We start from the raw sequence: 57,156 nt of genomic DNA on the forward strand, positions 1-57,156 counted from the left end.
TGGTAGCGACCATTACAACCCGAACGAAGCCAATCAGGCGGCCGCCAAGGTCGACTCGTCCTACACGGCTTCGGTCCACCAGTCTGCGCCGGCCACTCAGCAGCCTGCCACGTCGGGCGCCGACCGCAACCTGTTCGGCAACAACTAACAACCGACCTTGAACCGGCGGCGGACTCGCCCGCCGCATCGGTCGGATCACAAGATTCAGGAGCACTGAAATGAAGAAGATCGTTCTTGCCACGGCCGCTCTGTTGGCCGTTTCCGGCGCTGCTTTTGCCGCGGAGAGTGGCCATACCGGTGACGTAGGCGCCAGCCAGCCGGCTCCCGCCGTCGACACCACGCGCACGTCGTCGGTCAATGCCGACTCGACCGTCTACAAGCTGTTGAACTCGTCGAACGACGTTCACAAGTCCGCCCCTCAGGGCAGCGACCGTAACCTCTACGGCCGCTAACAACTTTAGACGATATACGAACAAAGAACGGCGGGCCAAGGCCCGCCGTTTTTCTTTTCCGCAACGGCTAATGCATGTCGCCCGGAAGTGCGCAGCGGTTCTGGGACAACGACATGCATCAAAACAAAAACTTAAAGCGCGTCGCCTGAATCCGTTTCAGCGCGACGCGCTTTATGCGTCAGCCGGAGTGGTTGAGCGTCAGGCAGCCTTCGCTTCCTCGCGATGCAGCGTGAAGGAATGGCCGTCGGCGTCGAAGATGTGCAGATCGCCGCCGCCGGCGTTGAGCCGCAGCGTCTCGCCGCGCTTGACCTCGACATTGCCCGGTAGCTTGGCCACCAGCGGCAGGTCGGTGCGGCCGATATCGACATAGACGAGCTGAACCTCGCCGAGCTGCTCGATATAGTCGACCTTGCCTTCGAACAGATAGTCCGCGCCTGTGGCGATCGCGAGATCCTCCGGCCGCACGCCGAAGCTGACCGCGGCGCCATTCGCCGAGGCCGGCGTCGCGATCGGTACCGTCGCCTTGCGGCCCCCGACATGGCTGACCACGGTCGGATTTCCGGCCTTCTCGATCTTTGCCGGCAATATGTTCATTGCCGGCGAGCCGATGAACTGGGCGACGAACAAATTGCCCGGACGCTTGTAGAGCTCCATCGGCGTGCCGACCTGTTCGATATAACCTTCCTTCAGCACCACGATGCGGTCCGCCAGCGTCATCGCCTCGACCTGGTCGTGCGTGACGTAGATCATGGTGGTGTTCGGCATCGATTCCTTGAGCTTGGCGATCTCGATGCGGGTGGCGACGCGAAGCGCGGCGTCGAGGTTCGACAGCGGTTCGTCGAACAGGAACACCTTCGGGTTGCGCACGATGGCGCGGCCGATGGCGACGCGCTGGCGCTGGCCGCCCGACATCGCCTTGGGCAGGCGGTCGAGATATTTGGTCAGCTGCAGGATCTCCGCCGCCTGGCGCACGCGCTTGTCGATCTCGGCCTTGCTTTCCTTGCCGATCTTCATCGAGAAGGCCATGTTGTCGTAGACCGTCATATGCGGATAGAGCGCATAGGACTGGAACACCATGGCGATGCCCCGCTTCGACGGCGGCACGTCGTTCACCACCTCGCCGTCGATCTTCAGCTCGCCCGAGGTGATCTCCTCGAGGCCGGCGATCGACCGCAGCAAGGTGGATTTGCCGCAACCCGACGGCCCGACGAAGACGATGAACTCACCCGATTTGATGTCGAGGTCGATGCCGTGGAGAATGTTGAGGTTGCCGTATGATTTCTTCACTTGGTTCAGCGTGACATCGGCCATGTTTTCCTCTCCGTTGATCTCTGTTTTAGAAGTTCAGTCGATGCGCCCGAACCAGGCGCCGTAGCCGCCGAGGCGGACCGGCCCGGTGCCAGTCTGTCCCGAAAAGCCATGCCCGGGCAAGGGTTGCAGCGCGCCTTTCCCGAGATCGACCTCGGCCGGCTTGCCGCCGAGGTTGAAGGCGCAGACGATCCGCTCGTTACCTTCGCGGCGCGTGAACGCGACGGTGTCGCCGTCGCTTTCGATGAAGTCGATGTCGCCCTTGGCCAGCGCCGGATGCTGGCGCCGGAACGCGAGGAAGCGGCGGTAATGTTCGAGCAGCGAGCTTGCGTCGCCCTGTTGCACGTTGACGGCCTGCGATAGGTGCTTGCCCGGCACCGGCAGCCACGGCTTGGCGGTCGAGAAACCGCCATTCGGGGTGGCCGCGTCCCACACCATCGGCGTGCGGCAGCCGTCGCGGCCCTTGAACTCCGGCCAGAACCTTATCCCATAGGGATCCTGCAGGTCCTCGAACTTCAGCTCCGCCTCGCCAAGGCCGAGCTCTTCGCCTTGATAGATGCACACCGAGCCGCGCAGCGACATCAAAAGCGCCGAGATCACCTTCAGATAGGCGGTCGGGTCTGCCTCGTTGGCGGCCCAGCGCGAGGCGACCCGCATCACGTCATGGTTGGAGAAGGCCCAGCACGACCAGCCGTCGCTGGCGACCGTGCCGAACGCCTCCAGCACCGCGCGCGCTTTCGCCGCGCTGATCTTCTCCGGCGCCAGGAAGTCGAAGGAATAGCACATATGCACGCGCTTGCCGTCGGCGGTGTAGGCGGCGACCACTTCCAGGCCGCGCTGGGAATCGCCCACCTCGCCGACGGCGGCCTGCGCCGGATATTCGTCGAGAAGCGCGCGGAAGCGCTCCAGGAAGCCGAGGTTCTCCGGTCGGCTCTTGTCGTAGAGATGGTCCTGGTAGTTGTAGGGGTTGACCGCCGGCGCCGTCTGGTCGTTGCGCTGTTCCGGCGGCAGCGGCGGATTGTCCTCCAGCCCCTGGCTGTGGAAATAGAAATTGATCGTGTCGAGGCGAAAGCCGTCGACGCCGCGCTCCAGCCAGAAGCGGGTGATATCGAGCAGCGCGTCCTGGACTTGCCGGTTGTGGAAGTTGAGGTCCGGCTGCTCGGCCAGGAAATTGTGCATGTAATATTGCTGGCGGCTGGTGTCCCACTGCCAGGCAGAGCCGCCGAAGATCGACAGCCAGTTGTTGGGCGGCGTGCCGTCGGGTTTTGCGTCCGCCCACACATACCAGTCGGCTTTCGGATTGTTACGGCCGGAGCGGCTTTCCTTGAACCAGGGGTGGATGTCGGCGGTGTGCGACAACACCTCGTCGATCATCACCTTGAGGCCCAGCCGATGGGCTTCCGTCACCAGCGCGTCGAAATCGGCGAGCGTGCCGAACATCGGGTCGACGTCGCAATAATCCGACACGTCGTAGCCGAAATCCTTCATTGGCGATTTGAAGAAGGGCGAGATCCAGATGGCGTCGACGCCGAGCGAAGCGATGTAGGGCAGGCGCCGCACGATGCCCTTCAGGTCGCCGATGCCGTCGTCGTTGGAGTCCTGGTAGGAACGCGGATAGATCTGGTAGATCACCGCGCCCCGCCACCAGTCGCGGTCGATGGCGGGGTCTGGTCTCGAAGTCGCCTTCAAAGCCGATTGCATGTCTTCAACCTCCTTTCACCGAGCCGGCAAGCAGCCCGCGGACGAAATAGCGCTGCAGCGAGAAGAAGACGATCAGCGGCACGATGATGGTGATGAACGCCGATGTCGTCAGGATCTCCCAGTTGCCGCCGCGCGAGCCGAGCAGCGCGTTGAGCTTGGCCGTCAGCACGATCTGATCGGGCGCCGTGCCGAGGAAAACCATCGCCACCAGCAGATCGTTCCATACCCACAGGAACTGGAAGATGGCGAAGGACGCAAGCACCGGGAAGGACAGCGGCAGCACGATCTTGACGAAGATCTCGAAGTCGCTGGCGCCGTCGATGCGCGCCGATTCCATGATCTCGCGCGGCAGGCCGGCAATGTAGCTCCTGAGCAGGTAGATGGCGAAAGGCAGGCCGAAGCCGGTATGCGCCAGCCAGATGCCGAGATAGGTCTTGGATGGCACGCCGAAGAAGGTGCCGACGCCGTTGTAGAGCTTGAGCAGCGGGATCAGCGACATCTGCAGCGGCACCACCAGCAGGCCGATGATGACGGCAATCAGCAGCGCCCGGCCCGGAAAGCGCATCCAGGCCAATGCATAGGCCGCGAAGGCTGCGATGAGGATGGGGATGATCGTTGCCGGGATGGTCACCGTCAGCGAGTTCATGAACGAGCGGCCGATGCCTTCGGAAAATAGCACGGCATCGTAGTTGTCCGTGGTGAATTTCGGCGGCGCCGAGGAGGCGTAATAGACGCGTTGGCCGCGGTCGCCCTCGAAGGCTTTCGCGGAGGACAGGACGAACGTGCCGTCGGCGTTCATCTGCAAGGTGGCGCCATCATTGAGCTCGGCAACCGTCCCGGCCTTGTACTGCGTCGGCGCGGACGACTTCACGCCGAAGGCGCTGATGTCGCGCTTGGGCCCGTCGCCGAAGATGTTGCCCTCGATGACGTATTTGCCGTCTTTCTGGGTTTGCGCCGACGCCGCGGGAAGCCGCCCGGCCTCGCTCTGGCTGGAACTGGCGAAGGAGTTCCACCAGCCGGACGCGACGATCTGGTCCTTGTCGCGCAGCGACGAGACCAGGATGCCGAGCGTGGGGATGGTCCAGATCACCACGAAGACGAGCACGGCGATGTGGGCACCGAAGCGGCCGGCGAAGGACTTTCCGGTGGACGCAGCCATCTCAATGCCCTCCCGTCTCTTTGTTGGCCTGGCGGATGTTCCAGACCATGATCGGGATGACCGCGATCATGATGATGATGGCTATCGTCGCGCCGCGGCCGAAATCGCCGCCGCCGCGGAACATCCAGTCGAACATCAGATTGGCGAGCACCTGGCTGTTCCATTGGCCGTTGGTCATGGTCAGCACGATGTCGAACACTTTCAGCACCAGGATGGTGATGGTGGTCCACACCACTGCGATCGTGCCCCAGATTTGCGGCACCATGATCTTCCAGAAGATCTGGAACGGGTTGGCGCCATCGATCACCGCGGCCTCTAGCGTTTCTTCGGGGATGCCGCGCAGCGCTGACGACAGGATGACCATGGCAAAGCCGGTCTGGATCCAGACCAGGATGATCATCAGGAAGAAGTTGTTCCAGAACGGCAGCGATATCCACACCTGCGGCTGGCCACCGAAATACTGGATAATGGCGTTGAGCAGGCCGATCTGCACCTGGCCCTCGCCGCGATACTCGTAGATGAACTTCCAGATCACGCTGGCGCCGACGAAGGAGATCGCGAGAGGCAGGAAGATCAGGCTCTTGGCGATCGTGCCCCACCAGATCTTGTCGGTGAGCACGGCGATGATCAGCCCAAGGAAGGTGCAGGCCGCCGGCACCACCGCCAGCCAAAGCACATTGTTCAGGATCGAATTGCGGAAATCGTGATCGCCGAGCGCCCATTCATAATTGGCGAGGCCGACGAAATTCTCGCCGCCGCGATCGAGGAAGGAGAGCCTCAACGTCTCGATGACCGGGTAGATCAGATAGATGGTGAGGATGATCATCGCCGGGCCGACGAACAGCCAGGGCCGCACCAGTCCCTGCCGGCGCAAATTGTCGACGGCGGCGGCGCCCGAGACGCCGCGCGACGGGAAGACGAGATCGAGCAGTTTGTTGGCGCCCCAGAAATAGGCGACACAGCCGCCGACGCCGATGATGATGACGAATATGGCCGAGAAAATCTGAGTCGCCATGGGTCCCTCTCCCTGCGCATGACCGGCCAGCCGAGGCTGGCGATCGGATGCACCGACTTTCGGTTATTCGGAACAATCGAAACGCGAAGGTTTCCGGCGTTGACCGCCGGTCGGATCCGGGCCGTGGCCCGGATCCAGGTGGAGGATCAGGAGGATTTCAGGATGCTTACTTGATGGCATCCCAGCTTTTCTGGATGTCGGCGGCGACGTCCTGGGCGGACTTGCCGCCGACCAGGTCGATCATGCCGGTCCAGAACGAGCCCGCGCCGACCTTGCCGGGCATCAGGTCGGATCCGTCGAAGCGGACAGTCGTGGCGCCGACCAGGATCTCGCCCTGCTTCTTCAGCGCGTCGCTGCCATAGGCGTCCTTGTTGGCCGACTTGAACGGCGTGACGAAGCTCTTCTGCGCCATCCACAATTCATGCGCGAGCGGCATCTCGAGGAACTTGATGAACTCGCGCGAGGCCTTGGAATCCTTGGTGATCATCACCAGCGTGCCGGCCACTTCCAGCGGCGTGCCCAGTTCCGGCTTGGAGGCGTAAGGTGGGTAGGGGAAGAAGTCCGCGTCCTGGCCGAGCTTCACGTTTTCCGGGAAGAAGGAGGGGATGAACGATGCCTGGTGGTGCATGTAGCACTTGGGCGGCACGGTGAAGAGGCCCTTCGGGCTGTCGCGGAAGTCGGTCGCCGCGACCGCCTTGGCGCCGCCGTCCACCATCTTGTCGTCGGTGGCGATCTTGCCGAAGATGTCGATGGCGTTGACCACGGCCGGGTCGGTGAACGGAATCTCGTTCTTCACCCACTTGTCGTAGACTTCCGGCGGCTGGGTTCTCAGCATGATGTCCTCGACCCAGTCGGTCGCCGGCCACCCGGTGGCGCCGCCGGAACCGAGCCCGATGCACCAGGGCTTGCCGCCGTCGGCGATGATCTTCTTTTCGAGGTCGGCGAGTTCTTCCTGGGTTTTCGGCACCTTGTAGCCGGCCTCGTCGAAATTGTCGGGCGAGTACCAGACCAGCCCCTTCACGTCGATCTTGTAGGGGAAGGCGTAGAAGCCGGGCTTGCCGTCCTTGCCATTATAGGTGCCGAGCTTGGCCCAGGAGTCGCCGGCGGCGTAATTTTCCTTGATCCAGGCGGCGACGTCGTCGCCCAGCGGGGTCAGCACGCCCTTGGAAGCGAGATCCTGGATGAGGCCGGGCTGCGGCAGGACGGCGATGTTGGGCGGGCTGCCGGCCTGGGTGTCGATGACGATCTGCTGCTCATAGTTCTCGGACGAGGAATATTTGACCTCGGCGCCGGTCGCTTCCTGGAAATAGTCGAGAACCGAACGCACAAGCGTCTCGTCCTCGCCGCGCCACGGCCCGAAGATCGTCAGCGTCTCGCCCTTGAGATCGACCTTCTTGAGATCGTCGTAGTTCGCCCAGTGAAACTTCGGATCCTCGCCCGGCTTGAACTTCAGTTCGGCTTGCGCCGGCAGGCTGAGGGTGAGTGCCGCGAACGCCGCACCCAAGAGAAGCATTTTCTTCATCGCAAGTCCTCCCAGTGGTCACAAACAGGACGAAACCTCCATTTCGTCCGCCGACGCCCGCGGAACTGTGACTCAGCGAAAGGGCAACCGCAACCTTTCGAAGAGGCTTCCAAAGCGCTTTGGCTATTTTGATCTCGCCATTGAATCGCCTGGGAGTCAAGGGGGAGAGTTCATCAATCGATTTAAATCTGGCCGGATTGGGCGAAGAAAAGTGCACTGCAGCAAGCTTTTTCGGCGCTGCAGCAGCAATTCCGCTTCAAACGGCGCCGATCGCCCTCTAAGCTCGCCATGCTTGCCGATCTCGCCAACAATCGTCGGATCGATTGAAATTTGAAAGCGCTTTGAGGCTGGAGGCCTCCGATGAACCTCAAGCAACTCTCGCATATGCTGTCGCTCTCGCAGACCACGGTGAGCCGGGCGCTGAACGGCTACCCCGAGGTCAACGAGGAAACCCGGCGCCGGGTGATGGATGCCGCCAAGCGCCATGGCTACCGGCCGAACCCCAGCGCGCGCCGGCTCGCCACCGGCAAGTCGGGAATGATCGGTTATGTGCTGCCGACCGGGGCCGCCGTCGACATCGATCCGCACTTCGTCGAATTCCTCTCCGGCCTCGGCGACTATGCCCGCGCGCACGAGCTCGACCTCGTGCTTTCGCCCGCCGATGCCGACGACGAGGAAACGACCTACCGGCGCATCGTCGCCAACCGCCAGGTCGACGCCGTCTACCTGTCGTCGCCGCGGCCGGCCGACAAGCGGCTGGCGCTGGTCAACACGCTGGGCATCCCTTTCCTCGTCCATGGCCGCAGCGAAGGCTTCGACTTCGACTATCCCTATCTCGACATCGACAATGAGGGCGCCTTCCACGAAGCGTCGAGACTGCTGATCCAGCTCGGTCACAAGCGCCTGGCGCTGATCAACGGCAACGACCGCGAGACCTTCGCCATCCACCGCGAGCGCGGCATGCGCCGGGCGCTTGCCGCGAGCGGGCTGACGCTGGGCGAGCGCCACATCCGTTCGGTGGCGATGACCGAGGAGAACGGCTATCGCGCCGCCCGCCGCCTGCTCGAGGAAGATGAGCGCCCGACGGCGATCGTCTGCTCCAGTCTGATCATGGCGCTCGGCGTCGTGCGCGCCGTGCGCGATCTGGGTCTCGCCATTCCGGGCGACCTGTCGCTGGTCGCCCATGACGACGTCTTTCCCTGGCTGCGGCCGGAGAATTTCCCGGTGCCGCTGTCGACGACGCGCTCCTCGATCCGCCTCGCCGGCGCGCGCGTCGCCGAACGGCTGGCGGCGCGGATATCGGGGCTTGAAGAGGGTGCGCGCGGCGAGGTCTGGCCGGTGGATCTGGTGGTGCGGGGATCGGTGGCGGGGGCGCCGGTATAGGGAGCGAATTCAAACGCTCGAATGACGCAAGCGAGCCGACGTCCGCTCCGAGCTGCGAGCGGCAGCTTTGCGCCTCATTTCAGTCGTCGGGTCGCTTTCGCGACGTTCTTTTTCTCCGTTTCGCGAGAGCAAGGCCATCCTACATGCCAATCAGCTCTCGAACGAGCGTCCCCCGGGGCGGCCTATAGTGCCGATCAGGGCGGACCCCCATTTCTTCGAATTTGGGATGTAACGAAATTTCTCTGCCGACGAAGTAAGCTGGACGGCCCTCAAGAGCCGGCAGCTTGCCAAGCCCACGGCCGGCTGCCGCTCCTTGGTATGACATATCGCTTCCGGCAAAGGACATAGCATGCATAGAGAGTTCAATATCGCTGAGACAGGCTTCGGCTCTTATTGGCCGCTCGCCATCCTCAGATGGGTAATGGTGCTGATTTTCGTGTCGTTCGGGATCCAGAAGTTCACACCGCAGTCGGCGCAAGGAATCGCTCTATTCATCTCACACAGTCCGTTCGTTTCTTGGCTGCAGATTTTCGGAATTAGAGGCGAGGCTTACCTTCTGGGCTGCATCGAGTTGGCGACAGCCGTTCTTCTGGCTTTGGGGGCTTTTGTGCCCGTCCTGTCTGCCCTGGGCGCATTGATCGGGATCGGCACGTTTTTTATCACTTGGTCATTTTTCTTTACGACACCCGGTGTTGTAGTATGGAGCATCTCCACAGATCCCATTGCGTGGAATCTAGCGGGGGAGTTTCTCTACAAAGACATAGTGCTTCTCTGTGTTTGTCTGGTTTTATTTATAAACTCTCTTCCAACGTCTTTGGCTCGCCTACGAGGGAAACCACAATAGATGTGGTATTCATTGGCGTCTAACATCGAGGTGCGCTTAGGGTTGAGCGCTCTGCCTTTTGCTGTCGTGGGACAACGGTCGGCCTTCGGCTGCTCCTGATCCTGGAAGGCGACAACCGGTAAGCCAGGACCGTCAACCGGTTCTTCAGGGTGCGCGATTTGCCCACATTCCCGTTCACCGAAGCGGATCGAATCCAACATCCTGGCCCACCGCCGAAGACGTCGCAGGTGGTGATCGTCGGTGGCGGCATCATCGGCGTAACGACGGCCCTATTCCTTGCCTCCCGAAACATTCCGGTGACGCTGCTGGAAAAGGGCCGCGTCGCCGCCGAACAGTCCTCGCGGAATTGGGGCTGGATCAGAAAGCAGGGACGGGACGCGGATGAACTGCCGATCGTCATCGAGGCTATTCGCTTGTGGCGGCAGCTGGCCGAGGAATGCGGCGAGGACATCGGGCTGAACCAGACCGGCGTGACCTACCTGGCGAACGCCGACAAGGACATGGCCAAGTTCGAAGAGTTCATGAAGGTCGCCGCGATCCATCAGCTCGACACACGCCTCCTGGACGCCGACGAAACCGCAAAACTCATCAGCGGCATGTCGCGCAGGTTCAGGGGCGCGATGACGACGCCTTCCGATATGCGTGCGGAACCTTGGCTGGCGGTGCCTGCGCTGGCCCGGCTTGCCGTGCGAAAAGGCGCCAGGATCGTCGAGAACTGCGCGGCGCGAACCCTCGACATCGCGGCCGGCAGGATCAAGGGCGTGTGGACCGAGGCCGGATATATCGAGACCTCCATTGTGCTGGTCGCAGGCGGCGCCTGGTCTTCCCTGTTCCTGGCGAGACACGGCGTGTCCATCCCCCAACTCAGCGTCCGGGTGACCGTGGCCGCGACGGAGCCCTTGCCTGAAATCTATGCGGGCGCGGCCGCCGACGATCACATCGCCTTCAGACGCAGACAGGATGGCGGATACACGCTTGCCGGCGGCGGCAGCCACCTGCTTTACCTGGGGCCCGACGCATTCCGGCACGCCACCAAGTATGTTCCCGCTCTCAGGGACAATCCGTTCGGAACGCGCTATTTCCCGTTCGCTCCGTCAGGCTACCCGGATGGCTGGTCGACACCGCGCGATTGGGCGCCGGATTCCCCGAGCCCTTTCGAGAGAATGCGGGTGCTCAACCCAGCCCCTGAGCCGGCCCGGCTTCGTTCGATCGAGCGCAATTTCAAACAGCTTTTTCCACAGCTCGATAAGGTTCGCTTGAAGGTCGGCTGGGGCGGCATGATCGACGCCATGCCCGACGTCGTCCCCGTCGTGGATCAGGTGCGGGCAGTCGGCGGTCTTTTCGTCGCGACCGGCATGAGCGGCCACGGATTCGGCATCGGGCCCGGCATAGGCCGCGTCGTCTCCGACATGATCCAGGGAAACGAAACCGGGCACGATATCGGCCGCTTTCGGCTGCCGCGTTTCTATGATGGAAGCCCGATACGGTTGGGTCCGGCGCTTTAAATGGCCGCCCGAAGTCCATTCTTGATCGCTATGCGATGGGCAATTGGTCGGTCGCGGTCACAGCGATCCGCCATCAAGGGCCGCCGGATGGCGACGCAAATGACAGCCGATCTTCCCGAACTTCGGGGCGCTCGCCTCATCCTTCGCAGACCAATTCCCAAAGATGTGGAAACGCGGCTAGCGCTCGGTCGGCATCGCGAGATCGTTGAAGCCTACGGAGGGATATTCGACCCAAACACAACCTTTACCCGAGGAGAAGCCGAGGCCGCCATTCGCTTCATCGAGCAACAGAACTGTGCCTGGGTGATTGATGCCGGTTGCTTTGTCGGCCATGTCCGCCTCCACAACATAGATTGGCAGGACAAGAGGGCGGCCTTGGCCATCGGCATCGACGACCAAGCATATCTCGGCAAAGGGTATGGCACCGAAGCGATCCGACTCGTCCTCGGGTACGCGTTCAGTCATGGCCTGCATCGCGTTTCGCTACGGGTCTTATCGAGCAATTCCCGCGCGATCGCTTGCTATCGCAAATGCGGATTTGCGGAGGAGGGGCGCGAGCGCGAAGCCGCATTCGTCGGCGGGGCTTGGCAGGACGACATCATTATGGGGCTGCTGGACAGAGAATTTGATCCGCTCTGACAATCAACCTGGTTTCCCGACACAGGGATTTTGAAACGTTGCCGTTTGTCTTGGTGCAAGATCTTCCGTTCATTTCCGTGAAATCAGCGCAAACGCCGGGGATTGGTTGAAGCTGCCCCAACGTCGTCATTCTATGGCGGAGCAAGGAGCGAAGCGACGCGGCGCAGACCATAGAATCCATGCCGTGACTTGGAAGCGCCGCCACGGTTGCAGAATTCTGCTCCGTTGCACGCCTTGGCGAAGGTAACGGCATGGATTCTAGGGTCTTCGCGACGGAGCTTCGCTCCTGCTTCGCCCTAGAATGACGATCGCGGTGGGCGTTTCGGCCAATCTCCAACGCATGCCACCTGCCAACGCAAACAGAGCCGACCGATGAAAATCCCTGTGCAGTGCCACTAGTTGCTTCAGAAGAATTGTGGTTTGACCTATCCCGGCGAAAGCTAAGATGTTCGTGCCTATTTGTCGAATGGCCGGCTCCGCTCATCGCGGCCATTGCGATAACCATTTGATTGAGTTTCAACATCAAAGGCATCAAGGCATGAGCCTCAAACGCGAGACTCACTCCTTCGCCGCTCCGGCGGCCTTGATATCGAGCAGCCCATAGCCGAAATCATTGTCCCGGCCCTTCGGGCCGAGATCCTTGGCGGTTGCGGCCAGCGCCTTCTCGATCTCGTCGGCCGAGCGGTCGGGCGCCGCGTGGATCAAATTGGCGATGGCGCCGGATACGATCGCCGCGGCGAAGGACGTGCCGGTCACTACGTCGGAGCCGGCGCCGCTCGGCGCCACCATCTCGACCCCCGGCGCCGAGATGAAGACATAGCCGCCGCGATTGGCCTGCGGCATCAGCCCGTCCTTGGCGTCGGTGGCGGTCACGGCGATGACGCCGTCGAAGGCGGCCGGATAGCCATAGGGCGCCTTCGGCCCGTTGTTGCCGGCGGCCGCGACCAGCACGATACCGAGCTCCCGGGCGTTACGGCAGGCGGTGCCGAGCAGATCGTTCTTCGGGCCGACGAAGCTCATATTGATGATGCGCACATTTTGCTCGGCCGCCCAGTCGAGCGCCGACAGGATGACGTCCATGGTCGACTTGCCGCCTTCGAAGGCCCGCGCGTGATAGATCTTAGCGCCCGGCGCCATACCTTCCAGCGGACCGACGCCGGCGATCAGCCCGTCGACCGAGGTGCCGTGGTCGCGCTTTTCGATCGGCACGTTGGGCATGGCGTCATACTGGTCGGCGATGACGCCGGCGAGCGCCGGGTTGGTGTCGTCGATGCCGGTGTCGATGACGGCGACGCGCACATTCTCGCCGCTCGCCTGTTTTGAATCGAGCGCGATGCGGTCGAAGGCATAGTTCACGACGCCGGCCGCCTGCTGCAGCGTGTAGATGTGGTTCGGTTCGCGGCGCTGCGTGCGCCCGTCCGCGGCAAGCTGCGCCAGCACCACGCCGACCGGCCGCCCGTCGGTGATGCCGAAGCGCACCAGCGTGCTGCCGAGCAGCCGCGACTGGCGCTGCGAGCGCACCTGCAGGCCGAAGGAGGTCGCGATCTGCCGCACGACGCCGGCATCGCCGTCGACGGTCACCAGCACCTCGTCGGGCACGAACTCGCCGGCAATCGCGCGCGGCGGCTCGGCCAGATTGAGGCCCTGAGGCACCGTGACGGGTCCGCTCGGCGCCGGAGCGGGTGGCGGCGTGTTGCCGGAACCGTTCGACGACGACGTTCCGTTCGAGGGTGGCGTCGGCGGAGCGGCACCTGCCGGCGCGTTCGGGAACAGGTCGACGATCAGCGCCGGCAGGAACACCGCGGCGCCTGTGGTGTCGCCAGCTCCCGGTTTCTCGCCATTATTCGCGGTGCCGCCGTTCTTGTCGCAGCCGGCGCCCGCCGCTGTCGTGCGGTTCAGGCAGTCGACCTGGGTCTGTGAAAGATTCGGATCGTTGGTCTGCGCAAACGCAGGCGCGGCGGCAAAGGCCGCCGCCGCGAGGAGTGCCGCATGCAGAATGACCGCCTTAGCCGCCATCGACCGGTTTCCTTCCCTGGATCACAGTATCGGCGAAGGGCTGGGCCGCAATAAGGCCGACGAGCTTGTCGTAGTCGGCCGCGCTGCTCGCCGGAATGGTCAGGCGGAAGACGCCGTCGGCCGTCGGCCCGCCGGCGATCTTCAGCCCGTTCTGGCCGAGGAAGGCGGCGATATCGGCCATTTTGGCATCCGGCTTGAACTTCACCAGCGCGAAAGGCAGCTTCGCCAGATCATCCTGCGCGCCAGCCACCTCGAAGTCGTTGCCCTTGCCGCCCGGCTGTTCGAACGACTGAACGATGACCAGCGCAAGCAGCGCCGCGGCCGCGGCCCAGGCGATGCCGGCCGGCATCGCCGTCACCCGGCCGAAAACCTTGGCGAGCCACGACTGGCCGGCCGGCGCGGGCGCCGGGCCGGCCTCGGCGTCGAGCGCCCTGGCGAAGCGGGAGAGCGCGTCGGCCGGCGGCCTGATCGCCTCGTTGGCGGCGGCGGTACCGGAGAACTCGGCCTCCGCTTCGCCAAGCGCATTCATCGCTGCCGGATCGGTGGCCAGCCATTCCTCGACGGCCTCCAGCTCGGCGCCTTCCAGCGAGCCGTTCAGGTAGAACGGCAGCAGCGTTTCCATCTCGTCGCGGCGCGACATCTTTTCAGCGGCACTCATGGCCACCCCCTGTCGTAACCGGCGGCCTTGAGGGCTTCGCCGAGTTTCTTGCGGGCGTAGAACATTCTGGTCTTGACGGTGGCGACCGGGATGTCGAGCACCTCGCCGATCTCGGTCACCGACTGGCCATGGTAATAGGCAAGGTCGATCACCGCGCGGTGTTCTTCAGGCAGGGCGTCGATCATGCGGCGCAAGGCGGCGGCCTTGTCCTCCTTCATGGTCACGACTTCCGGCGTGTCGGCGCCGTCGGGAACTTGCGCTGCGTCGTCGTCGTCGATCCAGTCTTCCTTCTTCTTGCGCAGCATGGACAGCCCCTTGAAGCGGGCGATGCCGAGCAGCCACGTGGAAACTTCAGAGCGCCCCTCGAAGCTGGGCGCCTTTTTCCACAGCTCCAGAAAGACCTCGTTCGCGATATCGTCGGCCATCATTTCCGATCCCATCTGGCGCGCCACGAAGCGGTAGATCCGCGCGTGATGACGCATGAACAGGAGCCGAACGGCGGCCCGGTCGCCCTTCGCGACCCGGTCCACAAGCGCGCGATCGGTTTCCGTCGCCGCATTCATAGCCGGTCGAGCCGCCTGGCTCCTCGAAGCTCTGTCGCTGATCGGTCCAAAAAGGTTCACCCTCCGCCAAGGATTTTTCGGAGGCTAACCGAAGAGCGGGGAGGTTGCCAGTAGGGGCACTTCTCCTATCTCTTGCGGGCGATAGGCCGAGACGCCTATCGCTTCGTCATCCTATGGCGAAGCAAGGAGCGAAGCGACGCAGCGCAGACCATAGGATCCATTCCGTGACCTACGAGCGTCACCGCGATGCAGAACAATCTCTGTTCTGCACCGCCTTCATTCTTCGCGTGAGGTTACGGAATGTATCCTCGGGTCTTCGCGACGCTGCTTCGCGGCTGCTCCGCCCGTGGATGACGAAGTTGCTTGGCCTTCGCCAATCTCCAACGTTGCAACGGGAGAAGGGGAAACTAAACCAAGAACACCTTCGCCTTCATCGTCTCGGGTATCGCCACGCCGAGCCGGCTCAGCACCGTCGGCGCGAGCTGCAGCTGATCGAGCAGCGTCTCGGCTTGAGGCCCCTTGGCCGGGCCGAAATAATAGAGCGCGAAATCCTGCATCTCATCGTCGTGGCCGCCATGATGGCCGCGGTCGGTCTGGCCGTGGTCGGCCGTCACGATCACTTCATAGCCGGCTGCGCGCCATTGCGGCAGGAAGGCTGCCAACATCGCGTCCATCGCGTAGCAGGCATGGTCCATCTCGTGGCAGTCATGGCCGAAGCGATGGCCCATCGAGTCCAGCGTGCAGGTGTGCAGGATGCCGTAGTCGATGCCGTGGCGCTTCGCCAGCATGGTCAGCGTCGCGAACAGGTCGACGTCGCTCGGCGTCATCTGGTTCTTGAGATTGTAGCCGGTCATGGTGTGGAAGCGGCCATGCGTGATCGGCCCGCTTGGCTCGTCGAACTCCATGTCCTCGACAAGGTCGAACGGGTACGAACGGAAGAATTCCGACCAGTAGGAATGGGTCACGGCGCCGGTCTTGCCGCCGGCCTTGCTGACTTCCGAGAAGATATCCGGCGGCGTGACGCGAAAGCGGTTCTCGTTGGAAAGGATGCCGTGCACCTGCGGCGAAACACCGGTGTGGATCGAGGCGTAGCAGCAGGCGGACGTCGACGGCAGCACCGAGCGCATCTTCCAGACCTGCGCCTCGCCGGACTGCGCCCAGCCTTCGAGATTGCCCATCAGCCGGCGCCAGTTCCGGTAGGGCACGCCGTCGAGGATGATGAGCAGCAGTTTGGATTTGAGCGCCACGGCGGTTCCCATGCATCGAAAACAGAAGCGCCGCGTATCGCGCGGACACGCAGCGCTGCTTTGGATAGCTTGATATCAGGCGTTCAGCCAGCACTCGTTGAGCGCATAACCGTCCATCATCTCGCCATTCGGGTTCTTCACCCAGCCGCTGACTTTCTTGGTGTTGGCGGCGTCGACGAACTGGTTGAAGAACGGCACGATCAGGCCGCCTTCGTCGCGCATCAGCATTGCCATGTCGCGGTAGATCGCCTTGCGCTTGGCCTGGTCCAGCTCGGCGCGCGCCGCGTAGAGCATCTTGTCGAATTCGGGCCGCTTGAAGCGCGTGTCGTTCCAGTCGGCGGTCGATAGATAGCCGGTGGAATACATCTGACCCTGCGTCGGCCGGCCGCCCCAGTAGGAGAGCGAGAAGGGCTGCTTGTTCCACACTTCCGACCAGTAACCGTCGCCCGGCTCGCGCTTGATCTCTATTTTGATGCCGGCCTTGGCGCAGCTCTGCTGGTAGAGCTGGGCGGCGTCCACGGCGCCCGGGAAGGCGACGTCCGAGGTGCGCAGCAGGATCGAGCCGCTATGGCCGGACTTCTTGTAGGCCGCGGCCGCCTTTTCGGGGTCGAACGTGCGCTGCTCGATGTCGGCGGAAAACAGCGGGTAGGCCTCGTTGATCGGGAAGTCGTTGCCCACCGAGCCGTAGCCGCGCAGGATCTTGTCCAGCATCTCCTCGCGATCCATGGCGAGCTTCAACGCCATCCTGAGGTCATTGTTGTCGAAGGGCGCGGTGTCGCAGAACATGTTGAATGGGTAATAGCCGCGCCCGGCGACGTTCTCGATGCTGACGCCCGGCATGCGCTTCACAAGGTCGACCACCTTGGGCTCGACGCGGTTGATGAGATGCACCTGGCCGCCCTGCAGCGCGGCAAGCCGGGCCGTCGGGTCGTTGATGACGACGATCTCGATCTGGTCGGCATGGCCGGCCTTGTCGCCGCGCCAGTAATTGGCGAAGCGCTCGCCGCCATGCTTCACGCCGGGCTGGTTGACGGTGACCTTGTAAGGACCGGCGCTGATGCCGGCATTCGGGTTGTCCTTGCCGCCATTCGGCTGGATGACCAGGTGGTAGTCGGCCATCAGATAGGGGAAGTCGGCATCGGCGTCGCCGAGCGTCACCACCACGTCCTTGCCGTCGGCCTTGATGGTCTTGATGTTCTTCAGAACGCCGAGCGCGCCGGATTTCGACTTCTCGTCGGCGTGGCGCTCGAGCGTCGCGACGACGTCTTGCGCCGTCACCGTCTTGCCGTGGTGGAATTCGATGCCCTCGCGGATCTTCATCGTCCAGGTCTTGGCGTCGGCCGAAGCGCCGATCTCCTCGGCAATCAGGTTCTCGACGCCGCCTTCCGGGGTCAGGCGGACGAGGAATTCACCCCACTGCTTGCAGAAATTGTAGGTCACCTGGCTGAGGTTCAGCGCCGGATCGAGGCTGTTGGTCGATTCACCGCCCTGCAGGCCGGCCTTGATGATGCCGCCCTTCACCGGCGTCGCGGCAAAAGCCTTGCCGGCCAGCGTCGTCGCCAGCGCCGCCGAGGCGCCAAGTGCTGCCGCGCGGCCGAGGAAATCGCGCCGCGAGATCCTGCCCTTGCCGGCGAGCGCGGCGAGATGGTCGAGTTCGGTCTGCATGTTCTGCCCCCTTTTCGGAAATTGATTTCGGTGCGGGCTCTATCTGCCCGCGGCCGATCTTTTCCGTTCCCCATTGCAGCCGCATGACAGCGGCCGCATTGGGAGCCGACTTTTCCGCGGACTATCTCTTTGTTTTGACGCAATTACGGGCGGAAGGCCACGGCGAAGCCGCCGAGCCTAGCCGCTTCACGCTTTTCCAGGAATTGCTTCAGTTTCCGGCGCTCGCCATGCGCCGGCCCTTGATCGCCTTCTCCAGCCAGCCGATCTCCATTTCGGGCACGGAGGAGAGCAGCAGGTCCGTATAGGCGTCGAAGGGCGGCGTCAGCACCTTGCTCTTGGAGCCGTAGCGCACCACCTCGCCGCGATACATCACCGCGACGGAATCGGCGATCGACTTCACCGTCGCAAGATCATGGGTGATGAAGAGGTAGGCGACCTTTTCGACCTGCTGCAGGTTCAAGAGCAGCTTGAGGATGCCGTGGGCGACCAGCGGATCGAGCGCCGAGGTCACCTCGTCGCAGATGATCAGCTTCGGCTTGGCGGCGAGCGAGCGCGCGATGCAGACGCGCTGCTTCTGCCCGCCGGACAGCTCGGCCGGGTAGCGGTCGATAAAACCCTTGCCCATCTCGATCTCGTCGAGCAGCTCGGCCACGCGTTTGTCGCGCTCGCGTCCCTTCATGCCGAAATAGAACTCCAGCGGCCGGCCGATGATGGTGCCCACCGTCTGGCGCGGGTTCATCGCCACGTCGGCCATCTGGTAGATCATCTGCAGCTGGCGCAGATCCTCCTTCGGCCGGTCGGCCAGCCTGTTGGCGAGCGGTCGGCCGTCGAAGGTGACGGTGCCTTGCTCGGGCGGCAACAGGCCGGTGATGGCGCGCGCCAGCGTCGACTTGCCGGAGCCGCTCTCGCCGACGACGGCCAGTGTCTGTGCCGGGTAGATGTCGACCGAGACGTTCTTCAGAACCTTGACATGGCCGCCGCCATAGGCGGCGGTCACATTCTTCACCGATAGGAAGGGCGTTGTGCCGGGCTGCTGTTCCTGGTGCTCGATCTCATGCACTGAAACCAGCGCGTTGGTGTATTCCTGGCGCGGTTCCTTGATGATCTGCCGCGTGCCGCCCCACTCCACCAGCCGGCCGTGGCGCAGCACCATGATCTCGTCCGAGACCTGGGCGACGACGGCAAGGTCGTGGGTGATGTAGAGGGCCGCCACGTGGGTGTCGCGGATGGCGTCCTTGATCGCCGCCAGCACGTCGATCTGCGTCGTCACGTCGAGCGCCGTGGTCGGCTCGTCGAAGACGATGAGGTCGGGCTCCGAGCAGAGCGCCATCGCCGTCATCACGCGCTGCAACTGGCCGCCGGAAACCTGGTGCGGGTAGCGCTCGCCGATCGTCTCGGGATTGGGCAGGCTGAGCTTCTTGAACAACGCAACGGCCCGCTTCTCGGCCTCGGCACGGTTCGCGGTGCCGTGCAGGAGGGTGGCCTCGACCACCTGGTCGATCAGCTTGTGCGCCGGATTGAACGCCGCCGCCGCCGACTGCGCGACATAGCACACCTCGCGTCCGCGCAGCGCCCGCACGCCTCTTGGTCCGGCCTTCATGATGTCGCGGCCGTTGAGGATCACCTCGCCGCCAGTGATGCGCACGCCGCCGCGGCCATAGGCCATGGACGACAGGCCGATGGTCGACTTGCCGGCGCCTGACTCGCCGATGAGACCGAGCACCTTGCCCTTTTCGAGCGTCAGCGAGACATCGTGGACCAGCGTGATGGTCTTCGGCGCCTCGCCCGGCGGATAGACAGTCGCCTCGATGCGCAGGTTGCGGATGTCGAGGAGCTTGCCTGAGCTTGCCTGCCCGTCGGCCATCGGCCGCGTCTTCGCCTGCTTGCCAGCCATCAGCCGCGTCCTCCCTTCAGGCTCGTCGTGCGGTTGAGCACCCAGTCGGCGACGAGGTTGACCGAGATCGCCAGCACCGCGATCGCCGCCGCCGGGATCAGCGCCGCCGGAATGCCGAACACGATGCCGTCCTTGTTTTCCTTGACCATGCCGCCCCAGTCCGAATCCGGCGGCTGCACGCCGAGGCCGAGGAAGGACAGCGCCGACAGGAAGAGCACGGCGAAGATGAAGCGCACGCCAAGCTCCGCCACCAGCGGCGACAGCGCATTGGGCAGGATCTCACGAAAGATGATCCAGGCCTTGCCTTCGCCGCGCAGCTTGGCCGCCTCGACGAAGTCCATGACGTTGATGTCGACGGCCACCGCGCGCGACAGCCGGTAGACGCGGGTCGAATCGAGGATGCCCATGACGAGGATCAGGGTCAGCGCGTTGGTCGGCAGCACGGAAAGCACGACGAGGCCGAAGATCAGCGTCGGGATCGACATCAAAAGGTCGACGAAGCGCGACATCAGCGTGTCGAACCAGCCGCCGAACACCGCGGCCGAGAAGCCGAGGATCGAGCCCAGCGAGAAGGACAGCGCCGTCGCCGCCACCGCAATCTCCATGGTGATGCGCGCGCCGTAGATCATGCGCGAGATAAGGTCGCGACCGAGATTGTCGGTACCAAGCCAATGGGCGGCCGACATCGGCTCCCACACGTCGCCGACGATCTCGCCATTGCCGTGTGGCGCGACCCAGGGCGCGAAGATGGCGCAGAACGCGAAAGCGCCGGTCAGGATCAGCCCGATCCAGGCGGTGACTGGGATTTGTCGTAGCGCCATTCGCCTCAGTTCCCCTTTTGGTCGTCTTGCATCCGGCCCGTCATTTCGGATGCCTAAGCCGCGGATTGGCCACGATGGCGGCGATATCGGCGACGATATTGAGCGTGATGTAGACCGCGGCGAAGATCAGGCCGACCGCCTGCACCACCGGCACGTCGCGCTTGGCGACATGGTCGACCAGATACTGTCCCATGCCCGGATAGACGAAGATCACCTCCACCACCACGACGCCGACGATGAGATAGGCGAGGTTGAGCATGACGACGTTGACGACCGGCGCTATCGCGTTCGGGAAAGCATGCTTGCGGATGATGTCGAAGGCCTTCAGCCCCTTCAATTCTGCCGTCTCGATATAGGCCGACTGCATGACGTTGAGGATCGCCGCGCGCGTCATGCGCATCATATGGGCGAGCACCACCAGCGTCAGCGCGGTCGCGGGCAGCACGACGGCCTGCAGCCTTTCGAGGAAGGGAGTTGAGTCATCAACCGTCGAGATGCTGGGGAAGATCTGCCATTTCACGGCGAAGAAATAGATCAGCACATAGCCGATGAAGAATTCCGGGAAGGAGGTCGAAGCCAGCGCCAGTCCGGAGATAAGCTTGTCGACGAAGCCGTTGCGGTAGCGCACCGCGATCAGACCGAGGACGATTGCCAGCGGCACGGCGACGATCGCGGCGCAAGCCGCCAGGAACAGTGTGTTCTTCAGCCGGGTGCCGATCGAGGTCGCGATGTCCAGTCCGCTCGACTGCGCCGTGCCGAAGTCGCCATGCAGGATGCCCCACAGCCAGTGCACGTAGCGCAGCCATGCCGGGTCGTTCAGCCCGAGCTGCTCGCGCAGGTTCGCCAGCGCCTCCGGAGTCGCCGATTGGCCGAGAATCGCCTGGGCGACGTCGCCCGGCAGTATCTGCGTGCCGGCGAAGATCAGCACCGAAACGGCCAAAAGAAGAACCAGGCCCAGCAAGATACGCTGAGCGACCAATCTCAGAATCGGAGACGACATCGGCAACCCGCAATGGTGAAGAAGGGACGACGCCCGCCTTTCGGGCGGGTCATGAAAACGGGGAAGGGCCGGCTTGCGCCAGCCCCTCCCTTATCCTTCATCAGGCCTGCAGCCAGCACTCGATCAGCGCATGGCCGTTGCTGAGTTCCTGCGCCGGGTTGTCGACCCAGCCTTCGACGCCCTTGCCGGTCGCGTCGACGAACTGGTTGAAGAACGGCACGATCAGGCCGCCTTCGTCGCGCATGATCTCGCCCATGTCGCGGTAGATCTTCTTGCGCTTGGCTTCGTCGAGCTCGCCGCGCGCCGCAAGCACCATCTTGTCGAATTCAGGACGCTTCCAGCGGGTGTCGTTCCAATCGGCGGTCGACAGATAGGCGGTCGAGTACATCTGGTCCTGGGTCGGACGGCCGCCCCAGTAGGAGAGCGAGAAGGGCTGCTTGTTCCAGACTTCCGTCCAGTAGCCGTCGCCCGGCTCGCGCTTGATCTCGATCTTGATGCCGGCCTTGGCGCAGCTCTGCTGGTAGAGCTGGGCGGCGTCAACCGCGCCCGGGAAGGCGACGTCGGAGGTGCGCAGCAGGATCGAGCCGCTATGGCCCGACTTCTTGTAAGCCGCGGCCGCCTTTTCCGGATCGAACTTGCGCTGCTCGAAGTCTCCCGCGAACAGCGGGTAGGCCTTGTTGACCGGCATGTCGTTGCCAACTTCGCCATAACCGCGCAGGATCTTGGTCAGCATCTCCTCGCGGTCCATGGCGAGCTTCAGCGCCATCCTGAGATCGTTGTTGTCGAAGGGCGCGGTGTCGCAGAACATGTTGAAGGGATAGAACCCGCGGCCCGAAGCGGCGCGGATGGTGACACCGGGCAGCCGCTTGACCAGATCGACGATCTTCGGCTCGACGCGGTTGATCATGTTGACCTGGCCGCCCTGGAGCGCCGCCATGCGCGCCGTCGGGTCGTTGACGACGACGATCTCGACCTGGTCGGCATGGCCGTATTTGTCGGACTGCCAGTAATTCGCGAAGCGCTCGGCGGTGTGCTTCACGCCGGGCTGATTGCCGGTGATCTTGTACGGGCCGGTGCCGATGCCGGCGTCCGGTTTGTCCATGCCGCCATTCGGCTGGATGATGATATGATAATCCGCCATCAGGTAAGGCATGTCGGCGTTCGGGTCCTTCAGCGTGACCACGACATTGCCGCCATCGGCCTTGATGGTGTCGATGCTCTTCAGCACGCCAAGCGCGCCCGACTTGGACTTCTCGTCGCTGTGGCGCTTCAGCGTCGCCACCACGTCGTCCGGCGTTACTTCCTTGCCGTTGTGGAACTGAACGCCCTTGCGGATCTTCATCGTCCAGGTCTTGGCGTCGTCCGAGGAGCCGATCTCCTCGGCGATGAGATATTCGACGCCGCCGCCCGGAGCGAGCTCGACCAGCGTTTCGCCCCAGCATTTGCCGAAGGCGAACGGAACCTGGCTAAGGAAGGTCGCCGGATCGAGGCTGTTGGTGGATTCGCCGCCTTGCAGGCCGGCCTTCAGCGTGCCGCCCTTAACCGGGCCGGCGGCGCGCACGGCGCTGGCGAGCAGCGAGTTGGCGACGGTCGCGGCGACGCCGAGCGCCGCGGCGCGCCCGAGAAAATCGCGACGGCTAAGTTTTCCGGCCGCGACTCGCCGGCTGAGATAGTCGAGTTCGTTGGACATTAAGGTTCCTCACTCTGGATATCCGACCTTAGGGTCGTTTCTTGCTATTGGAGGAGATAATGACCGTAAGGGAAAGCGGCAGGCAAGACCGAATGCGACATGCGGTGGCGTAAATCGCACGTCGCATTTGGACCAATCTTGCTTCGGCTCAAACCAGCGAGCGGGGAATCGCCTGCTCGAAGTCGCGTTCGAAGACCAGCTTTTCGCCTTCATAGGCTTCGATTCTGGCGCTGACGATGAAGTTGCCGGCGTCCGATCGCATCTCGGCAAAAGTTTCGGTCCGCACCGACCATTCATCGCGCGACAGTGTCTGCGTCCAATGCGTGGCTCCGGTGGCCGACAGCGGGTCGTCGGGATGGATCGTCCATGTCTCGCGCACGATGCTGCCATTGGCCAGCCCATGGTCGAGGTCGCGCACCTCGCCGAAATCGTCGGTTATGGAGAGTGTGACCAGACCGGTCTTCTCGTCGCGATCGACATGGCGTTCGGAATTCGCCTGCCTGATTGTCTCGGTCGCCCATGGCGTCGCGCCTTCCGGCTCAGGGAACGAAACCTCATTGCCCTTCGCTGGCGGGCGCAGCGGCAGCCTCAGCTTGGCCTTGGCGAGATCAAGCCGCACCGGTTCCGGCGAGGGCCAGATCATCGGCCAGTAGGCGGTCGAAACGGCGATGCGCAATCTATGGCCGGCCGGCACCCGGTAGGCGCATTGGTCGAGCACGACGCGCGCCGAAACCGTCTCCCGGGGAACCAACGCTTCGGGGAATTCATGCGAGTTGCGGTGGGTCAGATTGAGCACGCCATAGGAGATCAGCTCCGAGGCGCCGTCCGGATGCACGTCGCAGAGCCGCACCGCGATGTTGGCCTGGGGCCGGTCGGAAGCAACCCGGACCTCGAGCTCCGGCGCCCCGACGATGTCGATCGCCGCGCCGAGTTCAGGCTGGTCGAAACAAACCGAAAGCGCGTCATCGTGGCGTTGGTCGCCCGGCAGTTCCGGCCCGAAGGTGAAGGGAAAATATTCGCCGCCGGCAAGTCCGCAGGTCTGCGGCGACGCGACGATTGAGGGCTTGGCGCCTGCGGAAAGCAGTTCGATCGCCTCGATCTTGATGTTCGGCGACGGCCATTCCTGTTCCGCCACCCAGCGGCCCGGCCGCTCCGGATGCCAGCGCGCCGGCCGCACGCTGTCCATGACATAGGCGCGGTAGTTCGGATCGGCCTCGACGCGGGTTTCCGCGCCCTTCAGCCAGCGGTCCCACCAGCGCAACGCCTCCTGCAGGAAGCCGATGGCCGGTTTGGGTCCGGCGTAATGCGGGTATTTGTGGATCCAGGGACCGACGATACCTTTGACCGGCGATTGGATGTTGGTGACGAGATTGGAGATGGTGTTGCGGTAGCCGTCATGCCAGCCGCCGATCGACAGCACGGCCGCTTTCACCGCCGAAAAATCCTCGCAGATCGAGCCGCGCTTCCAATAGGCGTCGCGATGCTGGTGGCTGAGCCAGAGCGAGAGGAGAAAAGACTGGTTCTCCAGCCGGCTGAGCCACAGGTCGCGCCAGCGATTGCCGCCGGCGATCGCCGGATCCGGCGGCCGCGACGAATAGGACAGCATCGTCGAGGCCCAGCCGAAATTTTCCAAGAGCAGGCAGCCGCCCTTGTAATGGATGTCGTCGGCATAGCGGTCGACGGTCGAGCACAGGCTGATCGCCGCCTTCAGCGCCGGCGGTTGTTTCGCGGCCACCTGCAGGCAGTTGAAGCCGCCCCAGGAAATGCCCATCATGCCGACATTGCCGTTGCACCAGGGCTGCGCCGCCGCCCAGGCGATGACGTCGCAGGCGTCCTGCAATTCCTGCTCGGAATATTCGTCGTCCATCAGCCCTTCGGAATCGCCATTGCCGCGCATGTCGACGCGGATCGACGCGTAGCCGTGCCCGGCGAAATAGGGATGGGTGAGCTGGTCGCGGAAGATAGTGCCGTCGCGCTTGCGATAGGGCAGGTGCTCGAGGATCGCCGGCACCGGATTGTCGGTTGCGTCCTCCGGCATCCAGACGCGCGCCGACAGCCGGCAACCGTCCGGCATGACGATGCCCATATCGGGAAATTCGACGACCTTGCGGGGAAATTCGGTGGCGGTTTTCATGGGGCGCATAACGCTCCGCGGCGTGGCGACTTTCAATCGCCAATCGCGACTGGAGCATTAAAAAACGCGACCTGGGTCGTTAGCGAACGCACCCTCCGATCATCCCGCTTCCTCTTGTATTTCTCGATCAATTTGTGTATTACGTTTATTCACGTGGCCCTGATGTAGACAGACTGGACGATCTCGCCTGAAAATCGTTTGGGATGAGCCAAAACGGGTGACGAACCTCGCAAGCCAGGGTCTCGACTTCGCCGATCTCGATATCGAGTTTTTTGCCACGTCAATCGTCCTCCCGGCCAAGGCCAGTCGGCTGAAGGCGATTGGAGAATTTGGAGAGATCATTCTCGCTGTGATCTTCAAGCCGCTTGGTTCCGAAGCGATCTCGGTGATCTCGATGCGTCATGCCAGCCGAAAGGAAAGGTCCGTGTATGAGCAACACTAAGTCACACATTCGGCGGCTTACCGATGCCGAGGAAGCCGAAATTCAAAGACAGATTGCTGCCGATCCCGAGGACGGGGAGGCGACCGACGAACAGCTGGCACAAGCCAAGCCTTTCGCGGAAGCGCTCCCGGAGCTTTTCGAGAGCATAAGGCGTTCCCGTGGCCGACCGGCCCTGGAGAAACCAAAGCAAGTCGTCTCCATCCGCCTGGACCAGGACGTTGTCAGAAAATTCAAGGCGACCGGCAAGGGTTGGCAGGCAAGGATAAATGAAGTGCTGAAAAACGCGAAGGTAAGGTAGGCTATACGCGTCAGTTCAGCGGAATGTCGTTCTCGGCCTTGCTGGCCTGATAGGCGCCTGACAGCTCGTCATAGCGCGCCGCAATCCTGCCGATCCTTGCCTCCAGCCGGTTGCGCTCGGTCTCAGGCAACGCCCGCACCAGCCGGCGTATGGAAAAACTCTTCCAATAGGCGTTCTCGGCATTGTAACCGCCGGGGTCGAGGGTGAAGACCTCTTTCAGGATTTTCAGATCGTGCGGGATGGCAAAGCTGTCGCGCGAATCCTCGTGGCTGAACAGGTAATAGAAATTGTCGAAGCCGGTCCAGGTGATCGCCGACAGGCAGAGCGAGCAGGGCTCGTGGGTGGCCACGAACAACGCGTCCTTGGTGTCGACGCGCTCGGCCTTGGGCATCTCGTAGAAGCGCTTCAGGCAATGCACCTCGCCATGCCAGAGCGGATTTTCGATCTCGTTGTTGGTCTCGGCCAGCACCAGCGAGCGGTCGTCTTTCCGCAGGATCGCGGCGCCAAACAGCTTGTTGCCATGTGCAACGCCTTGCGCCGTCTTCGGCACGATGTCGTGTTCGATCACGTCGAGCAGGCGGTCGATCAGCGAAACGTCGGTCATGGGAAAGCTTTCAGGGGAGGTGGATCTCGTAAGGGTGCGAGAAATGGAACTCTTCGAGATTGGGGCCGTCGCCGCCCCGGTCGACGATGAGGAAATCCTGTTCCTCGCCGATCGGCGTCAGCACGCCGTGCCAGAAGTTGCGGCGGTAATTGATGCCTTGTCCTGGGCCGGCGACAAAAGCGTGCGGCTCGCTGGGTCCGTCCTTCGTGTCGTGGCAGACGACGACCAGGAACGGGCGCGGCGACAGCGGGATGAACGCCTGGCTGCCCAGCGGATGGCGCTCCACCATGGTGAGCTTCAGCGGCATCTCATAAGGCGTGCCGCGCACCATCGAGATCAGCACACGCGCATTTGGCCCGACGGCGTCTGCCGTGGCGAGGTCGTGATAGCGCATCGCCTTGCCGCCATTGATCGGGAAGCGGTTGTCGCCGCCCATGTCGATGACGTCGCCGAAGGGCGCGAAATTTTCGCGTGTCAGCGGTCGGGCGACGATGCGGCTCACCGCGCCTTGCCCCCAAGATAGCCGCCCAGCCTGGCGTGACGGTTGACGTCCTTGTACAGCAGGTAGCGGAAATTGCCGGGGCCGCCGGCATAGCAGGCCTGCGGGCAGAAGGCGCGAAGCCACATGAAATCGCCGGCCTCGACCTCGACCCAATCCTGGTTGAGGCGGTAGACCGCCTTGCCTTCCAGCACATAGAGCCCGTGCTCCATGACATGCGTCTCGGCGAAGGGGATGACCGCGCCTGGCTTCAGCGTCACGATGGTGACGTGCATGTCGTGGCGCATGTCGGCCGGGTCGACGAAGCGGGTCGTTGCCCAGCGCCCTTCCGTGCCCGGCATCGGGCTCGGCGCCACATCCCGGTCGCTCGAGAAGAAGGCTTCCGGCGCGTCGAGGCCGTCGACAGCCTCATAGGCCTTGCGGATCCAGTGGAACCGGGCAGCAGTGCCGCTTTCGTTGCGCACCGTCCAGCCACTGGATGGCGGCAGGAAGGCGAAGCCGCCGGGGGCAAGCACGTGTTCTTTGCCGCCAAGCGATACGGTGAGCTCGCCCTCGACGACGAACAGCATGCCCTCGGCGGCGGCATCGAGTTCCGGCCGCTCGCTGCCGCCGCCGGGCAGAACCTCGACGATGTATTGCGAAAAGGTCTCCGCGAAGCCCGACAGTGGCCTTGCGATGATCCAGGCCCTCGTCTTGTCCCAGAACGGCAGCGGACTGGTGACGATGTCCTGCATCACGCCCCGGGGGATGACCGCATAGGCCTCGGTGAAGACGGCGCGGCCGGTCAAAAGCTCGTTCTGGCCGGGATGGCCGCCATGCGGGGCGTAGTAGGTTCGCTCGGCAGTCTTGATCATATCCATGGGGTCCTGACCCTCAAAACATTACAAGGGAAGCATGTCTTTCAGCCGAAGCAGGGCGATGCGTTCGACCTGTCTGCAGGCGGTTTCGAGCTCGGTGCCGCGGCTGTTGCCGATCCGCGCCTCGAACTCCGCCAGGATTTCGTCCTTGGTCTTGTCCTTGACCGCGATGATGAAGGGGAAGCCGAAGGTGGTGACGTAGGCGGCGTTGAGTTTCGAGAACAGCTCGCGCTCCTTGTCGGTCAGCGCGTCGAGCCCGGCGGAGGCCTGCTCCTTGGCCGATTCCACTGTCAGGCGCTTGGCCTTGGCCAGCTTGCCGGCGAGGTCCGGGTGGGCGTTCAGCACGGAAAGTCGTTCGGCTTCGTTCGCCGCGCGGAAGACGCGGCAGAGCGCGTTGTGCAGGCCGCCGGCGCTGTCATGCGCAGGGCCGAGCTCCAATTCGTAGGCGCGCTCGGCGATCCAGGGCGAATGCTCGAACACGCCGCCGAAGGCGTGCACGAATTCCTCGAATTCCATCCGCGACGGACGCAGCGCCGGCGCCTCGTAAGGGTGCGTCTCGCGCCAATGCCTGGCGATGTCGATGCGCCGCGTCAGCCAAACCTTGTCGTGCGACTTCACATAGTCGACGAAGCGCTTCAAGGCCGCCACACGGCCCGGCCGGCCGACCAGCCGGCAGTGCAGGCCGATATTCATCATGCGCGGCCGGCCTGCCTTGCCCTCGGCATAGAGCGTGTCGAAACTGTCCTTCAGATAGGCGAAGAACTGGTCGCCCGAGTTGAAGCCCTGCGGGGTCGCAAAGCGCATGTCGTTGGCGTCGAGCGTGTAGGGGATGATGAGCTGCGGTTTCTCCAGCCCGTCGCGGTCGAACCAATAGGGCAGTTCGTCGTCATAGGTGTCGGAGACATAGTCGAAGCCGCCTTCCTCGGCGACGAGCCGCACCGTGTTGACCGAGGTCCGGCCGGTGTACCAGCCGGTCGGGCGCGCGCCGGTGATCTCGTAATGCAGCTTGATCGCCTCTTCGAGATCGCGCCGCTCGTCCTCGGCCGCATGGTCGCGATAGTCGATCCATTTCAGCCCGTGCGAAGCGATCTCCCAACCAGCCTCCTGCATGGCGACCACTTGGTCGGGCGAGCGCGCCAACGCCGTGGCGACGCCATAGCAGGTCACCGGCACCTGCGCTTCGGTGAACAGCCGATAGAGCCGCCAGAAGCCCGCCCGCGCGCCATACTCGTAGATCGATTCCATGTTCCAGTGGCGCTGACCGACCCAGGGCGCGGCGCCGACGATCTCGGACAGGAAGGCTTCGGAAGCCTTGTCGCCGTGCAGCACGCAGTTCTCGCCGCCTTCTTCATAGTTGACGACGAACTGCACCGCGACATGCGCGCCGCCGGGCCATTTCGGGTCCGGTGGATTGACCCCATAACCGCGCATGTCCCTATCGTAACGCATTGCTACTCCTGCCCGATGGTTGAGATGAAGATATCGAAAGGAGTGCGCATGCATTCCCCCGAAAATTTTTGAAAGTGCTTTTTGCCGCACTCCGCTCGACCGGGGCTTATGCATCGCCTTTAATAGGCGCACAATCGACCTGAAACGTACCGGGATGGGAGGCGGCCAGTGGCAGAAACGTCGAAAGCCGATGGCGGGCGCCTGACGACCCACGTGCTCGACACCGCGACCGGCCGGCCGGCAAAAGGCCTGTCGATCGGCCTTTTCCGCATCGAGGGCCAGAGCCGCGCGCATCTCAAGACGGTCGCCACCAACGATGACGGGCGCTGCGACGCGCCGCTGCTCGCCGGCGCCGATTTCCGCACCGGCGAATATGAGCTGGTCTTCGCCGCTGGCGACTATCTGCGCGGCCAGGGTATCGACCTGCCGCAACCCGCTTTCCTGGACATCGTGCCGATCCGCTTCGGTATGGCGGAGCAGCGGCATTATCACGTCCCGCTCTTGATTTCGCCCTATGGCTACTCGACCTATCGGGGGAGCTGAGGTCATGGCTGAGACCCGCAATCAGATACGCTTTATCCTGAACGGCTCCGACGTGGCGCTGAAAGACGTCGCACCCGATGCGACCTTGCTCGACTGGCTGCGGCTCAACCGTTCGCTGCGCGGCACCAAGGAAGGCTGCGCCGAGGGCGACTGCGGCGCCTGCACGGTGCTGGTCGGTAAGCTCTCCGCCGAAGGTCTCGTCTACGAAAGCGTGAATGCCTGCATCCGCTTCATGGGCTCGCTCGACGGCACCCACGTCGTCACCGTGGAGCATCTACGCGGCGACGGCGAAAAGCTGCATCCGGTGCAGCAGGCGATGGTCGATTTCCACGGCTCGCAATGCGGCTTCTGCACGCCGGGCTTCATCATGTCGCTCTATGGGCTGTGGATGAAGACCCCCGATCCGTCCAACGCCGCGATCGAGAAGGCGCTGCAGGGCAATCTCTGCCGCTGCACCGGCTATGAGGCGATCATGCGCGCCGCGCACGCCATTTCGAGCTACGGCAAGGCGTCGAAGGATCCGCTGGCTTTGGAGCGCAAGGAGATCACCGCGCGGCTGAAGGCCTTGCGCGATGGCGCCAGGGTCGAGGTCGGGTCGGGCAAGGCGCGATTGATCGTGCCGGCCAGCGTCGACGATTTCGCCGCCATGCTCGAGAAGGAGCCGGGTGCCACCATCGTCGCCGGCTCGACCGATGTCGGCCTCTGGGTCACCAAGCATATGCGCGACATCTCGCCGGCGATCTTCATCGGCGGCCTCGACGGCTTGCGGACGACCTCGGAGAATGACGGCGTCATCACCATCGGCGCCGGCGTCACCTACAGCGAAGCCTTCGAGATGCTGTCGAAGCGCATCCCGGCACTGGGACCGCTGGTCGACCGCATCGGCGGCGCGCAGGTGCGCAACATGGGCACGATCGGCGGCAATATCGCCAACGGCTCGCCGATCGGCGACACGCCGCCGCCGCTGATCGCGCTCGGCGCGCAGCTGACGCTCCGCAAGGGCAAGGCCCGCCGCACGATACCGCTCGAAACCTTCTTCATCGCCTATGGCAAGCAGGACCGTCAGCCCGGCGAATTCGTCGAATCCGTGCATGTTCCGGTGCCGGCGCGGGGCGAAAAGTTTGCCGTCTATAAGGTCACCAAGCGCCGTGACGAGGATATCACGGCGACGCTCGGGGCATTCTGCCTGACCTTGGCCAAGGATGGCACGGTGGCCGACATCCGCATCGCTTATGGCGGCATGGCGGCGACACCGAAGCGCGCCGGCGCGGTCGAGAAGGCGCTGATCGGCAAGGCCTGGAACGAGGCGACGGTGGAGGCTGCGATGGCCGAATACGCCAAGGATTTCACGCCGTTGACCGACATGCGGGCGACCGCCGAATACCGGGCGCTGGCAGCGAAGAACCTGCTGTTGCGCTTTTATATCGAGACGACCGGAACGAAGGCGCCGTTCCAGGTCTCGCGCGACGAGGCGGCCTGATGAACAAGCACGCCACTCCCAATTCGAAGGCGGAAAAGATCCTCGGCGGCGTCGCCACCGACCAGCGACACGATTCCGCACACAAGCATGTCAGCGGCGCCGCAGTCTATATCGACGACATGACGGAGCCTGCCGGCACGCTGCATGTCGGCCTTGGCCTGTCGAAGGTCGCGCACGGCACGCTGAAAAGCGTCGACCTGTCGGCGGTGCGCTCGGCGACCGGCGTCGTCGATGTGCTGACCTATGCGGACGTTCCCGGCGAGAACGATGTTTCGCCGAGCAACATGCATGACGACCCGGTGCTCGCCGAAGGCAAGGTGCAGTTTTACGGACAGCCGATCTTCGCCGTCATCGCCGAGACGCGCGAGGAAGCGCGTCGCGCCGCGCGGCTGGCGAGGATCGAGTATGACGAGCTTCCGGCCGTCGTCGACATCTGGAACCTCGATCCGGTCAAGGACAAGCAGGTCACCACGCCGCTCATCCTGAAGCGTGGCGACGCGGCGGCGGCGATCGCGGCGGCTCCCCGCCGCATCAAGAACCGCATGTGGCTCGGCGGCCAGGACCACTTCTATCTCGAAGGCCAGGTGTCGCTCGCGATCCCCGGCGAGGACGACGAAGTCATCGTCTATTGCTCGACGCAGGGCCCGAGCGAGACGCAGCACTTGGTCGCCCATGCGCTCGGCGTGCCGAGCCATGCTGTCACGGTCGAAGTGCGCCGCATGGGCGGCGGCTTCGGCGGCAAGGAGACCCAGGCCAACCAATGCGCGGCGATCGCCGCCATTGCGGCCAAGAAATTGAAGCGCACGGTCAAGATCAGGCTCGACCGCGATGAGGACATGACCGCCACCGGCAAGCGGCATGATTTCGCCATCGATTACGAGGTAGGCTTCGACGACGAGGGCAACATCCTCGGCGTCGACTTCACCTATGCCTTGCGCTGCGGCTTTTCCGCCGATCTGTCAGGTCCGGTCGGCGACCGCGCGCTGTTCCACTGCGACAACGCCTATTTCTATCCGGCGGTGCACGCCAAGTCGGCGCCGCTCTACACCAACACCGTCTCCAACACCGCCTTCCGCGGCTTTGGCGGCCCGCAAGGCATGGTCGGCGCCGAGCGCGTCATCGACGAGGTGGCCTTCGCCGTCGGCAAGGACTCGCTCGAAATCCGCAAGCTGAACTTTTACGATCCCATGGAGGCGATCGGCGAGCGCAGCGTCACGCCCTACCACCAGAAGGTCGAGGACTGCATCATCCAGCGCATTGTGGCCGAGCTGGAGGAAAGCGCGAACTATGCGCGGCGCCGCCGCGAGATCAGCGCGTTCAACAACAACAGCCGGTTCGTGAAGCGCGGGTTGGCGATGACGCCGGTAAAGTTCGGCATCTCCTTCACCAAGACGGAGGCCAACCAGGCCGGCGCGCTGGTGCATGTCTATGCCGACGGTTCGGTCCATATGAACCATGGCGGCACCGAGATGGGCCAGGGCCTGCATCTCAAGGTGGCCCAGGTCGTGGCGGAAGAATTCCAGATCGATCTCGACCGGGTCAAGATCACCGCGACCACCACCGCCAAGGTGCCGAACACCTCGCCGACGGCTGCTTCCTCCGGCGCCGACCTCAACGGCATGGCGGCGCAGGACGCCGCCCGCCAGATCCGCAAGCGACTGACCGATTTCGCCGCTGACAAATATCAGGTGCCCCACGACCAGGTCGTGTTCCTGCCCAACCGGGTGCGCGTCGGCAACCAGGAAGTGGCCTTCAACGATCTGGTCAAGCAGGCCTATATCAACCGCATCCAGCTCTCGGCGGCCGGTTTCTACAAGACGCCCAAAATCCATTGGGACCGTAGCAAGGGCCGCGGCCACGCCTTCTACTATTATGCCTATGGCGCGGCCTGCTCGGAGGTTTCGGTCGACACGCTGACCGGCGAGTATGTCGTCGAGCGCACCGATATCCTGCATGATGCCGGCCGCTCGCTGAACCGGGCGATCGACCTCGGCCAGATCGAAGGCGGGTTCATCCAGGGCATGGGCTGGCTGACGACGGAGGAATTGTGGTGGGACGACAGCGGCCGGCTGCGCACGCATGCGCCGTCGACCTACAAGATCCCGCTCGCGTCCGACCGCCCAAAGATCTTCAACGTCAAGCTGACCGACTGGTCGTCGGCCTATGAGCCGACCATCCATCGCTCAAAGGCGGTCGGCGAGCCGCCGCTGCCGCATGGCATGTCGGTGCTGCATGCGCTCTCCGACGCGGTGGCAAGCGTCGCCGACCACAAGATCTGCCCGCGCCTCGACGCGCCGGCAACGCCGGAACGGGTGCTGATGGCGATCGAGCGATTGAGGCAGGAAGCCGAAAGGCCGGCCTAAAACGTGCAATTCGGGCCGAAAAACCTTATATTTCGGCAACAGGAATGCAGACGATGAACTCGAAAGCTCAAGAGTTGAAGGAATTCTTCGGCCGGGTCGGCCGGGCTGCATTGGTTGAAGTGGCGGCGACAAAGGGTTCGACGCCGCGCGAAGCCGGTGCTTTCATGCTTGTCTCGGCATCGTCGATTTTCGGCACCATCGGCGGCGGCCAGCTCGAATATATGGCGATCGACAAGGCGCGACAGATATTGAATGCAGGGCAGCGGTCGCGATCTCCAGCCAGTGAAGCCCGTATCGAGGTCGATGAGGTCTGCGCCACGCTTGACGTTCCGCTCGGGCCGGAGATCGGCCAATGCTGCGGCGGCCGCGTCGAGGTGTCGATCCGTCTCGTCGATGCTTCGCTGGAGCAGCAACTGATCGCCAAGGCTGAATCGGAAGAGGCGCATCTTCCGCATGTCTATCTCTTCGGCGGCGGCCATGTCGGCCAGGCGCTGGCCGCGTCGCTGGCATTGCTGCCGATCCACGTGGTAGTCGTCGAAACCCGATCCGAGGCGTTGGAAGGCATGCCGGAAACGGTGGCGACGCGGCTGACGCCGATGCCTGAAGCCGTCGTGCGCGAAGCGCCGGCGGGATCGGCCTTCGCCATCCTCACCCACGACCATGCGCTGGATTTCCTGATCGTTGCCGAGGCGCTGAAGCGCGACGACACCGCCTATGTCGGCATGATCGGTTCCAGGACCAAGAAAGCCACTTTCAGGAACTGGTTCCTGAAATCGGCCGAGGGCAGCGAAGCCCAGTTCGGCCGGCTTATCTTGCCGATCGGTGGCAATGCCGTGAAGGACAAGCGCCCGCCGGTGATCGCCGCGCTTGCCGCCGCCGAGATCATGACCGCGCTGGTGTCGCATGCCTTGGATACGCCAAGCTCCGCCGGCGCTGAAAAGGCGATGGCCGGCTGATCCGGCCAAGCAAGAACAGTCCCGCTTATTCCTTTTCCTGCGTGTGCGCCTCGAGGAACCACAGCAATTTATCGAGCGAGCGCGAATAGGCGGTGAAGATGTCCGCCGTATCGCGATCGCCGGCATCGTCCGCCTCGTCGATCGCTTCACGGGTCAGCTTGGCGGCCGTGGCATAGCGGTCGATCAACGCCGCCAGGTGATCCTTGGTCTTGTGGATGTCGGTCGGATAGGGTTTTAGCCTCGTCGCCTTCGACACGTCCTGCGAGGTGCCATGCGCGGTGCCGCCGAGCTGGACGGCGCGCTCGGCGACGATGTCGACATGGCCGTCGATCTCCTCGCGGAATTCATCGAGCATCTCATGGATGGCGATGAATTGCGGGCCTTTGACGTTCCAGTGCGCCTGCTTTGTGATCAGGGCCAGATCGATGGCGTCGGCAAGCCTGGCGTTGAGCAGGTCGATCGATTCCTTCTTGGCATCGGATTTGAGGTCGTTCTTGGTGACGATGGCGTCCATGGTTGGCTCCTGTCGCGCTGCATCGATGGCTGGGGGGCGGCCTTGCGCACCGCCAATCGCCAAACGGCGATGAAGCAAGTTCGTTCCGTCACCAAGAGCACCGAGGATACCGGGAGATATGACTGGCACTCACAGCTGCTCGTCGCTTTCGTCGTTTCCCAAACGGGGTTGAACCGTGTTTTCTGCGCGCCTGACGAATACGAATTTTGATCATGGGGCGAGCGACATGGACGTTTTGCGGATTGCGGCATTTTCGGACGGGAACACCGGCGGTAATCCGGCCGGCGTGGTGATTGGCGAAGCCTTGCCCGATGTCATGGAGATGCAGCGTGTCGCTGCCGAAGTCGGCTTCTCGGAAACCGCCTTCGCCGCGCCCGAGGGTGAAAGCTGGCGCGTGCGCTATTTCTCGCCGGAATCGGAAGTACCGTTCTGCGGCCATGCCACGATCGCGTTGGGCGCGGCGCTGGTCGGAAAGTTCGGCGACGGCGTCTTCAAGCTTACCCTCAACCAGGCCGACATCACCGTCGAAGGCTTTCGCGATGGCGCCAACTTTGCCGCCGCTTTGCAGTCGCCGCCGACGCGCAGCCGGTCGGCTTCGTCGGAACTAGCCGGCGAGGCGCTCGCCTTGTTCGGCTATGAGCCGGGCGATCTCGATCCCGCCATTCCGCCGGCGCTCGCCCATGGCGGCGCCGATCATCTCGTGCTGGCGCTGAAGTCGCGCGAGGCGTTGGCCGCCATGGTCTATGATCTGAAGCAAGGCCAGTCCTTCATGCGGCGCGAAGGCCTGGTCACGATCCTGCTCGCCCATGCCGAGACGCCGCGCCTCTTCCACACCCGCAATCCCTTCGCTTCCGGCGGCGTCTATGAGGATCCGGCGACAGGCGCCGCGACCGCGGCCTTTGCCGGCTATCTGCGCGACCTCGGCTGGCCGCATGGCGGCTCGATCGACATCGTCCAGGGCGAGGACATGGGCATGCGCTCGCGCCTCCACGCCGATATTCCGCCGACCGCCGGCAGCTCGATCAGGGTGTCCGGAGCCGCCCGGCTGATGGACTGAGCAAACTTATATCGGTCGCTTCAGACCAAGATGTTCGCGCAGCGTGCGGCCTTCATAGTCCCTGCGGAACAGCCCGCGCCGCTGCAATTCCGGCACAACCAGCGTCGCGAAGGCGTCGAGCTCGCCCGGGAACCAGGACGGCATCACGTTGAAGCCGTCGGCGGCGCCGCCTTCGAAGCGCGCCTGCAATTCGTCGGCAATCTGTTCGGCGGTTCCGACCACGCGCCAATGACCGCGCGCGCCGGCAAAATATCGCGCGAGCTCGCGGATCGATAGCCCGTCGCGGCGAGCCTGCTCGATGACCAACGCTTGCCGGCTCTTCATGCCTTCGCTTTCCGGCAGTTCGGGCAACTGCCCATCGATCGGGTAGCGGCCGAGATCGGAGATGCTGAGATAGCTGGAGAGCAGCGCCACGCCGACATCGTCGGGGATCAATTCCTGCAACGCATCGTATTTGGCCTGCGCCTCGGCTTTCGTCGCGGCCACGATCGGCGCCACGCCGGGCATGATCTTCACATCGTCCGGCTGTCGTCCATAGGCGGCGAGCCGTCCTTTGAGGTCGTCATAGAAGGCTTTGGCGTCCTCGAAAGTCTGCGCCGCCGAGAACACGACATCGGCGGTCCGGGCGGCCAGATCCTTGCCGTCGTCGGAGGCGCCCGCCTGCACCATCACCGGCGCGCCTTGCGGCGAGGGCGGAATGTCGAGCGGATCGCGCACCGAAAAGCTCTCGCCGTCATGGCCGGCCGCGCGCCGGTTCCACAAGCCGATGATCACCGTGGCGAATTCCCGCGCCCGCGCATAACGGTCGGCATGCGGCCGCAAACCGGTCGCGCCGAAATTCGCGGCCTCGATCGGACTGGCCGAGGTGACGAGGTTCCAGCCGGCCCGCCCGCCGCTCAGATTGTCGAGTGAGGCGAACATGCGCGCCAAGCCGTAGGGCTCGTTGTAGCTGGTCGATGCCGTGGACACGAGGCCGATGCGCTCGGTCTGCGCGGCCAACGCCGAAAGCAGGCTGATCGGCTCGAAGCCGATCGAGCGCGAGGTCTGGCTGGCGATATTGACATTGGCCTCGCGCAGGCCGGCGGCGTCCTCGCAGAACACCATGTCGAACTTCGCCGCTTCGGCCGTCTGCGCCAGTGCGATGTAATGGTCGATGTCGATACCGGCCGTCACATGCGCATCCGGATGACGCCAGGCGGCGATGTGATGGCCGGTCGCCCACAAAAACAGGCCGAGCTTCATCTGACGCGCGCTCATGGCTTGCTGTCCTCACTCAACCCAAGGCGATCGCGCAGCGTCTTGCCCGGCTTTGCCTTGGCAAATCCGTGTCGCTTGAGATCCGGCAGCAATCGCTCGACTAAAGCCTCCAGGGCGGCGGCCCGAGGCTGCACAGTCAGAACGATACCGTCGCAGCCGGATGAGAGGCATAGATCCTCCAGACCACGGCCATCGTGTTCCGGCCCCGCATCGGCCATCGCCAGCACCTTGATCGTCACCGGGTCGCGCCCCGCCTCGTGCGCCCTGCGCTTGATCTCATCGCAGGTCGCTCTCGCGCCCGACGGTTCAAGCTTGTCCAGCAGCACGACATCGGCGCGGCGGCTGGCGAAATCGAGCTCGGTCCCTGCCAAGCCGGACATCACCAGCACTGGCACGTCTTGGGGCGAGCGTGCGACATTGAGCGGCCCGCGCACCGAGAAGAATTCACCGGTGAAGTCCGCCGGGTGCATCTTGTCCGGATCGTGGAAGCGGCCTGATGCCTTGTCGAACAACAAGGCGTCATGTTCCCAACCGATCCACAAGAGTCGCACAATGTCGATGAACTCCCTGGCGCGGCGGCGAAAATCATCGTCGGAGAAACCTTCCGGCCGGCTGAAATTCGCAGCTTCGCGAGGGTTCTGCGCCGTCGTGGCGTTCCAGCCGATGCGGCCATGGCTGATGATGTCGAGCGAGGCAAAGCGGCGCGCCAGGTTGTAGGGCTGATGCGCGAGCGTCGAGGCGCCGGCGACGAGCCCGATCTTGTCGGTCACCGTCGCCAAAGCGGCCAGCAGCGTGGTCGCTTCGAACGGGCTGCTCGACGGCTTATCGGCGGAGTCGGAAATGATGACCATGTCGACGCCCGCCGCTTCCGTCTTGCGCACGAAGGCGCTGATTTGGCCGAAGTCCAGGACGTCCTGTCCGTCGGTGGCGGCGATGTTGAGCGAAATGGCCAGATGCATGGTGCTGCCCATTCGGCTGCCAGAAATCGGCAGCCGTTCTGGCTACCAACCTAGGCTCGCCTTCGCGCAAGGCAACGGGATAGAGTGGGCCACCAGACCGTCACTTGCCGGCCAGCCATATACCTTGGCGATTGGCCTGAACGCTTCTCGCATCGTCATTCTATGGCGGAGCAAGGAGCAAGGAGCGAAGCGGCGCGACGCAGACCATAGAATCCATTCCGTGACGTCGAAGCGTTGCGATGGTGCAGAATTCTGCTCCGCAGCACCTTACGATTAAAGTCACGGAATGGATCCTATGGTCTGCGTCGCGTCGCGTCGCGTCGCTTCGCTCCGCCCGTGGATGACGACGTCACGGACGCTTCGGCCAATCGCGACACAGCGCTACCAGCTCTTACTTTCCGGCCAAGATATCCTTGATCAGCCGCTGGCAGCGCTCAGCCATGAAGTCGAGCAACAGCCGCACCTTCGGATCCTGCAGCTTTTTGTGCGGATAGACGGCGGCGAACTGCACCGGCGTCGGCGGCGCCTGGGGCAGGATCACTTTCAGCCGCCGGTCGCGGATGAATGGCTCGACCTCGAAACGAGGCTTGTTGATGATGCCGCGCCCCGACAAGGCCCAGCCGGTCAGCACGTCGCCGTCGTCGGTGTCATAAGGGCCGTGCACCTCGAATTTGTGCGGTCCGCTCGGCGTCTGCAGCGTCCAGACATATTCGCGCGCGCCGGCATAGCGCAGCATCAGGCAGTCGTGCTTCTTGCCGATCAGCTCCTGAGCCTCGGCCGGTTCGCCGCGCGCTTCGAGATATTTCGGCGCCGCCACCAGCACGCGCTCGCATTCCATGATGCCGCGCATCCTGAGGCTTGAATCCTCGATGATGCCGAGCCGGAAGGCGACGTCGATGCCTTCCTTCATGATATCGACATTGTGGTCGGAAAGCCTGAGCCGCACCTCGATATCGGGGTATTTGTCGTGGAAATCCGGAATGCCGGACGCGATCAGCCGCCGGCCGAGGCCGAGCGGCGCCGTGACCCTGATGGTGCCGCGCGGCTGGCCGGAAAGTGCCGCGACCGCGGCTTCCGCTTCGGTGATCGCGTCCAGCACCTGCTTGGCGCCGGCGTAGAACACCGTGCCGTGCTCGGTCGGCATCAACTGCCTTGTCGTGCGATTGAACAGCCTGACCCCAAGATGCTTCTCCAGTTCCTTGATGCGGTTGGAGGCGACGGCCGGCGAAATGCGCATGTCGCGCCCCGCCGCCGACAGATTGCCGAGCTCGACGACACGGACGAAGACGGCGATGTTGTCGAGATAGGCCATGCGGCGGCTTCCGTGGCTCTTAGACGGCTGCGCGAAGGTGTGTGGAGATTCAGGTGATGCCGGCCTGCAAACGCCGGGTTCCTGCGCTTCCGGTGCTCACGTACTTCAAGTACGCTCCGCTCCGGTTCTCGAAACCCGCCGTTTTCGGCTCGGCCTGATCTGAATCCTCACACACCTTAGGCAACCCTAGTATTTTCCATTTTTTTTTGAAAGTCATCGCGCACCTCGCCTCTTTTCGTTTGCGCGCCAGCCCGTAAAGTCCCTCTCATCGGCAAGGACGAGTTCCCAGGGGCCACTCGATGACGGATTTCGCGATTTTCTGGGACTGGCTGAGTTTTGCGGTCCGCTGGCTGCATGTCATCACTGGCATCGCCTGGATCGGCTCATCCTTCTATTTCGTCGCCCTCGACCTTGGCCTGCGCCAGCGTCCCAGCCTGCCCGCCGGCGCCTTCGGCGAGGAATGGCAGGTCCATGGCGGCGGCTTCTACCATATCCAGAAATATCTGGTGGCGCCGGCCGAGATGCCGGAACACCTCACCTGGTTCAAATGGGAATCCTACGCCACCTGGCTGTCGGGCTTCGCCATGCTCTGCGTGGTCTACTATGCCGGCGCCGATCTCTTCCTGATCGACCCCAACGTGCTCAACATCTCGGTGCCGGTCGGCATCCTTCTGTCGCTCGCCACCATCGGTGTCGGCTGGATCGTCTACGATCTGCTCTGCCGCTCACCGTTGGGTAAAAGCGATACCGGGCTGATGCTGGTGCTCTACTGTGTGCTGGTGTTCATCGCCTGGGGGCTTACACACCTCTTCACCGGCCGCGCCGCCTTCCTGCATCTCGGCGCCATCACCGCCACGATCATGTCGGCCAATGTCTTCATGGTCATCATCCCCAACCAGAAGATCGTCGTCGCCGACCTGATCGCCGGCCGCAAGCCCGACCCGAAATACGGCAAGATCGCCAAGCAGCGCTCGCTGCACAACAACTACCTGACCTTGCCGGTCCTGTTCCTGATGCTGTCGAACCACTACCCGCTGGCCTTCGGCACTGAGTTCAACTGGATCATCGCCTCGCTGGTGTTCATCATCGGCGTGCTGATCCGGCACTATTTCAACACCGTGCATGCAAGGAAGGGCAACCCGACCTGGACCTGGCTGGGTGCTGCCGTGCTGTTCGTGATCATCATCTGGCTGTCAACCGTGCCAAAGGTGCTGACCGGCGAGCCGAAGACCTCCGCCGCCTCCGCCGCCGCGCAGGTCTACATCGCCTCGGCGCATTTCCCGGCCGTGCGCGACACAGTGCTTGGCCGCTGCTCCATGTGCCATACGGAGGAGCCGGTCTATGAAGGCATCTACCATGCGCCGAAGGGCGTGCTGCTCGACACCGATGAGCGCATCGCCGAGCATGCGCGCGAGATCTACATCCAGGCCGGCCGGGCGCATGCCATGCCGCCCGCCAATGTCAGCCAAATAACCGACCAGGAACGGGCCCTTCTGGTCGCCTGGTTCGAAGGCGCCGGAAAGTGAGCATGACATCGAAACTTCTGCGCGGCCGCACGCTGTCCTTCCTGCGTTGGCCCGAAACGATAGACGATCATTCCGCCTGGCGTTACGAGGAGGATGGCGGTCTGCTGATCGAAAACGGCAGGATCGTTGCCGCCGGCTCCTATGCGGAGGTCTTGAAGAAGGCGGGTGCCGGTGTCGAGACGATCGACCATCGTCCGCATCTCATCTTGCCCGGCTTCATCGACGCGCATGTGCATTTTCCGCAAATGCAGATCATCGCTTCCTATGGCGCCGAACTGCTCGACTGGCTGAACAAATACACCTTTCCGGAAGAGTCGAAGTTCCAGAACGCGCAGCACGGACGCCGCATCGCGCGGCTGTTCCTCGACGAAATGCTGCGCCACGGCACGACGACGGTCGCCGCCTATTGCTCGGTGCACAGATCGTCCGCCGAAGCCTTCTTCGCCGAGTCGCATGAACGCAACATGCTCAACATCGCCGGCAAGGTGATGATGGACCGCAATGCGCCCGACGGCGTGCTCGACACGCCCCAGACCGGCTATGACGATACCAAGGCGCTCATCGCCGAATGGCACGGCAAGGGCCGCCAGCTCTATGCCATCACGCCGCGCTTTGCCATCACCTCCTCGCCCGAGCAGCTGGAGATGGCCGGCGCGCTATGCCGCGAATATCCCGATTTCCACATGCAGACGCATCTGTCGGAAAACCACGCCGAGATCGCCTTCACCCAGGAGCTCTATCCCTGGTCGCGCGACTACACCGACGTCTATGAGCATTACGGCCTGCTCGGTAAGAAAAGCCTGTTCGGCCACTGCATCCACCTGTCGGAACGCGAGGCAGACGCGCTGTCGCAGTCGGGTTCGGTGGCGGTATTCTGCCCGACATCCAATCTTTTCCTGGGCTCCGGCCTGTTCGACTACCAGCGCTATCGCCGGCGCGAGAAGCCGCTCAGGATCGCAGCCGCGACCGATGTCGGCGGCGGCACCAACTATTCGATGCTGCGCACCATGGACGAAGGCTACAAGGTGATCGCTTTGAACGGCGAGAAGCTCAACCCGTTCCAATCTTTCTGGCAACTGACGCGCGGCAATGCCGAGGCGCTCTCGGTGGCCGACAAGGTCGGCACGCTGGACGAAGGCACCGATGCCGATATCGTCGTGCTCGACGCCCACGCCACGCCGGGCATGCGGCTCAGGATGGAGACGGTGGAAACGCTGGCCGAAGAGCTCTTCCTGCTGCAGACGCTGGGCGACGATCGCGCCGTGCGCGAGGTCTATGTGGCGGGGCGGCCGGCGAAGAGCGCCATTACGGCGTGAACCCCGTCACCCGGATTGCCAACCGAATTGCGAAGGGCAATTCGGGGCAATCCGACCTCTCCCCGAGGGGAGAGGAGCGAGCCGGCGCTGGCGCCAGCCTCTTCTCCCCACCGGGAAGAAGGTGGCCGCGAAGCGGCCGGATGAGGGGGCCTCCGCGACGGACGCTTGACCGGGCAGAGGTTGTCGTACAAACGACGGTGTCGATTTTCGGAGAAAGAGATATGGCCACCGCCGACGACATCGCTCTGATCAAGAAACAGGAAGCCACGCTGGTTTTCCCGGCCTTCGACGAGGCCGTCGCTTTCAAGATCGGCTCTGCCATCAGGGACCGGGCGCTGAAGGAAAACCTGCCTGTTATCGTCGACATCAGGACCTTCGACCGGCCGATCTTCTATGCCGCGATGCCTGGCTCCAACGCCTCCAATCCCGATTGGGCGCGGCGCAAGATCAATGTCGTGAAGCGCTATCTGAGAAGCACCTATCGCTTGGTGCTGGAACAGCAGCGGCCCGACCGCACTTTCAAGGTCGGTGAGGGCCTGGACATCGCCGACTATGTGCTGGCCGGCGGCGGCTTTCCGGTCACGGTGAAAGGTGCCGGCGTCATCGGCGTCATCGCGGTCTCGGGCCTGCCCGAGCGCGAGGACCATGGCGTCGTCGTCGATGCGCTCTGCGCTCATCTTGGCATCGATGCGAGCGGGCTCGCGCTGCCGCCGGAAGAAAAATGACCGACCCGAAAACCTTTCTGACGTCGATCTTCAATGCCGCCGTCGCCGCGGCCGATCCGGAAAAGACGATCCGCAATCATTTGCCGGCGAAGCCGAAGGGCCGCACCATCGTCATAGGCGCGGGAAAAGGCTCGGCGCAGATGGCGGCAGCCTTCGAGAAGGTCTGGGACGGCCCCATCGATGGCCTTGTCGTCACCCGCTACGGTTACGGCGCCAGATGCGAGCGTATCGAAATCATCGAGGCGGCGCATCCGGTGCCGGACGCCGCCGGTCTCGAGGCATCGCGCCGGCTGCTGGAGAAAGTTCGGGGCCTGACCGCTGACGATCTGGTGGTCGCGCTGATTTCCGGCGGCGGCTCGGCCCTGCTGCCATCGCCCGCTCCCGGGCTGACGCTTGCCGATGAGATCGCCGTCAACGAGGCGCTGCTTGCCTCCGGAGCCCCGATCGCGGCGATGAACACCATCCGCAAGCATGTCTCGACCATCAAGGGCGGACGCCTGGCCGCGGTCGCTCATCCGGCGCGCGTGGTGTCGCTGGTCGTTTCCGACATTCCCGGCGACAATCCGGCGCTGGTCGCATCGGGACCGACCGTTCCCGACACCGGCAACCGCGCGGATGCGCTGGCCTCGATCGCCGCCTATGGCATGAAGCTGCCGGTTTCGGTGATGGCGCATATCCAGTCGCCGGCCGCCGCCGCGCCGCGTCCCGACGATCCGCGCTTTGCCGGCAACGAGGTGCATCTGACCGCCTCGGCCGGCGTCTCGCTGGAAGCGGCTGCCGCCGAAGCGAAGCGGCAAGGCATCGATGCCGTCATCCTGTCGGATGCGATCGAAGGCGAGGCGCGCGAGGTCGGCGGCGTCCACGCGGCGATCACGCGCGAAGTGGCGACGCGCAACCGTCCCTTCAAGAAGCCGGTGCTGATCCTGTCCGGCGGCGAAACGACCGTGACGCTGCGCGCCAAAGGCAAGGGCGGCCGCAACTCCGAATTCCTGCTCGCCTTCGCTATCGGCATCGACGGCGTGAACGGCATACATGCGTTGGCCGCCGACACCGACGGCATCGACGGCTCCGAGAACAATGCCGGCGCCTTCGCCGACGGCTCGACGGTCTCGCGCATGCGTGCGGCAGGTGCCGACGCCAAGGCGATGCTCGCCGGCAACAACGCCTGGACGGCCTTCAACGCGGTTGGGGATCTGTTCGTGCCAGGTCCGACCGGTACCAACGTGAATGATCTGAGGGCGATTCTGGTTCGGTAGCGCAATAAGCGCTGACGTCGTCATTCCAGGGCGAAGCAGGAGCGCAGCTCCGTCGCGGAGATATTGAATTCCTTTGCTCTGCTGCGGTGGAAAAGCTTTGAGACGCCGGCGGGACAGCGCCCCCCTCTGTCCTGCCGGACATCTCCCCCACAACGGGGGAGATTGGCAGCGTCGCGCTCTCGCTTACTCCTGCAACGCTGGAGATTGGCGCGGCGTAGGAGATTGGCGAAAGCAGCGGCGACGGCCGATCTCCCCCCAAGTGGGGGAGATGTCCGGCAGGACAGAGGGGGGCGTGAAGAAACGCTACGGATCTTGCTTTGCGGTCCGTCCGGATTAAGCCCCCATCAGCCCCTTCACCTTCCGCATATCCTGCAAAAACCGGTCCCGCGCCGCCGCCTTGTCCTCCTGCTCGCGGATGCGCAGGATGAAGGAGGGGTGGATGGTCACAAACACGCGCAAGCCATCCTCGCGCTCGATCACATCGCCGCGCATCTTGGTGATCGGCACGGCCTTGCCGAGCAGCGACTGCGCCGCCGTCGCGCCGAGCGCCACCACGAGGTTCGGCTTGACGAGGTCGAGCTCCTTGTCCAGCCACCAGCGGCAGGCCTGGATTTCGCCGGCATTGGGCTTCGAATGGATGCGCCTCTTGCCGCGCGGCTCGAATTTGAAGTGTTTGACCGCATTGGTCACATAGACCTTGCGGCGATCGATTTCGGCGTCGTCCAGGATGCTGTCGAATATTCTGCCGGCCGGGCCGACAAATGGCTTGCCGGCCAGATCCTCCTGATCGCCGGGCTGTTCGCCGACGAAGACCACGTCCGCGCTTTCCGGTCCTTCGCCGAACACGGTCTGCGTTGCGTCATGCCAAAGCGGGCAGCGGCGGCAGCCTTTCGCCTCTTCGCGCAACTCCGGAATGTCTTCGGCTTCAGGCGCCACCACATCAGCCGGCTCGGGCGTCGGCCAATGCTTGGTCTTCACCTTGGCATGGTGCGGTACTGGGGTGGTTGGCATCCGGTCGATCATCTCTGACGCGGCTCTGTCTGCTCCTGCTATCAAATCTGGAATGAGCGAGGCCACGGGAAGGTTCCGCCAATATTTCTTCGGCATCTCCTGCCGTCGCCAAAACGTGATCGCCGCGCCGGTCAGGCCTGTGCTCAAACCTCATGCAGGTAGAGATGATAGTCCAGCTCGCTGACGGTGCGGGCGACACGCAGATATTCCGCTTGCTTGATCGCCACGAAGGTCCGGTGCAGATCGGGGCCGAGCGCCGATTTCAGGAAATCGGAGCCTCTGGCCGCCTCGATCGCGGCGCGCCAGTCGGCCGGCATGGTCGACTTCTCCGGTGCCTGCTCGTAGCCATTCCCGGTCGTCTCGAGCCCGGGGTCCAGACCCTCATCCAGGCCTTTGACGATGCCGGCCAGCACCGTTGCGGCGACAAGGTAGGGATTGGCGTCGACGCCGGACGGCCGGTGCTCGATGCGGCGGTTCCTGGCGTCGCCCGCCGGCACGCGCAGCGCCACCGAGCGGTTGTTGACGCCCCATGTCGGCGCCACCGGCGCGTAGGACTGCGAGACGAAACGCCGCCACGAATTGGCGTGCGGCGCGAACACCAGCATCGATTCCGCCATGGTGTGGATGAGGCCGCCAAGCGCATTGAGCAGTGTTGGCGACCATTTTTCGCCGGCTGCCTCGGTGAAGACGTTGCGGCCGGCATCGTCCTGCAGCGAGACGTGGAAATGCATGCCGGAGCCGGCATAGGCCTCGATCGGCTTGGCCATGAAGCATGCGGTGACGCCGTGCCGGCGCGCCTGCGCCCGCACCAGCCGCTTCAGCATGACGAGGTCGTCGGCCGCCCGCATCACGTCCTTGCGGTAGTTGAGCGTCAGCTCGTACTGGCCGGGGGCGTATTCGGAGATCACCGTCTCGGCCGGAATGCCTTGCGCCTTGGCGGCCGCGTAGATGTCGGAAAACAGCGGCTCCATGCCGTGCAGATGATCGACCGAATAGACCTCGGTCTTGGCCGAGCGGCGGCCGTCGAGCACCGCGCGGGCGGCTTGCACCTTGCCGTCCGCGTCGCGTTCGTTGGCAAGGAGAAAAAATTCGAGTTCGAAGGCGCCGGCCGGATGCAGGCCGCGTGCCGCCAGCAGTTCCACCTGCCTTGCCAGCACCAGCCGCGGGTCGGAGGTCATCGGCTGGCCGTCGAGATGGTGCATCGACATCAGCACCTGGCCACGCGGCGGGTTGGTGCCGAAGAGCGGCGCCAGCGTGCCGGGGATCGGCCATGCCCTGAGGTCGCCGTCGCCGGTGTCCCACACCAGTCCGGTTTCGTGCACGTCCTCGCCGGTGATGTCGAGGCCGAGGATCGAGATCGGCAGATGCCGGCCATTCTCGAAAATGCCCATCAGCTCGTGCCGGCGCACGATCTTGCCGCGGCCGATGCCATTGGCGTCGGTCAGCACGATGTCGAACGCCTCGATCTCGGGATGCGCGTCGAGAAAGGCCTTCGCCTCGGCGGGCGTCGAGCCGGAAGGAGAGGTGGTAACGGCGTTCGGATTGTCCATCGCCGCTTTTCTCATGCCGTAAGCCTCGCCGCAACCGCGGCGAAGGCGGCGATCAGCCGGCTCACTTGCGCTGAAGTCGTTGCCGGCGAGATCAGCATCATGTTGTGGAACGGCGCGATCAGCACGCCGCGATTGACCAGCGCCACATGGATTGCGGCTTCCAGCTCAGGCGCATGCGCCTTTTCAGCCGCGCCGCCGTTTCGCAGCGGTCCGGGCGCGCAGATGAACTCGACGCGGGCGCCGACCCGCGCGACATGCCAGGGCAGCTTGTTTCGATCGATGACGGCGGTCAGCCCGGCGTCGAGGCGGCGCGCCAGCCGGTCCATATGGGCATAGGCCTCCTCGGTCATCACCTCTTCCAGCGTGGCCCGCATCGCCGCGAATTGCAGCGGGTTGGCAGACAGCGTCGTGCCCATGCCGGAATAGCCGGGCTCCTTCACCCGGTTGTAGGCGCCATAGCGGGTGGCGACCTCCTCGCTCATGCCCCAGATGCTCGCCGGCACGCCGCCGGCCACCGGTTTGCCGAGCACGAACAGGTCCGGCTCCAGCCCGTGCTTGCGCGTATAGCCGCCGAGGCCGGTCGAAATCGTGTGCGTCTCGTCGATCAGAAGCAGCGTGCCGGCCGCACGGGTCAGGCGTCGCAGCGCGTCGTGAAAGCCGGGTTCCGGCAGCACCATGCAGGAATTGGTCAGCACCGGCTCGGTGATGACGCAGGCGACGTCACGGTCAGCCAGCGCTGCCTCGAGCGCGGCAATGTCGTTGAACTCGACGATCTTGGTCGCCCGCGTCAGGTCGCGGAATTCGCCAGCCAAGCCCGGCCGGTTCACCGGCTTGCCGTCGATCAGCCGCACCATCGTCTCGTCGACCGAGCCATGATAGCAGCCGTTGAAGACTAGGATCTTCTCGCGCCCGGTCACGGCGCGGGCGACGCGCAGCGCGAAGCGGTTGGCATCGGTGGCGGTGGTGGCGATCTGCCAGTAGGGCAAGCCGAAGCGCTGCTGCAGGAGCGGGCCGATCGCCAGCGCATCTTCGCTGGGCAGCATATAGGTCAGCCCCCGCCCGGACTGGCGGCGGATGGCGCGGGCGACCGCCGGCGGCGAATGGCCGAGCATCGAGCCGGTGTCGCCAAGGCAGAAATCGTCGAGCTTGTTGCCGTCGATGTCGGTGATGGTGGCGCCTTTCGCGCCGTCGACCAGGATCGGGAACGGCGTCGGCCAGTCGCTCATCCAGTGCATCGGCACGCCGCCGAGGAAGCCGGCGATGCCGTTGCCGAGCTTCGCCTCGGATTTCGGCCGTGCCTTACGGAAGGCGGCCGCTTCCGCTTCGCGCAACTCGGCGACGCGGGCGATGTCGATGCCGCCTATGGAAGTCCCGTCGATTGAATGCATGAAGCCCCCTTCAGGCAGTAGGCAGTAGGCAGTAGGCAGTAGGCAGTAGGCAGTAGGCAGTAGGCAGTAGGCAGTAGGCAGTAGGTGTCTTCTTCCTATTGCCTAATCCCTACTGCCCAATCCCTAACCTGTGATATCGATTACGCCGCAGTCGCCGGCGGCGCTTCCGAAGACGATGCGGCGTTCTTCCTTGTCCCACATCATCGCGGTGATGGCGCCCTTGCCGGGGCGGCGCAGCAGCACTTCCTTGGCGTCGGCGAAGCGCGCCGCGATCACCATGCCGTCCTCATAGCCGATGGCCGTGACGTCCTGGCTCGGATGGCAGGCGACGCACGTCACCATGGTGTTGCCGCGCGTGCCGAGCTCCAGCGGCGCCTTGCCCATCGGTCCGTCTTTGCTGGCGAACGGCCAGACGATCGCCGCCGGCGCGCCCGAACTCGCCAGCCATTTGCCCTTGACGCTCCAGGACAGGCTTTTCACCTTGCCGGGATAGCCGCTCATGCGCATGTGCTTGCCGTCGGCGAGCTTCCAGCCATGCAGCGCGTTTTCCTGCATGGTGGTGACGAGGAAGGCGCCATCCGGCGAAAAGGTTATGCCGGTATGGGCGCCGGCCCACTCAAGCTCCACCGGCTTGCCCTCGGCCGCCGGGAAATGCAGCGTCGCGCCATTGTAGCGGGCGACGCCGAAACGCATGCCCTTGGGCGAGAAAGCGAGCCCTTCCACCGAACGTGGATGGGCAAATTCCTTGATCTTGCCGTCGGCGAAACGCACGAAGGCGGTCTTGCCCGAGGCATAGGCGATCGCGCCCTGCGGCCCCGAGGCGACGCTGGTGATCCACTTTTTTCCGGCGCTGGCCAACTCGTCCACCTCGCCGCCGGCCTTCACGGCAAACACCTTTCCGTCCTCGCCGCCGGTGATCAGCCGGTCGTTGGCCGCGTCGTGGAAGGTGGCAAGCAGACCGTCATTGGCCTGAACCGTCTTGTGCCCATTGTCCAACCGGTGGATCGCGCCATCGGCCAAAGCGAAATGCGGCACGTCGTTGAGGAACACGGCGGCAACGCAATGGCCTTCGAGATCAAGCGGGGCGACTGTGGGCATGAGGAGCTAATCCATTTGAGATTCCTGCCCTTCCCCATAAGCGGTTGGGCTAAGGGTCTCAACCCGCTTCGGATTGCGATAAGGGAAGGGCGCAGGCATTGCGACTTCCCTTCTCCCCTTGTGGGAGAAGGCGGCCGAGCGAAGCTCGGTCGGATGAGGGGTGTTCCAGGGAACGCCGTCGTCCTCACTCCGCTGGAACACCCCTCAACCGTCTCGGCGCTGCGCGCCGATCCACCGCCCGGGGCGAGCCACGGGTCTCGCCCGTCCTTCGGATCCCACAAGGGGAGAAGGGAAGAGGGCGCGAAAATCAAGCCGCCTGACAGGCCTCGAAACTCTTCCTGAGCCGCTCGGCGTCGAGATCGCGGCCGATGAAGACCAGCCGGCTCTCGTGTTTCTCGCCGTCCTTCCAGGCGCGCTGGTGATCGCCCTCGAGGATCATGTGCACGCCCTGCAGCACGTAGCGGTCCTCGTCGCCCTTCAGCGCGATGATCCCCTTCAGCCGCAGGATGTTCGGTCCTTCCATCTGGGTCACTTTCTCGATCCAGGGGAAGAATTTCTTGGGGTCCATCTCGCCGCCGCGCAGCGACACTGACTTCACCGTCACGTCATGGATGTCGGAAGCATGGTCGTGATGGTGATGATCGTGACCGTCATGATCGTGATCATGATCATGGTCGTGATCGTGCGCATCGAGGAAATGCGGATCGTTCTCCAGCGCCCGCGACAGGTCGAAAGCGCCGCGGTCGAGCACTTCGTCCAGCGCCACGCCGGCGCGCTGCGTGCGATGGATCCTGGCCGCCGGGTTGATGGCGCGGATCGTCGCTTCGACCTTTTCGAGCTCCTCCGTCGTGACGAGGTCGGTCTTGTTCAGCACCACCACGTCGGCGAAGGCGATCTGGTCCTCGGCCTCCTTGGAATCCTTCAGGCGCAGCGGCAGGTGCTTGGCGTCTACCAGCGCCACAACCGCGTCGAGCTTGGTCTTGGTGCGCACGTCGTCGTCCATGAAGAAGGTCTGCGCCACCGGCACCGGGTCGGCGAGGCCCGTGGTCTCGACGACGATGGCGTCGAAGCGGCCGGGTCGCCGCATCAGGCCTTCGACGACACGGATCAGGTCGCCGCGCACCGTGCAGCACACGCAGCCATTGTTCATCTCGTAGATTTCCTCGTCGGATTCGACGATCAGGTCGTTGTCGATGCCGATCTCGCCGAACTCGTTGACGATGACGGCGTAGCGCCTGCCGTGGTTCTCCGACAGGATGCGGTTGAGCAGCGTCGTCTTGCCCGCGCCGAGATAGCCGGTGAGAACGGTTACGGGGATTTGCGTCTGTGCATCGCTCATGGCTTGCCTCGAAATCTTGGCCTCGAAAATCTTGGGTGGTCGGCCTCATATAGGATGGGTGCCGCGCTTTTGCACGCGCCAAACCGATGGGCCAAGCGGCCGCTTCAGCCGGGATGGCGCCGAGGACCGATCGGTGGCGGCCGAGGCAGGCCAAACGGAGGTGCCGCGTGAGCGTCCAATGGCTCTGGCCAGCCTCCGCTGTGAATCTCGCCGGCGCAAAAGTCGTTTGTCATCTAACTGAAATAAACATCTGGCATCACCTGCGCGGGCACCGCAATGCTTGCCGGCAAAGCGTTCTGCAAGCCGGACTCTTTAAATCGTCATTTGCCAGCCGTCGGACAGCCTCCATGCTTGCCCGCGCCGGTTCGGCCGAAGAGGGAACGACCATGGCCAAGGCGGACAAGACAGCGACAATGAGCCGGCTGCATTCGGCGGCAAGGCTGGCGCGCACGGCGCTCGCTGCGCGGCTTCTGGCGCACGGCTTCTATGCCGGCCAGGACCAGATCATGCTGGCGCTCGACCGCGAGGACGGCCAGACCCCAGGCAATCTCGCCGGCCGGCTCGGCGTGCGCCCGCCGACCATCACCAAGACCATCAACCGGCTGCAGGCCCAGGGTTTTCTGGAAAAGCGCGCCTCCAACGCCGACGCCCGCCAGGCCCACATCTTCCTCACCGAGTCCGGCCGCGAAACCATCCGCGCCATCGAGAAGTCGGTCAAGAAGACCGAGAAGCAGGCGCTGAAGGGCCTCGACAAGAAGGACCAGAAAGCGCTGTTCAAGCTGCTCGCCCGCATCGAGGCGAACCTGTCGAACGAAGACTTGGTGCTCATGGACGACGACGCGGAGCTGGATGAATAAGCGCGATGCGCAGCATCGTCGCTCCACGCACCGTGTTGGCATTGTGAGCGTGACGCGCAGCGTCATCGCTTAACCGCGAGACGTTCCCATTAACGAGCGACGCGAAGCGTCGTCTCGAGCGCGATGCGCAGCATCGTCGCTCCACGCACCGGCGTCGGCATTATAAGCGCGACGCGTAAGCGTCGTCGCTTCACGCACACCCATGCATCGGCGGCTTAGCGGAAAGGGCGACGATGCTGCGCATCGCGCCTGGGCGACGATGCTGCGCATCGCGCCTGAACGCCATCACCGGACATCTCGCGGTTTCGCGACGACGCTGCGCGTCGCGCTTACGCGTCGCTCACCAGCGCCGCCCAGCGTCCTGGCGTCAATCCAAACGCCTTCTTGAAATGCCGGTTGAAATGGCTCTGGTCGCTGAAACCGGCGGCAGCGGCGATCTCCGCCAGCGACTCTCCCTCGGCAATCATGCGTCGCGCCCTTTGCAGTCTCCGCATCAGCAGGAAGCGATGCGGGCTGGTCGAATAGGTGGCGCGAAAATGGCGCGACAGCGCGTAGCGGTCGAGGCCTGTAACGGCCTCCAGTTCATCGGAGCGCACCGGCCGCTCGGCATTTTCCTCCAGATAGTCGCGGGCAAGCGCGGCGACGCGCCATGCGGTCTTGCCCGTTGATTTCGCCGGCTTTCCGGCGTGGCGTCTCAGCTGTTGCGCCAGTTGCGCGACGAAATCCGCTACGAACAGGTCGCCGAGTGCCTCGTCCAGCGGTGCGAGCGCCGACAACAACGTGTCGCGCAAGCACGGATCGTCGACCACGGCGTCGCGGACGAAAGGCAGCGGCTCGCCATCGAGGCAATCGAGCAGCAGGGACGGCTCCAGATACAGGATCCTGTAGCGCAGGCCGTCTTCCGTTCCGGCGCCGCCATCGTGCAATTCATCCGGGTGCAGCACGATCGCCTGGCCGGGCAGGCTGTGTCGCAGCGCGCCGCGATAATGGAAGCGCTGCACGCCGTTCAACGTCACGCCGATGGCATAGGTGTCGTGCCGATGCAGCTCGAAGGGGTTGCCGTGGAAGCGCGCCTCGATGCGTTCGAGACCCGAGCCGCCCGGCGCCGAAACGATGCGATCGCCGTTGGCTGCGTCCGCGCACGAACGTTCAAGACCTTCTTTCGCTTCTTCGCCTAGAGCCTGCGCCATCGCCTTTCCCGCCCGTCACGGGCCATCTCGGAGTCTCAATCTTGGTGTTCGATACGAAAATTGCAATTGTCCTGAGAGAGGACCTGCCGGTGTGGCAGAAGCTCAACGTCACCGCGTTCCTGACCAGCGGCATCGTCGCGCAATTCCCCGAGATCATCGGCGAGCCCTATCGCGACCGAGCCGGCAACCTCTACAACCCGATGTCGATCCAGCCGGTCATCGTCCTGTCCGCCGATGCGGCGACGCTGGGCACGATCCATCGCCGGGCATTAGAGCGTGGCGTGACGACGTCAGCCTATGTCGAGGAGATGTTCGCGACCGGCCACGACCTCGCCAACCGCGCCGTCTTCGCGGAATTCACCCCGGACGACGCCAAGATCGTCGGCATCGCCTTGCGCGCCGAAAAGAAGCTCATCGACAAGATCACCAAGGGTGCCCGCATGCATGCCTGAACGGACGGAAAGGGCGGCGTGTCCCTTCGTCCGAAGGGCTATTTGGAACGCTTGGGGTTAGCCGCGGCCTCCCAGCTTCATCATCCTCGGGCTTGACCCGAGGATCCATTCCGTGACCTTCGCCGAAGAGCGCGGCGGAGCAGAATTCTGCGCCGTCGCAAAGCATCGTAGTCACGGAATGGATTCTATGGTCTGCGCCGCGTCGCTTCGCTCCTTGCTCCGCCATAGAATGACGACCGCGCGAACTGTTCAGGCCAAATCGCGAACAGCAATGCGCTCTAAGCCTGACCGAAGCGCTTGTTGGGCCAGTCGCTTTCGGCTTGCTGGCAAGCGGCGATTGCCGCAGAAGGGTAACGTCCATCTTCCTTCGGCCGGCCCTTGACCATTTCCAAAAACAACGACGACAGCGCGACGCCGCCCGCGGCGATGCTTCTGATGCTTTGCGTCTATGTCTGCTTCACCTTTCTCGACACCTCCAGCAAATATCTGGTGCTGGCCGGCGTCTCGGCGCTGATCGTCGCCTGGACCCGCTTCACCGTCCATGTGCTGCTGGTCGGCCTCTTCTTGCGCGGCTGGCGCGAGCCGGCACGTTTTCGCGCCAACAACCTGCCGGCTCATATCCTGCGCGGCTGCATGCTTTTCGGCTCGACCATGTTCAACATCCTGGCGCTCAGGACGCTGCAGCTCGCCGAGACCACGTCGATCTATTTCTTCGGCCCGATGGTCATCACCGCGCTTGCCGGCCCGCTGCTCGGCGAATGGGCCGGCTGGCGGCGCTGGCTGGCGATCCTTGCCGGCTTCGTCGGTGTTTTGATCATCACCCGGCCCGGCGTCGGCGTGTTCGGCATCGGCCATCTCTTCGCGCTGGGCTCGATGCTGTCGAACAGTTTTTACGTGATCATGACGCGGCGCATGTCGTCGACGGAGACCTCGGAGAGCTTGATTCTCTTTTCGGCGCTGACGCCGGCCGTGCTGCTCCTGCCGCTGCTGCCTTTCTCGCTGTCATTGTCGCAGGATGGCTGGCACTGGGTCATCCTGTTGATGCTCGGCGTCTTCGGCGCCGGCGGCCACTATTTGCTGGTCCGGGCCTATCGCTTGGCGACCACGACGCAGCTGGCGCCTTATCCTTATTCGCAGATGGTGTGGATGATCATTTCCGGACTGCTGATCTTCCACCAGTTCCCCGATCGCTGGACGTTGCTGGGTGCTGCCATCATCGTTGCCAGCGGGCTCTACATCATCCATCGCGAGCACAGGCTTCGCGTGCGCAACTCCGCCTCGCTCGACACGGAGGCCGAGGCGCTGGCGAAAAAACTTTGATTTGCTCCGGATCAGATGGCATAACGCCGCATTTAAAAAATTTAAAGACCCTGGGGAGCGAAGGGCACTGGCACAGAAGATCAAGCTTTCGACGATCGCGGATGCGCTCGGCGTCTCCACGGCAACGGTATCGCTGGCGCTGCGCGACAGCCCGCTGGTCGCCGGCACGACGCGCGAGCGCATCAAGGAACACGCCCGCGCCATCGGCTATATCTACAACCGCCGCGCCGCCTCGCTGCGCACCTCGCGCTCCGGCATCGTCGGCGTCGTCGTGCACGACATCATGAATCCGTTCTTCGCCGAGATCCTGCGCTCGATCGAAAGCGAGCTCGACCGCAGCCGCCAGACCTTCATCCTGTCAAACCACTACGACCAACTCGAAAAGCAACGCACCTTCATCGACACGCTGTTGCAGCTCGGCGCCGACGGCGTCATCATGTCGCCGGCCATCGGCACGCCGGCCGAGGACATCATCATGGCCGAGGAAAACGGCCTGCCGGCGGTGCTGATCGCGCGCACCGTCGCCGGCGCCGACGTGCCGGTGTTCCGCGGCGACGATGCCTATGGCACCGCACTTGCCACCAATCATCTGATCTCGCTCGGCCACAAGCGCATCGCCATGGTCGGCGGTACCGACCAGACCTCGACCGGCCGCGACCGCTACCAGGGCTATCTCAACGCGATGGAGGCGGCTGGCCTGGAGGTGAAGCCGTCCTGGCGCATTCCCGGGCCGCGCACCAAGCAGGCGGGTTTCGAGGCCGCGGGGCAGTTTCTGGCGCTGAAGGACAGGCCCACCGCGGCTTGCTGCTGGAACGATCTGGTCGCGATCGGGTTGATGAACGGCATCGCGCGCGCCGGCCTCGTGCCGGGCGTCGATATCTCGGTCACCGGCTATGACGATCTCGAGGAGGCGGCAATCGCGACACCGGCCCTGACCACGGTCTGGAACGGCCAGCGCGAGGTCGGCCGCCGCGCCGCCAGCGCCCTGCTCGACAAATTGAACGGGCAGGCGGTGCGGCCATCGCAGGAGCTGATCAAGCCGGAACTACATGTGCGGCAGTCGACCGGCAAGCCGGTGGAGCGTGCATGAGCAAGGCCGAAGGAAAACTGCCGGTCGCCATCCTGGTGCCGGGCGATTTCAACGGCCATGCCCTCGGCCGCATCGACGAGGCGTTCAAGCTTGTGCGGATCGAACGCGCCGATCCGTCTTTGGTCACGGACGAGATGCGCGCCACGGTGCGCGGCATCGCCTCCTATGCAGGCATCGACGCGGCGATGATCGATGCGCTGCCCAATCTTGAGATCATCGCCAGCTTCGGCGTCGGCTATGATTCTGTCGACGCCGGTCACGCGGCGAAGCGCGGCGTCATGGTCACCAACACGCCCGACGTCTTGACCGAGGAGGTCGCCGACACCGCCATCGGCCTTTTGATCAATACCGTGCGCGAGCTCTACGCCGCCGAGAAATGGCTGCGCGACGGCGACTGGGTGGAGAAGGGCAATTATCGCCTGAGCCGGCTTACCTTGCGCGGCCGCAGCATTGGCATTTTCGGCATGGGCCGCATCGGCCGTGCCGTCGCCCGTCGCCTTGAAGCCTTCGGCCTGCCGATCGCTTACCACAACCGCCGCAAGGTCGAAGGCCTGCCTTACGCATATCATGCCACGCTGAAAGGCCTCGCCGAAGCCGTCGACACGCTGATCTGCATTGCGCCGGGCGGCGCTGCCACGGAGAAAGCGATCAATGCCGGGATCCTGTCGGCGCTGGGTACGGACGGCGTCTTGGTCAACATCGGCCGCGGCTCGACGGTGGATGAGACAGCACTTGCCGCTGCCCTCGAGAGCGGCACCATCGCGGCCGCCGGGCTCGACGTCTTTGCCGACGAACCGAACGTGCCGCAGGCCCTGCTCGATGCTCCCAACACCTCGCTTCTGCCGCATGTCGGCTCGGCGTCGGATCACACCCGCCGCGCCATGGCCGATCTATGCGTCGACAACCTCGTCGCCTGGTTCGCCGAGCGCCGGCCGCTGACGCCCGTGCCCGAGACGCTCAACGTCAAGGCGCGAGCCTGAAGCACGTCGCCACATCCGTTAACACCCACTTAACCCTTTGGAATCATTCTGCATACTTGGTTATGTGCGGAGAGACAGGGTGAAGCTGTTCGTTGGCTTGGTGGCGTCGGTCGCGTTGTTCGGGGGCGCTCGGTTCCTGCCTAGCGGCAACGACCAAATCGGTGCCACGGAAGTCACTCCGGCAAACGTTTACCGGCTGATCGCCAATGGCGATGAAGCGGCCTGCGCCATCCACCGCGGCGCCGAAGTCTC

At 63.9% G+C, this 57,156-nt stretch carries 52 protein-coding genes (2 of these 52 only partly in view); 23 read left to right on the plus strand and 29 right to left on the minus strand.

The genetic code is table 11. From position 1 onward, the window contains the following. Positions 1 to 148: the 3' portion of a DUF680 domain-containing protein gene (locus FJ956_RS15475; RefSeq protein WP_140679084.1), read on the plus strand. It extends 59 nt beyond the left edge of the window; the window shows 148 of its 207 coding nt (coding positions 60–207); its start codon lies off the left edge, out of view; its stop codon occupies positions 146 to 148. A 70-nt stretch (positions 149 to 218) separates the two neighbouring features. Then, positions 219 to 452: a DUF680 domain-containing protein gene (locus tag FJ956_RS15480; RefSeq protein ID WP_140679082.1), complete on the plus strand. Its 234-nt coding sequence runs from the start codon at positions 219 to 221 to the stop codon at positions 450 to 452. 198 nt (positions 453 to 650) lie between these two features. Here the strand turns inward: FJ956_RS15480 and ugpC are convergent, their stop codons facing one another. The 5 genes from ugpC to FJ956_RS15505 all read right to left on the minus strand — a co-directional run bounded on the left by ugpC (position 651) and on the right by FJ956_RS15505 (position 7,157). Beyond that, positions 651 to 1,763 (minus strand): sn-glycerol-3-phosphate ABC transporter ATP-binding protein UgpC, encoded by a 1,113-nt coding sequence (gene ugpC, locus FJ956_RS15485; protein WP_140679080.1) that lies wholly within the window; start codon positions 1,761 to 1,763, stop codon positions 651 to 653. 33 nt (positions 1,764 to 1,796) lie between these two features. After that, positions 1,797 to 3,461: an alpha-glucosidase gene (locus tag FJ956_RS15490; RefSeq protein WP_140679078.1), complete on the minus strand. Its 1,665-nt coding sequence runs from the start codon at positions 3,459 to 3,461 to the stop codon at positions 1,797 to 1,799. Positions 3,462 to 3,465: 4 nt separating this feature from the next. Further along, positions 3,466 to 4,620, minus strand: a complete 1,155-nt coding sequence (locus FJ956_RS15495; RefSeq protein ID WP_140679076.1) for a carbohydrate ABC transporter permease — start codon at positions 4,618 to 4,620, stop codon at positions 3,466 to 3,468. A gap of 1 nt (position 4,621) precedes the next feature. After that, complete coding sequence (locus tag FJ956_RS15500) at positions 4,622 to 5,635, minus strand: sugar ABC transporter permease (RefSeq protein WP_140679074.1); 1,014 nt, start codon at positions 5,633 to 5,635, stop codon at positions 4,622 to 4,624. A 166-nt stretch (positions 5,636 to 5,801) separates the two neighbouring features. Next, a complete protein-coding gene (locus FJ956_RS15505) occupies positions 5,802 to 7,157 on the minus strand; it encodes an ABC transporter substrate-binding protein (protein WP_140679072.1) in 1,356 nt (451 codons plus the stop codon). Positions 7,158 to 7,517: 360 nt separating this feature from the next. Here FJ956_RS15505 and FJ956_RS15510 point away from each other — a divergent pair, with 360 nt between their 5' ends. The 4 genes from FJ956_RS15510 (at position 7,518) to FJ956_RS15525 (ending at position 11,528) form a co-directional block, all read left to right on the plus strand. Continuing rightward, complete coding sequence (locus tag FJ956_RS15510) at positions 7,518 to 8,540, plus strand: substrate-binding domain-containing protein (protein WP_140679070.1); 1,023 nt, start codon at positions 7,518 to 7,520, stop codon at positions 8,538 to 8,540. A 349-nt stretch (positions 8,541 to 8,889) separates the two neighbouring features. Next, a complete protein-coding gene (locus FJ956_RS15515; RefSeq protein ID WP_140679068.1) occupies positions 8,890 to 9,384 on the plus strand; it encodes a DUF417 family protein in 495 nt (164 codons plus the stop codon). A gap of 158 nt (positions 9,385 to 9,542) precedes the next feature. Continuing rightward, positions 9,543 to 10,889, plus strand: coding sequence for an FAD-dependent oxidoreductase (locus tag FJ956_RS15520; RefSeq protein WP_140679180.1), 1,347 nt, complete (start codon positions 9,543 to 9,545; stop codon positions 10,887 to 10,889). 99 nt (positions 10,890 to 10,988) lie between these two features. After that, on the plus strand, positions 10,989 to 11,528 hold the full coding sequence (locus tag FJ956_RS15525; RefSeq protein WP_140679066.1) for a GNAT family protein: 540 nt from the start codon (positions 10,989 to 10,991) through the stop codon (positions 11,526 to 11,528). 558 nt (positions 11,529 to 12,086) lie between these two features. Here the strand turns inward: FJ956_RS15525 and FJ956_RS15530 are convergent. The 10 genes from FJ956_RS15530 to FJ956_RS15575 form a co-directional block, all read right to left on the minus strand. Further along, a complete protein-coding gene (locus FJ956_RS15530; RefSeq protein ID WP_140679064.1) occupies positions 12,087 to 13,544 on the minus strand; it encodes a S8 family serine peptidase in 1,458 nt (485 codons plus the stop codon). Then, positions 13,534 to 14,202 (minus strand): anti-sigma factor, encoded by a 669-nt coding sequence (locus tag FJ956_RS15535; protein WP_140679062.1) that lies wholly within the window; start codon positions 14,200 to 14,202, stop codon positions 13,534 to 13,536. The genes FJ956_RS15530 and FJ956_RS15535 overlap by 11 nt, the downstream gene beginning before the upstream one ends. Continuing rightward, complete coding sequence (locus FJ956_RS15540; protein ID WP_140679060.1) at positions 14,199 to 14,765, minus strand: sigma-70 family RNA polymerase sigma factor; 567 nt, start codon at positions 14,763 to 14,765, stop codon at positions 14,199 to 14,201. The genes FJ956_RS15535 and FJ956_RS15540 overlap by 4 nt, the downstream gene beginning before the upstream one ends. A 407-nt stretch (positions 14,766 to 15,172) precedes the next feature. Then, positions 15,173 to 16,012 carry an alkaline phosphatase family protein gene (locus FJ956_RS15545; protein ID WP_140679058.1) on the minus strand — a complete coding sequence of 280 codons (840 nt, stop codon included), beginning with the start codon at positions 16,010 to 16,012 and terminating at the stop codon, positions 15,173 to 15,175. Positions 16,013 to 16,087: 75 nt separating this feature from the next. Next, entirely contained in the window at positions 16,088 to 17,677 is a 1,590-nt protein-coding gene (locus tag FJ956_RS15550) for an ABC transporter substrate-binding protein (protein ID WP_140679056.1), read from the minus strand. A gap of 208 nt (positions 17,678 to 17,885) precedes the next feature. After that, a complete protein-coding gene (locus tag FJ956_RS15555; protein WP_140679178.1) occupies positions 17,886 to 19,541 on the minus strand; it encodes an ABC transporter ATP-binding protein in 1,656 nt (551 codons plus the stop codon). 29 nt (positions 19,542 to 19,570) lie between these two features. Then, positions 19,571 to 20,392, minus strand: a complete 822-nt coding sequence (locus tag FJ956_RS15560; RefSeq protein WP_140679054.1) for an ABC transporter permease — start codon at positions 20,390 to 20,392, stop codon at positions 19,571 to 19,573. Between the two features lie 40 nt (positions 20,393 to 20,432). After that, the gene (locus FJ956_RS15565) at positions 20,433 to 21,392 is read right to left on the minus strand and encodes an ABC transporter permease (protein WP_140679052.1); all 960 of its coding nucleotides are present in this window, start codon (positions 21,390 to 21,392) and stop codon (positions 20,433 to 20,435) included. A gap of 100 nt (positions 21,393 to 21,492) precedes the next feature. Continuing rightward, on the minus strand, positions 21,493 to 23,082 hold the full coding sequence (locus FJ956_RS15570) for an ABC transporter substrate-binding protein (protein ID WP_140679050.1): 1,590 nt from the start codon (positions 23,080 to 23,082) through the stop codon (positions 21,493 to 21,495). A gap of 148 nt (positions 23,083 to 23,230) precedes the next feature. Further along, a complete protein-coding gene (locus FJ956_RS15575; protein WP_140679048.1) occupies positions 23,231 to 25,216 on the minus strand; it encodes a CocE/NonD family hydrolase in 1,986 nt (661 codons plus the stop codon). Positions 25,217 to 25,403: 187 nt separating this feature from the next. Between FJ956_RS15575 and FJ956_RS15580 the strand changes: the two genes are divergently transcribed. Both FJ956_RS15580 and FJ956_RS15585 read left to right on the plus strand, forming a co-directional pair. Then, positions 25,404 to 25,658 (plus strand): BrnT family toxin, encoded by a 255-nt coding sequence (locus FJ956_RS15580; protein WP_140679046.1) that lies wholly within the window; start codon positions 25,404 to 25,406, stop codon positions 25,656 to 25,658. After that, positions 25,645 to 25,956, plus strand: a complete 312-nt coding sequence (locus FJ956_RS15585; protein ID WP_140679043.1) for a BrnA antitoxin family protein — start codon at positions 25,645 to 25,647, stop codon at positions 25,954 to 25,956. The genes FJ956_RS15580 and FJ956_RS15585 overlap by 14 nt, the downstream gene beginning before the upstream one ends. A 10-nt stretch (positions 25,957 to 25,966) precedes the next feature. Here the strand turns inward: FJ956_RS15585 and FJ956_RS15590 are convergent, their stop codons facing one another. From FJ956_RS15590 to puuE, 4 genes are read right to left on the minus strand one after another with little or no spacing between them, the layout of a single operon-like run. Next, on the minus strand, positions 25,967 to 26,560 hold the full coding sequence (locus FJ956_RS15590; RefSeq protein ID WP_140679040.1) for a nucleoside deaminase: 594 nt from the start codon (positions 26,558 to 26,560) through the stop codon (positions 25,967 to 25,969). Positions 26,561 to 26,570: 10 nt separating this feature from the next. After that, positions 26,571 to 27,062 carry an ureidoglycolate lyase gene (locus FJ956_RS15595; RefSeq protein ID WP_140679038.1) on the minus strand — a complete coding sequence of 164 codons (492 nt, stop codon included), beginning with the start codon at positions 27,060 to 27,062 and terminating at the stop codon, positions 26,571 to 26,573. Next, the gene (locus tag FJ956_RS15600; RefSeq protein WP_140679036.1) at positions 27,059 to 27,919 is read right to left on the minus strand and encodes a bifunctional allantoicase/(S)-ureidoglycine aminohydrolase; all 861 of its coding nucleotides are present in this window, start codon (positions 27,917 to 27,919) and stop codon (positions 27,059 to 27,061) included. The genes FJ956_RS15595 and FJ956_RS15600 overlap by 4 nt, the downstream gene beginning before the upstream one ends. Before the next feature lie 21 nt (positions 27,920 to 27,940). Next, the gene (puuE, locus tag FJ956_RS15605) at positions 27,941 to 29,365 is read right to left on the minus strand and encodes an allantoinase PuuE (RefSeq protein WP_140679034.1); all 1,425 of its coding nucleotides are present in this window, start codon (positions 29,363 to 29,365) and stop codon (positions 27,941 to 27,943) included. A 168-nt stretch (positions 29,366 to 29,533) separates the two neighbouring features. On the opposite strand from puuE, the gene uraH reads away from it, so the two are divergent. From uraH to xdhC, 4 genes are read left to right on the plus strand one after another with little or no spacing between them, the layout of a single operon-like run. Continuing rightward, a complete protein-coding gene (uraH, locus tag FJ956_RS15610) occupies positions 29,534 to 29,908 on the plus strand; it encodes a hydroxyisourate hydrolase (protein ID WP_140679032.1) in 375 nt (124 codons plus the stop codon). Positions 29,909 to 29,912: 4 nt separating this feature from the next. Further along, positions 29,913 to 31,388 carry a xanthine dehydrogenase small subunit gene (gene xdhA / locus FJ956_RS15615; protein WP_140679030.1) on the plus strand — a complete coding sequence of 492 codons (1,476 nt, stop codon included), beginning with the start codon at positions 29,913 to 29,915 and terminating at the stop codon, positions 31,386 to 31,388. Continuing rightward, positions 31,388 to 33,751, plus strand: a complete 2,364-nt coding sequence (gene xdhB, locus FJ956_RS15620; RefSeq protein ID WP_140679028.1) for a xanthine dehydrogenase molybdopterin binding subunit — start codon at positions 31,388 to 31,390, stop codon at positions 33,749 to 33,751. Before xdhA ends, xdhB begins: the two co-directional genes overlap by 1 nt. 53 nt (positions 33,752 to 33,804) lie before the next feature. Next, the gene (gene xdhC / locus FJ956_RS15625; protein ID WP_140679026.1) at positions 33,805 to 34,707 is read left to right on the plus strand and encodes a xanthine dehydrogenase accessory protein XdhC; all 903 of its coding nucleotides are present in this window, start codon (positions 33,805 to 33,807) and stop codon (positions 34,705 to 34,707) included. A gap of 25 nt (positions 34,708 to 34,732) precedes the next feature. Here xdhC and dps read toward each other — a convergent pair whose 3' ends face one another. Continuing rightward, on the minus strand, positions 34,733 to 35,221 hold the full coding sequence (gene dps / locus FJ956_RS15630) for a DNA starvation/stationary phase protection protein Dps (protein ID WP_140679024.1): 489 nt from the start codon (positions 35,219 to 35,221) through the stop codon (positions 34,733 to 34,735). A gap of 226 nt (positions 35,222 to 35,447) precedes the next feature. On the opposite strand from dps, the gene FJ956_RS15635 reads away from it, so the two are divergent. Next, positions 35,448 to 36,278: a PhzF family phenazine biosynthesis protein gene (locus FJ956_RS15635; protein ID WP_140679022.1), complete on the plus strand. Its 831-nt coding sequence runs from the start codon at positions 35,448 to 35,450 to the stop codon at positions 36,276 to 36,278. A 6-nt stretch (positions 36,279 to 36,284) separates the two neighbouring features. On the opposite strand, the gene FJ956_RS15640 is transcribed toward FJ956_RS15635, so the two are convergent. The 3 genes from FJ956_RS15640 to FJ956_RS15650 form a co-directional block, all read right to left on the minus strand. After that, positions 36,285 to 37,535, minus strand: a complete 1,251-nt coding sequence (locus FJ956_RS15640; protein ID WP_140679020.1) for an LLM class flavin-dependent oxidoreductase — start codon at positions 37,533 to 37,535, stop codon at positions 36,285 to 36,287. Next, complete coding sequence (locus FJ956_RS15645; protein ID WP_246681610.1) at positions 37,532 to 38,506, minus strand: LLM class flavin-dependent oxidoreductase; 975 nt, start codon at positions 38,504 to 38,506, stop codon at positions 37,532 to 37,534. The genes FJ956_RS15640 and FJ956_RS15645 overlap by 4 nt, the downstream gene beginning before the upstream one ends. A gap of 379 nt (positions 38,507 to 38,885) precedes the next feature. Further along, a complete protein-coding gene (locus FJ956_RS15650) occupies positions 38,886 to 39,806 on the minus strand; it encodes a LysR family transcriptional regulator (RefSeq protein ID WP_140684919.1) in 921 nt (306 codons plus the stop codon). A gap of 299 nt (positions 39,807 to 40,105) precedes the next feature. Here FJ956_RS15650 and FJ956_RS15655 point away from each other — a divergent pair, with 299 nt between their 5' ends. From FJ956_RS15655 to FJ956_RS15670, 4 genes are all read left to right on the plus strand, one after another. Continuing rightward, positions 40,106 to 41,332 (plus strand): urate hydroxylase PuuD, encoded by a 1,227-nt coding sequence (locus FJ956_RS15655; protein WP_140684918.1) that lies wholly within the window; start codon positions 40,106 to 40,108, stop codon positions 41,330 to 41,332. A gap of 2 nt (positions 41,333 to 41,334) precedes the next feature. Then, complete coding sequence (gene guaD / locus FJ956_RS15660) at positions 41,335 to 42,648, plus strand: guanine deaminase (RefSeq protein ID WP_140684917.1); 1,314 nt, start codon at positions 41,335 to 41,337, stop codon at positions 42,646 to 42,648. Positions 42,649 to 42,869: 221 nt separating this feature from the next. Then, complete coding sequence (locus tag FJ956_RS15665; RefSeq protein WP_140684916.1) at positions 42,870 to 43,373, plus strand: heme-degrading domain-containing protein; 504 nt, start codon at positions 42,870 to 42,872, stop codon at positions 43,371 to 43,373. Then, positions 43,370 to 44,629 carry a glycerate kinase gene (locus tag FJ956_RS15670; RefSeq protein ID WP_140684915.1) on the plus strand — a complete coding sequence of 420 codons (1,260 nt, stop codon included), beginning with the start codon at positions 43,370 to 43,372 and terminating at the stop codon, positions 44,627 to 44,629. Before FJ956_RS15665 ends, FJ956_RS15670 begins: the two co-directional genes overlap by 4 nt. 333 nt (positions 44,630 to 44,962) lie before the next feature. On the opposite strand, the gene FJ956_RS15680 is transcribed toward FJ956_RS15670, so the two are convergent. From FJ956_RS15680 to FJ956_RS15700, 5 genes are all read right to left on the minus strand, one after another. Continuing rightward, a complete protein-coding gene (locus FJ956_RS15680; RefSeq protein ID WP_181170420.1) occupies positions 44,963 to 45,736 on the minus strand; it encodes a UdgX family uracil-DNA binding protein in 774 nt (257 codons plus the stop codon). A 47-nt stretch (positions 45,737 to 45,783) separates the two neighbouring features. Next, on the minus strand, positions 45,784 to 47,190 hold the full coding sequence (locus tag FJ956_RS15685; RefSeq protein WP_140684921.1) for a glutamine synthetase family protein: 1,407 nt from the start codon (positions 47,188 to 47,190) through the stop codon (positions 45,784 to 45,786). A gap of 11 nt (positions 47,191 to 47,201) precedes the next feature. Then, a complete protein-coding gene (locus tag FJ956_RS15690; protein ID WP_140684920.1) occupies positions 47,202 to 48,578 on the minus strand; it encodes an aspartate aminotransferase family protein in 1,377 nt (458 codons plus the stop codon). A gap of 123 nt (positions 48,579 to 48,701) precedes the next feature. Continuing rightward, positions 48,702 to 49,676: a WD40 repeat domain-containing protein gene (locus tag FJ956_RS15695; RefSeq protein WP_140684360.1), complete on the minus strand. Its 975-nt coding sequence runs from the start codon at positions 49,674 to 49,676 to the stop codon at positions 48,702 to 48,704. 307 nt (positions 49,677 to 49,983) lie between these two features. Then, complete coding sequence (locus tag FJ956_RS15700; protein WP_140684361.1) at positions 49,984 to 51,015, minus strand: GTP-binding protein; 1,032 nt, start codon at positions 51,013 to 51,015, stop codon at positions 49,984 to 49,986. A gap of 386 nt (positions 51,016 to 51,401) precedes the next feature. Here FJ956_RS15700 and FJ956_RS15705 point away from each other — a divergent pair, with 386 nt between their 5' ends. After that, positions 51,402 to 51,872, plus strand: coding sequence for a MarR family transcriptional regulator (locus FJ956_RS15705; protein ID WP_140644703.1), 471 nt, complete (start codon positions 51,402 to 51,404; stop codon positions 51,870 to 51,872). 329 nt (positions 51,873 to 52,201) lie between these two features. Here the strand turns inward: FJ956_RS15705 and FJ956_RS15710 are convergent, their stop codons facing one another. Then, positions 52,202 to 53,062, minus strand: a complete 861-nt coding sequence (locus FJ956_RS15710; RefSeq protein ID WP_140684363.1) for an AraC family transcriptional regulator — start codon at positions 53,060 to 53,062, stop codon at positions 52,202 to 52,204. Between the two features lie 44 nt (positions 53,063 to 53,106). Here FJ956_RS15710 and FJ956_RS15715 point away from each other — a divergent pair, with 44 nt between their 5' ends. The 5 genes from FJ956_RS15715 to FJ956_RS15735 all read left to right on the plus strand — a co-directional run. After that, positions 53,107 to 53,514, plus strand: a complete 408-nt coding sequence (locus FJ956_RS15715) for a DUF2000 family protein (protein WP_140684365.1) — start codon at positions 53,107 to 53,109, stop codon at positions 53,512 to 53,514. 435 nt (positions 53,515 to 53,949) lie between these two features. Then, a complete protein-coding gene (locus FJ956_RS15720) occupies positions 53,950 to 54,834 on the plus strand; it encodes a DMT family transporter (RefSeq protein ID WP_181170387.1) in 885 nt (294 codons plus the stop codon). A 67-nt stretch (positions 54,835 to 54,901) separates the two neighbouring features. After that, positions 54,902 to 55,924, plus strand: coding sequence for a LacI family DNA-binding transcriptional regulator (locus FJ956_RS15725; protein ID WP_140684407.1), 1,023 nt, complete (start codon positions 54,902 to 54,904; stop codon positions 55,922 to 55,924). Further along, positions 55,921 to 56,904: a 2-hydroxyacid dehydrogenase gene (locus FJ956_RS15730; protein WP_140684369.1), complete on the plus strand. Its 984-nt coding sequence runs from the start codon at positions 55,921 to 55,923 to the stop codon at positions 56,902 to 56,904. The genes FJ956_RS15725 and FJ956_RS15730 overlap by 4 nt, the downstream gene beginning before the upstream one ends. A gap of 79 nt (positions 56,905 to 56,983) precedes the next feature. Further along, on the plus strand, positions 56,984 to 57,156 hold the 5' portion of the coding sequence (locus FJ956_RS15735; RefSeq protein ID WP_140684371.1) for a hypothetical protein. It continues 217 nt past the right edge of the window; only the first 173 of its 390 coding nucleotides appear in the window; the start codon lies at positions 56,984 to 56,986; its stop codon lies off the right edge, out of view.

The sequence above is a fragment of the Mesorhizobium sp. B2-4-3 genome (assembly GCF_006442815.1).
In the GTDB taxonomy this organism is placed as follows: domain Bacteria; phylum Pseudomonadota; class Alphaproteobacteria; order Rhizobiales; family Rhizobiaceae; genus Mesorhizobium.

Coding starts and splice junctions, on each gene's coding strand:
- FJ956_RS15480 (WP_140679082.1), top strand. CDS start 219: ATGAAGAAGATCGTTCTTGCCACGGCCGCTCTGTTGGCCGTTTCCGGC.
- ugpC (WP_140679080.1), bottom strand. CDS start 1,763: ATGGCCGATGTCACGCTGAACCAAGTGAAGAAATCATACGGCAACCTC.
- FJ956_RS15490 (WP_140679078.1), bottom strand. CDS start 3,461: ATGCAATCGGCTTTGAAGGCGACTTCGAGACCAGACCCCGCCATCGAC.
- FJ956_RS15495 (WP_140679076.1), bottom strand. CDS start 4,620: ATGGCTGCGTCCACCGGAAAGTCCTTCGCCGGCCGCTTCGGTGCCCAC.
- FJ956_RS15500 (WP_140679074.1), bottom strand. CDS start 5,635: ATGGCGACTCAGATTTTCTCGGCCATATTCGTCATCATCATCGGCGTC.
- FJ956_RS15505 (WP_140679072.1), bottom strand. CDS start 7,157: ATGAAGAAAATGCTTCTCTTGGGTGCGGCGTTCGCGGCACTCACCCTC.
- FJ956_RS15510 (WP_140679070.1), top strand. CDS start 7,518: ATGAACCTCAAGCAACTCTCGCATATGCTGTCGCTCTCGCAGACCACG.
- FJ956_RS15515 (WP_140679068.1), top strand. CDS start 8,890: ATGCATAGAGAGTTCAATATCGCTGAGACAGGCTTCGGCTCTTATTGG.
- FJ956_RS15525 (WP_140679066.1), top strand. CDS start 10,989: ATGACAGCCGATCTTCCCGAACTTCGGGGCGCTCGCCTCATCCTTCGC.
- FJ956_RS15530 (WP_140679064.1), bottom strand. CDS start 13,544: ATGGCGGCTAAGGCGGTCATTCTGCATGCGGCACTCCTCGCGGCGGCG.
- FJ956_RS15535 (WP_140679062.1), bottom strand. CDS start 14,202: ATGAGTGCCGCTGAAAAGATGTCGCGCCGCGACGAGATGGAAACGCTG.
- FJ956_RS15540 (WP_140679060.1), bottom strand. CDS start 14,765: ATGAATGCGGCGACGGAAACCGATCGCGCGCTTGTGGACCGGGTCGCG.
- FJ956_RS15550 (WP_140679056.1), bottom strand. CDS start 17,677: ATGCAGACCGAACTCGACCATCTCGCCGCGCTCGCCGGCAAGGGCAGG.
- FJ956_RS15555 (WP_140679178.1), bottom strand. CDS start 19,541: ATGGCCGACGGGCAGGCAAGCTCAGGCAAGCTCCTCGACATCCGCAAC.
- FJ956_RS15560 (WP_140679054.1), bottom strand. CDS start 20,392: ATGGCGCTACGACAAATCCCAGTCACCGCCTGGATCGGGCTGATCCTG.
- FJ956_RS15565 (WP_140679052.1), bottom strand. CDS start 21,392: ATGTCGTCTCCGATTCTGAGATTGGTCGCTCAGCGTATCTTGCTGGGC.
- FJ956_RS15570 (WP_140679050.1), bottom strand. CDS start 23,082: ATGTCCAACGAACTCGACTATCTCAGCCGGCGAGTCGCGGCCGGAAAA.
- FJ956_RS15575 (WP_140679048.1), bottom strand. CDS start 25,216: ATGAAAACCGCCACCGAATTTCCCCGCAAGGTCGTCGAATTTCCCGAT.
- FJ956_RS15585 (WP_140679043.1), top strand. CDS start 25,645: ATGAGCAACACTAAGTCACACATTCGGCGGCTTACCGATGCCGAGGAA.
- FJ956_RS15590 (WP_140679040.1), bottom strand. CDS start 26,560: ATGACCGACGTTTCGCTGATCGACCGCCTGCTCGACGTGATCGAACAC.
- FJ956_RS15600 (WP_140679036.1), bottom strand. CDS start 27,919: ATGGATATGATCAAGACTGCCGAGCGAACCTACTACGCCCCGCATGGC.
- puuE (WP_140679034.1), bottom strand. CDS start 29,365: ATGCGTTACGATAGGGACATGCGCGGTTATGGGGTCAATCCACCGGAC.
- xdhA (WP_140679030.1), top strand. CDS start 29,913: ATGGCTGAGACCCGCAATCAGATACGCTTTATCCTGAACGGCTCCGAC.
- xdhB (WP_140679028.1), top strand. CDS start 31,388: ATGAACAAGCACGCCACTCCCAATTCGAAGGCGGAAAAGATCCTCGGC.
- xdhC (WP_140679026.1), top strand. CDS start 33,805: ATGAACTCGAAAGCTCAAGAGTTGAAGGAATTCTTCGGCCGGGTCGGC.
- dps (WP_140679024.1), bottom strand. CDS start 35,221: ATGGACGCCATCGTCACCAAGAACGACCTCAAATCCGATGCCAAGAAG.
- FJ956_RS15635 (WP_140679022.1), top strand. CDS start 35,448: ATGGACGTTTTGCGGATTGCGGCATTTTCGGACGGGAACACCGGCGGT.
- FJ956_RS15640 (WP_140679020.1), bottom strand. CDS start 37,535: ATGAGCGCGCGTCAGATGAAGCTCGGCCTGTTTTTGTGGGCGACCGGC.
- FJ956_RS15645 (WP_246681610.1), bottom strand. CDS start 38,506: ATGGGCAGCACCATGCATCTGGCCATTTCGCTCAACATCGCCGCCACC.
- FJ956_RS15650 (WP_140684919.1), bottom strand. CDS start 39,806: ATGGCCTATCTCGACAACATCGCCGTCTTCGTCCGTGTCGTCGAGCTC.
- FJ956_RS15655 (WP_140684918.1), top strand. CDS start 40,106: ATGACGGATTTCGCGATTTTCTGGGACTGGCTGAGTTTTGCGGTCCGC.
- guaD (WP_140684917.1), top strand. CDS start 41,335: ATGACATCGAAACTTCTGCGCGGCCGCACGCTGTCCTTCCTGCGTTGG.
- FJ956_RS15665 (WP_140684916.1), top strand. CDS start 42,870: ATGGCCACCGCCGACGACATCGCTCTGATCAAGAAACAGGAAGCCACG.
- FJ956_RS15670 (WP_140684915.1), top strand. CDS start 43,370: ATGACCGACCCGAAAACCTTTCTGACGTCGATCTTCAATGCCGCCGTC.
- FJ956_RS15680 (WP_181170420.1), bottom strand. CDS start 45,736: ATGCCGAAGAAATATTGGCGGAACCTTCCCGTGGCCTCGCTCATTCCA.
- FJ956_RS15685 (WP_140684921.1), bottom strand. CDS start 47,190: ATGGACAATCCGAACGCCGTTACCACCTCTCCTTCCGGCTCGACGCCC.
- FJ956_RS15690 (WP_140684920.1), bottom strand. CDS start 48,578: ATGCATTCAATCGACGGGACTTCCATAGGCGGCATCGACATCGCCCGC.
- FJ956_RS15695 (WP_140684360.1), bottom strand. CDS start 49,676: ATGCCCACAGTCGCCCCGCTTGATCTCGAAGGCCATTGCGTTGCCGCC.
- FJ956_RS15700 (WP_140684361.1), bottom strand. CDS start 51,015: ATGAGCGATGCACAGACGCAAATCCCCGTAACCGTTCTCACCGGCTAT.
- FJ956_RS15705 (WP_140644703.1), top strand. CDS start 51,402: ATGGCCAAGGCGGACAAGACAGCGACAATGAGCCGGCTGCATTCGGCG.
- FJ956_RS15710 (WP_140684363.1), bottom strand. CDS start 53,062: ATGGCGCAGGCTCTAGGCGAAGAAGCGAAAGAAGGTCTTGAACGTTCG.
- FJ956_RS15720 (WP_181170387.1), top strand. CDS start 53,950: ATGCTTTGCGTCTATGTCTGCTTCACCTTTCTCGACACCTCCAGCAAA.
- FJ956_RS15730 (WP_140684369.1), top strand. CDS start 55,921: ATGAGCAAGGCCGAAGGAAAACTGCCGGTCGCCATCCTGGTGCCGGGC.